The following is a 57,671-nucleotide window of genomic DNA, read 5'->3' as shown; positions in this document are numbered from 1 at the left end:
AAAGATGGAGTCATCGAGTACACCGCAACGCTGCCTCACAAAATGGATGCGGCATGCCCGTTGACCGACGATCGTTATGTGGCGATCGTCGGTCGCAGTGGTTCGGTTCAACTGCATGATACGAAATCGCGTCAGACCTGCATGACATGGGTTGGGCATGACGAGTTCGTTCGAAGCGTCAGTCTTTCGCCCAACGGAAAAACGCTGGCCTCGTTCGGTTCCGATGGTGTGATCCGGTTGTGGGATGCCACGCAACGTGACCGCCTCGATCGTGATCCCAGCCCGATCCTTGATTCGCAGCAGCACGAGCTGAAGTTGATTCCCGCCGCGGATTTCGAAATGGGAAGCAGCAGCAGTGATCACGAGACCACAAAGTTTCTGGCGCATCATTGTTACCGGTTGATGGAAGGTCCGCCGCATCGGGTCCGTATCTCTCGTCCCTTCTACCTTGCCTCGAAAGAGGTCACCGTCGGGCAGTTTCGAAAGTTCGTGGAAGCGACAGGTTATGTGACGAATGTGGAAGCGAATGGCATTGGGGGCCAAATCGTCGAGAAATTGAGAAACGGATTTGTTCGAAAGAAAGAGCTGACCTGGCGATCGCCGGGATATCCTCAAACCGACCAACATCCCGTCGTGCAAGTCACATTTCAGGACGCAGTGGCGTATTGCCAATGGCTGTCTGACGTCGAACAGGCAACATATCGATTGCCAACGGAAGCCGAATGGGAATTTGCCTGCGGGGCCGATCCGCGTTCCCAGTGCCCGTTCGTTGTCACCGAACAGAATCAATCGCGCTGCTTCAACATTGCAGACGCTTCGATCGTTGATGCCATGGGCGAGTTTTTCTCCGCGTCCAAATGGAATGACGGACATGCGTTCGCGGCGACCGTTGGCAGTTATTGGCCGAATCAGCATGGCTTATTCGACATGCTCGGAAACGTTTGGGAAATTTGCGCTGACGACTGGTCGGAAAATTACAATCACTGGGTGCCGTCGGACTCGGTTGTCACAGACCCCTTACATCGCGGGGGGGGAAGACAGCTTTGTCGCGGTGGCAGCTTTTATTCCTGTGTTCTGGACGCACGCTCCGGCCGTCGTGATTACATGGAGCTGTATGAGTCGGAAGTCGATGTCGGCTTCCGCGTCGTGCGAGAAATCTCGTCTCTCTGAACGGGATGTCGACAGAGTCTTTCCCTAAGTTGCCCACACTGTCTGTTTCATCACCCCTGTGAATAGAAACTGTTTCACGATGCCGCGGTCGCAGCGAGATGGGCATGACGTTCGTTCACCGGCCGTGTTCGAAGACGGCTTTCACTTCTCGGCGGAACGCAAATGCCCTTGACGTGTTTTCGGGGCGATCATAGTGTCCGCGGTTCACCTCTTTTGGTGTGGTCACCTGCTGTCGCTCAACACAGGTGATGATTGAAATTGTGTGTGCCTTTCAAACGATCGAATCGCCGAGTAAAGCGGTGTGTCGACATTCGTCGGTGCGTTTTGTACAGATTCCGGGCCTGTTGTTCATTCCATTTTCATGTCACAGGTTGGGACAATGCAGCGTCGACAATTTCTTTCTGACGTGCTGAAGCATGCCGCTGCGGGTGCCGCTGTCGGCAGTCTTTCCGGCTGCGGAACGTTGTTGTATTCCGAGCGTGTCGGACGTCCACACACGCACCATATCGACTGGAAAGTCGCGGCGATGGACGGCTTGGGCTTGCTGCTTTTCTTCGTGCCGGGGGTGATTGCGTTTGTCGTGGACTTCTCGACCGGGGCCATCTACTTGCCGCCCGAGTCGATTGATCCGGGTTATGCCCCCAGTGCTCGAGCTCCCCGGCCGATCGTTCCGCAGCCGCAAGGCGCTACGGTGCCCGTCCCCTATGAGGAGCTTTCACCGTTCGACACCACGTCCAACGATCGCGTGTCAACCGCCGGTCCATTGGTGTCGTCGGCCGCATCGCGGACAGATACCCATTCCGTGAATAAGAGCGTCGTCCTGCGACGTGTGTCACTGACCCGCGCGCAACTGCAGCCGGAAGAACTGGAAAAGGTCGTCGCCGAACATGTCGGGCAACCGATCTCATTGAATCATTCCGAAATTCGATTGAGCGAGCTGTCTGGTATTGATGAGTTCAACAAACAAGTTGATCGACATCACGCGGACCGCAGTTTCGGCCAGACTGTTCGCTCGTTTTTCGCGAAACGGAAACGCGTCTGACGGCTGCCGGGACCTCGGGGCACAGGGGCCTTGTGCGGGCTGGTCCTCAAGCCTCGTCCACAGACTCGCTGGACGTCTTGCAATCCGTTCGACCAGAGGGCGACCGCTAGTCGAATCGTCGAACTTCTCAGGTGTTCAATTCATAGACTTCATACGGTTTGTCACACGGGGTACCGCGCGCGACGTGCATCCGGCGTGCGGTCGGTTCAATGATGACTGAGAAGACTGTTTGCCAATGTCCAAACCCTGGGTCGTCGTTTGCATGTCGGCACAGTGATCGGGGCAAGTCGTCATGGTTCCTGAGAATTTTCTGCAGCCGCGGCACGGTATTCGGGGTTTCCGACAGCAATCGATCAATCCGATCGAGTCGCGGGCGTGATTGAATCAGTTCGGGAAATTGCGCACTGATTTCCGCGAGCGCCGGGTGTCTGCAGTGATTGGTGTGCGTGACGCGTCCCTGGGAATCGGCAGTTAGCAGGTACACGTCGTCCATGGTGACTTCCAGATCGGCCGCACCTTGGGGCGTTGCCAGCATGATGTTCGCCGGGATGGCGCGATGGGCCCTCTGGACGGCGTGGATTGCTCCGTCCAGTGACTTCGATTCATAGATTCCGCGGACGGTGAAATAGTGTGGCACACCGATGGGCCTGCTGGGAGCGGGCAAAGTGTTCAAGCAGACTCCGATGCCGGACTCGTTGAAACCGATGTAGGCAATCAGTCCCGCCTGGGTGATATTGATCAGCGCCGGCTTTCCGGTTGGTCGGCGTGTGAGCACGACGGTAAATGGATCGAGACCGGGATCGTTATCCCAGTTCTGGGCCAATAAAGGGCCTTGGCCACCGATTGCGTTCAGCGATATCGAACTGCACCCGGCTTCGGGTTCGTTTTGCAATTGATTTCGAATCTGCAGCATCATCAGTTCGCGAACATCCAGGCCCGCTGCGAGTGCCATTCCTTGCAATTCTTCGCACGAATCGGGGCTGTAATTCTTGGCGAACTCCCACGACTCTGAGACCGTGTCGTCCACCTGACGTTGCGAAACACGCATTGTCAGGCGGACTCGTTCGAGTGCCGTCGACACGAACTCGCGAATCAACTCACGAGCGGCTTCGCCAAATTGTTGTCCCATTTCGCGTGGCGATCCTGCCACATGGAATTCTGGATAGCGCGCGTTCATCACCGGTTTCCCTGGTACGTCAATTCGGATTCGCTTGGCCCACAATGTGCCCTCCGGTGGTTGTAGATCTGAGCCGCCGTCGACGCCAGTGTCTGATGGCCGTCGAGTCGGAGGTCATCGCGTTGTGTTTGAGCCTGGGTCAACGTCAGGGAACTCTGCAGCTGCCGCGATGGGACGTCGTCATTCCGTTGTGGCGTGCGAGAACGACATTTGTGCCGCGTCAATCATCGGACGATCTCGGACGAGTGAAACTGACTGCCGACGTTGTTTCGGTCACGGGATCTTGTTGTGGAACAGTTTGGCGCTCTGTAGGCTCACGGGTGTGTCATCCACAGCATACATCACGTCTTTGCTTCGACATTCTCGTGTCATTGCTCCATTGTTCGGAACCGGGCATCGCTCCGTCTCTTTGTTTGTCGCACTGCGATGTTCGAATCCCTTTCCCATTCAAAGGTCGCGTTCAGAAACGCAATGTGGTCATTTGTCGGATCCGATTCTTGGCGTCGCGACGTGGAAACTGACATTTCTCTGCATTGATCCCATGGGGCATATTGAACGCATGGCATTCGTCGCAAATAAGGACTAACCGACTGGCATCGAAATCATGGAAAAAGGACCGCGTTGCGCGAGTCCTCTCGGCGTAGGAAGAGGAAGAGAAACAACCGTGTGAAATCAACTTTGAAAAGGCGCTGAACATGGGGAAAGAAAAGAAATCCGCAGGATCGGAGACAGAATCGTTGTTCGAGACCAGTTCGTCGCTGGGGACATTTTTCACGCACGACGAATTCCGCCAGATGGGGAAAGCTCGACGCGACAGTTGTCCCCGGGAATCTCACGCGGTGTGGCAGCCATCGGACCAGCGTCCCGATCCACTCAAATTGCTGACAGAATCGAGCGAGGGGCGGGTTCCACACCTGATTCCGATTCGATATGGCCGGATGCTGCAGTCGCCTTTTACGTTTTTTCGAGGCGCTGCCATGAGCATGGCCGCAGACCTCTCGACAACGCCAACAAGCGGGATGCGGGTGCAGGCGTGTGGCGATTGTCACCTTTGCAACTTCGGTGCCTTTGCCACGCCCGAACGGCGCGTGATCTTCGATATCAATGATCTCGACGAGACATTGCCCGCCCCGTGGGAATGGGATGTCAAACGGTTGGCTGCCAGCTTCGTACTCGCCAGTCGCGACAACGGGCATCGCGAAGACGATGCAAGAGACGCTGTCCTCTCATGTGTTCGTTCGTATCGCGAACGGATGGCCGAATACAGCGAGATGCGGACGATGGATATCTGGTATGCCAGCATCGACGTCGAAAAGTTGATTCCAAAGATTCAGGATAAGGAGGCGCAAAAACGAGTTCAGGCACGCCTGACCAAAGCACGTGAGCGAAGTGTGCTGGAGCACGATTTTCCGGAACTTGTGACGACTGCGGGGATGACACCGCAAATCAAGGACAATCCCCCATTGATTTATCATCAACGTGAACTTGGACGGGACGAGTTTGCTGAAACTGTTCAGAACTCATTCGCAGCGTATCGCGAGACGCTGCCAGAGCATCGACGTGTATTGCTGGATCGCTTCAAGTTGATGGATCTGGCCGCCAAAGTGGTGGGTGTCGGCAGCGTTGGAACGATCTGTGGGGTCCTACTGATGATGGCCAGCGATGACGATCCGTTGTTTCTGCAGCTCAAACAAGCCCGCCCGTCGGTGCTTGAGCCGTACGCCGGGCGAAGTGCCTACGCCAACCATGGCGAACGGATCGTGGTTGGACATCAATTGATGCAATCGGCCAGCGATTTGTTTCTGGGATGGACCGAAGGCCGTCTCGGTCGTCAGTTCTACTTTCGGCAACTGAAGGACATGAAGATCAAGCCCATCGTCGAAGTCTTTACAGCAAGTGCGATGCGGCAGTATGGCGAACTGTGTGGTTGGGTTCTGGCGCATGCCCACGCACGTTCGGGCGAGCCGATCAAGATCAGCGGCTACTTGGGGAAGGGGGATAAGTTCGACAAAGCCATTGCGGAATTCGCCGTGGCCTACGCCGACCAGACGGAACGCGATCATGCCGTTCTGATCAAGGCGGTCCGCGCAGGAGAAATTGAAGTCTTCGTGGAAGACGTCTGATGTGCATCTGTTTCGGGGTGAGACTGCTAGAACGCCCGTAAGGACGAATCGATGGACAACGTGCAGGCAGTGGGTTCAGAGGCGGAGTTCTCGCTCGTACGCGGAGGGCCGTTCTATCAGTGCCTGCTGTCGATGGGCCTTGTCCGGTCGCCCCTGGGGTGGCTTCATCGTCGGATTGCGGCCTGCGTGGCTGTCACATGGCTGCCTCTCGCCTTGTTGACGACTTTGGCGGGGACTTTCTCGGGTGGTGTCGATGTACCGTTTCTGACGGACCTTGCCAACGCACGGTTCTTGCTTGCCGTTCCGATGTTGCTTGGTGCCGAACTTGTTGTTCACAAGCGAATTCGGGACCTGATCGAGCAATTCACCAAACGAGAATTGATCGGCCCTGCGGATCGTCCAGGCTTTGAGTCGCTCATTGCCTGGACGATGCGATTGCGGAATTCCGCGGTTGCCGAACTGATCCTGGTCGTCATCGCCTATACGGGCGGCACCGCCGCATGGCAATTCTATGGAACGTTGCCGGGGACCAGTTGGTATGCCACGCCGATGGATGGGAAATTGACGTTGACGCTGGCCGGCCACTGGCTTGCGTGGATCAGTCTGCCGTTGGCACGGTTTATCATCCTTCGCTGGTACTATCGACTTTTCCTGTGGTACCTGTTTCTGTGGCGAGTTTCACGTGTTCGATTGAACCTCGATCCATTGCACCCGGATCGCGCAGGAGGGTTGGGATTTCTGGACGAAAGCGCGACCGCATTTGGTCCCGCGCTGATGGCGCAGAGCGTCTTTTTTTCGGCCATGATCGGTAACCAGATTTGGCATCTCGGTGCGAAGTTACCCGATTTTCAGCTGGAAATCTTGGGGTTCGTTCTGGCCATGTTGATGGTAGTTCTGTTCCCGCTGATGTTCTTTACCAACCAAATGATTGAAGTCAAATTTGAGGCAAGCCATGTTTACGGCGAATTGGCGAGCCGTTACGTCAGTGCGTTTCGGAAGAGATGGCTGACGGGGGCCGCCCCTGAGGGGCAGGAACTACTCGGGGCCGCCGACATTCAGTCGCTCGCAGATTTGGGGAACAGTTACCAGGTCGTTAATGAGATGCGCGTGGTTCCGGTGGACAAAGCGGTGATTTTGAAGTTGGCGATCGAGATCTCGATTCCATTGCTCCCGCTCCTGCTGACGATGGTACCTCTCAGCGAACTCCTGACAAAGTTGCTTCAACTTCTCATGTAGCCGTGGCGTATGAGATCGTCTTCGCACGAAAGCGTGAATCGTTTACACGGTGAATCGATACACGTTGACGCACTGGATGGTGACAGCCTGGTCAGTGACATCGGCCGACATCGGCGGAAGTTGCCGGACACGAGGCGAAAGAGCTGCGCATTTGTGTTTGGGTGACCGACTTTCTTGACGTCACGGCACTCTTGCTTGCGCGGGTGTTTCTTAAACATTCGGCACAATCCGAATTTCAGATTGATATCGTGAGGGGAGCGCGTGGCCTCACACGGTTGAATTGCTGAGTTCGATTGAGCGCCGTCGATACTTCAATCAAATCTTTTCCGATCACCCATGGACTCATTCGGTTCAAGGACGCGCTCATGCCTTGTTTGACGTCATTTACATTGGACGTGTCGAAGACGTTTGGCAGTGCAGCCGCGATTCTCAGTTCCCTGTTCGCTGCGTCATCGCTGCTGGCTCAGGATTCCGCCCCCGTTCCTCCGTTGACCGGAAACGGAACATCCGCAGTGGTCTCGGCGGATGGAGCGGAGTTGCCCGCACCGATCTTCGCGCCGCAACCTGCCCCTGCCCCTTCGCCGTATGCCGGGTCGCTCTGGGAGCGTCCGTTTCTGTTGGGTGACGTGGGAGGATGGCGAGACGAAGCGGCGTCAGATGGGTTCACGTTCAATGTCAGCACGACGCAGTTCTATCAGGGCGTCGCGAGCGGCGGCATTCAACGAAACTTTGCCTACTCGGGACGCAATGACTATCTCGTGAATATTGACGGTGAGAAGGCCGGGCTCTGGAAGGGCCTCTTCATCACCATGCACGGCGAAACGCGATACGGCGAGACCATAAACGCGTCGACAGGGGCGATCATGCCCGCCAACGTGGGGATGTTGTTTCCGACGACGAGTGGTTCGTCCACAGCACTAACCGGGGTCAAAATCACTCAGGCACTGTCCGAGGAGTTTGTCGTCTTCGGCGGCAAGATCAATACCCTCGACGGATTGACGCAGACCTACGCGGGTGGCCGAGGCGTCGACGCGTTTATGAATATGGGGCTCGCATTTCCTCTCGTCGCCGCACGCACTGTTCCGTATTCATCCCTCGGTGCTGGGTTTGCCGTCTTGCATGAGATGCAGCCAGTGTTTTCGTTCATGGTGCTCGATACGAAGAATTCACCGACGACAACGGGGTTTGAGGATTTTCTTCAGAACGGCGTGACGATGCTCAGCCAGTTGCAGGTTCCCGTGACGCTGATGGGACGTCCCGGACATCAAGGGATCACGGGAACCTACAGCACAGGTACCTATAGCGATCTGACACCCACTGCCTATTTCGATCCGAACGTGGGGCCCGTCATTACAACGGGTACAACGAGCGGATCATGGTGTGTCTTTTATTCGGCCGATCAAGCGCTGTACGTCGACCCATGCAATCCAAAACGATCCTGGGGGCTTTTCACAAACATTGGCCTGGCCGACAATGGTCCCAGCCCGATTCGATGGTCAGCCAACATTGGACTTGGTGGCAGCAGCCCGATCGTTTCACGCCCGCTGGATACGTTTGGCATCGGTTACTCGTATGTGGGATATTCAGGTCCTGTGAAAGATCTGGCACCGGTACTGCTTCCGATCCGCGACGATCGTGCCGTGGAACTCTATTACAACTACGCTGTGACGCCGTGGTTCCGGTTGACACCCGATTTGCAGATCCTGGTTCCGGCTCGCGAACAGACACTGCCACCCGGGGCTCAATCGATCAATACAGCGATCGTCGTGGGCATGCGGGCGAAGATCGATTTCTAGATCCGACGCGTCGAGCGAGACTTCTACGGCGGAATAGTATTGGCCCTTTTTGTTGATGCCTTGTGCGATCTCTTGTTTGGAAAGAAGGTCACCGTCCACAGCCCGAAGCCAGGGGGACGGTGAAAGGTTACGGGAAGAAGGGAACGCAAAGGCGCTACGGCGCAAAGTCGCAAGGGCAAATCCTGATGACGGCTGCGGCACGCTGTCTTGTGGTCCAGCGGCTTGGCATTCAAATTGACTTCTGGCTAGATTTCATCAGGGACGTAGTGGGTGCGGGGCGAACCAACTGTTGGCGTCGCTCAATGAACGCTGATTGAACCTTGAAACACGTCGTTGTCCATTACTCCAATCAGTGGCAACTGGCTGGTCGAAGGCACACAATGCGTGTTGAGGCCGATGTCCTTTTTGGCGAGTGCTCGCCGACATCGAGGTCTCTTTCGGCGGACGTGGCTGGGCCGCGCTTTTTGCGCCGTCGCCATGAGGTTCACCAATGGGAGTGCAGTGGATGTCGTTCTTCACGCGGATCTCGCTCGTCGTCCCCTTTTGGATCGTAAGCGTTACGGTTGCAGCGGAGGGAGCGTCGCGCGTCAAGCCCCTGAACATTGGGGCCGAAAAAGTCCTGTTTGTCGATCCGCAATTTCTGGCCAACTCGGAGGGAGTCCGATTGACGCTGCATGCCCCCCGCAAGACGGGAGAGCACCTGGTTGTTTCGGAGCATCCTTGGGAGAACGCGACTCTCGGCTGGTTCAGCGTGCTGAAAGAGGGTGACAAATTTCGGATGTGGTACGAGTGCTATGACGTGTCGGGCTGGCCCACGGACGATGACACTTCGTTCTGTTATGCAGAGTCCGATGATGGCATTCATTGGACCAAGCCGAAACTCGGCATGTTCTCCTACCAGGGGCGTACCGACAACAACATTCTGTTTCGAATGATCGGTGAGGGAAAATCGCGATCTCGCGTCCATGGAAACGGCGTGTTCCTTGATCCGACTGCACCACCGGAACGACGCTATAAGTGCGTGTCGCAGGGATTGTTTCAGGGGATTGGTAACCGTCCGTACTACGTTGCCGGGATGACTTCACCGGACGGGCTGAAGTGGACTCGTCAGCCAGAGCCCATTTGTCCGGTGTTTGCCGACAGTCAGTACTCGGGATTTTGGGATCCCGCCCAGCAGAAGTACCTTCTGTTCGGTCGTGTGGGTGGACGAGGTCGAGCCCTGGGGCGTTCGATCAGCGGTCAATGGGGGCAGTTCTCGGCCCTGTCTCTGGTCCTGCAAACCGACGAGAACCATCCGTCAGACAGCGACTTGTATAACCCGGCCTGTATTGCCTATCCCGGGGGATCGCGGTTGTATCTGATGCTGCCCAGCCTGTATCAACACAAGCCTGATACGCTGGATATTCAGCTTGCGGTGAGTCGCGATACCGAACACTGGACCTGGCCGGATCGAGAAACACCGTTGATTCCACTGGGAAAACGCGGCGAGTTCGACAGTGGGTCATTGTATGCGGCGAATGGATGTGTCGAAGTGGGGGACGAATTGTGGTTCTACTACAGCGGATCGCCACTGAAGCACGAAGAGGCCAATCTTGAGCAATTGGCGATCCCTGCGAATCGTCGCATCTTCAGCCGTGCAATCGCCCAGCGCGATCGACTGGTGTCTGTCACGGCGGATGCCGGTCGGGGCATTGTACAGACACCGCTGATTCAGTTCCGCGGCGGGCTGTTGATCGTGAATGCGGTTACCCGTGCTGGCGGCATGGTTCGCGTGGGACTACTGGATGCTGACGGGACGCCGATCCCAGGACATGGAATCGAGGATTGTCGCGTTCTGATGGGGGATCGTCCCGCGGCGACAGTCTCATGGACTGATGGGAGCGATGTCTCAAAGTGGTCCGAACGACCGATTCGCTTGCAGTTCGAGTTGCAGGACGCGGACCTGTACGGCTTTGTCTTCAAGAACCCTTGATCCTATTGAGGCGATTCCTGACCCATGGCCGCGAGTGCTTGACGGACATGCTCGTCAGACGCCAACAGCGCCGAGTAGATAAGGCGTACGATGCCGTGCTTGTCGATGACGTAAGTGACGCGTCCAGGCACGAATCCCAAGGTCTTCGTGACGCCAAACGCTTTTTGAAGCGCGCCATCGGCATCGCTGATTAAGGGAAACGACAGCTTGTTCTGTGTGGCGAATGTGCGATGGCTTTCATCCGAATCACTGCTGACGCCGATGACCTCAACACCGGCATCGCGGAACTTGGCATACGAATCACGAAAGGCACAGGCTTCTTTCGTACAGACGGATGTTCCATCCTTGGGATAGAAGAACAGGACGAGACCGCGCTGTCCCAGATAATCGGACAGACTCACGCGCTGTCCCTCGGATGTTGTTGCGGAAAATGCGGGCGCCGCGTCACCGACTTTAAGTTTGGCCATGTTCGTCTGTCCTTCGCAAAGTACCAGTGAGTTCCACGCGATCCCGATGACGATGACGCCTCGCACGCTCCAGCAGCAGGTGCGAATCCAGTTCGTCGCGACAAGTCGCTGATGAGTTCTGGGGTCGAATCCCCGCAACAGGATTGTGTGGTAGGGAGCCTGGATCAGGGCGGTTGACCACCAGATCACGGCCAGCAGGATGGCTCCGGCCCAAAGCGACCAGGATGCCATTCCCTCGGGATGATACCACAAGAGCAAGACTGCCGAGGTGCCTTCGATGAACATCGGCGGGGCAACGACCCATCTGATTCGCCGCGTCGAACGTCGTTGGTCTGTCGAAATGTCCGAGTTGCCGAAATCGGCGAGGGCTGGGGCATACACGATTTGGACAAACCAGATTATGCCCACCAGATAGAGGGTGGACGCCAGTTGAGCCAGGACCAAGACGCGTAGCGATGTATCGTCCATCTGAGGCCCTTAAGCCCGATCGTCACGGCCCGCTTGTACCGCAGGAAATGCTTCGGCACGTTGTCTCGACAGCAGATCTACCGGCGAGGTGATGGGGCGGAAGTGAGCCTGCACGTGGGGCGAACCTTCGGGATTCGTCCCCACGTCGGCATGATCTGGCGATCATCGCGAACTTGAATGGCGATGATCGATCTGCAGAATTAGTGCTTGGATTTCGTATCCGAGTATTCTTTGGCGAAGAAGGCTTGAGGCTTGTCGCCTGCGGGATCGATCGAGGCCGCACCGGGTTTCCAGTTCGCTGGGCACAGTTCGCCGTGCTCTTCGTAGAACTTCAGAGCGTCGACCATTCGCAACGTTTCATCGACGCTACGGCCCAGCGGCAGGTCGTTCACGACTTGATAGCGAACGATGCCTTCGCGGTCGATCAGGAACAATCCGCGAAGGGCGATCCCGCCAGGCAGCAAGACGCCGTAATCTTGCGAAATTGACTTGGTCAAGTCGGCCACGATTGGGTAGCGAATGTCGCCAATCCCACCGTCTTTAGGAGCCAGTTTTCGCCACGCCAAGTGCGAGAATTCACTGTCCACGGACGCGCCAATCACTTCACAATTGCGTCGTTGGAATTCTTCGATCTTGGTGGAAAACGCGACGATTTCGGTCGGGCAGACGAACGTGAAATCGAGTGGGTAGAAAAACAGGACGACGTACTTTCCGCGGTAGTCGGAAAGCTTCAAATCTTTGAACGATCCATCAGGCATCACGGCTTTGGCGTTAAAATCAGGGGCGACGCCTTGGACTGAAACTGTCATAACTTCGCATACTCCTCTGGTCATAAATCGGGTCAAGCTTTGAGGTCTTGTACTGTCCGTCGGGATGACCGTCCGCCGGAATTGTGAGCGCCAGTACACGCAATCGAAAGTCGCGAAGGAATCAAGGCTCATTCAACTGGGACATCTCAAATCCCATGAGTTGGAACCGTCGTTCGTCGCGAATATTAACAGCCAAAAGCATTGAGGTCTCTGACACTCGGAAAGTCAATGCTGATGAACGAGAAATCGAAGCCTTCGCTTTTCGAAGTTCCCGTCAATTCCGCCTGCAATTTGTATCCAACATCCCAATTCTGAACGCGGCGTTCGCATCAATGACAGGTTGCCGTATGCTGAAGCAGACGCGCTGCAGCCGCATTCCCCGAACGGAACGCTCCTTCGACCCGACCACCTGCCAACCAATCGCCACAGGCGACCAAGCCTATATTCTCGTCGAACAAGACCAAACGATCTAGTGACAGCGGGGTTGAACTGAACATCCAACGATGTGCTTCGAGATGAATCGGAGTCGAAGCGGTCATGGTCAACGAGACAAACTCATCAAGCAAGAGCCGGGCGGCATCCTCTTGATGCGATTTCAGGTGCGTGACCGACCATTCGGGATTTGCATGCAGAACCCAGGTTTCGGGCGAAGGCTTTCGGCCCGGCTTCGAACTATTTCGTGCGACCCAGGCGAGCGGTGATTGGTGAACGAAGGCACCATCCCAGTTGACGTTGACGGGCCGCTCGAAAGCCACCATCACGGCCCAGCAGGGATTCATGGGAATCGCGCGAATTTCCATGGCGAGCGGGTGCTCGCCGAGCAGATCGGCTGCCTGCGTGGAGGGGAGCGAGACGACCAGATCGTCGAATGGGCCATACGCTCTTCCCCCTTCATCGATGATTCGCCAAATGCGATCGTCTCGGATCACTTGTACGATGCGGGACTGGAGCTGAATGGGCACATCGTGCGCGAGCTGACGCGCCATGGCGGTCATGCCTGGCACGCCGACATATCGCTTGGGAAGCGGCGGCTTCACTTTCACGATCGAGCCATCAATTTCGACGATCCGGCCGTGCCACTCGGCAGCGATTCCTCGTTCGATCCAAGATTGGACAAGCGGTTCGAAAAGCGGGTCAGTTACCGTGAAATATTGGGCGCCGTGGTCGAACTCGAGGTCGGGGTCGGCGCGGCGGGTCGCTGTGCGTCCGCCCGATCCCCTGCTCTTTTCGAAGATGGTCACGTTGAATCCATGCTCATGCAGAATTCTGGCACAGCTCAACCCAGAAATCCCCGCGCCGACCACCGCAACGCGTTTCGCAATTTCCCCTCGAATATGATTCGACTGTTCCGAATCCGTCATCATTGAGTCCCACTGCTTGAAATCCGGCCATGCGTCGAAATCAACAGTGATTGACGTCGAGGCCGCCAGATTCATCCTGGTGTTGAATCGAGATTCAACCGAACAGGGTCCACCGACTGCAGGATTATGGCAGGAGCGTCCAGTCGATGCTATCGGGCGCCAGTGACAGGGGCACGCGCGAAAGTGGATGATCAAAGCGGTGTGTTTCAGCGCATTGCCGACGCGTCACGTCTCCTTGCAACGAGAATTGGAGACGATTGAGGGACTGGAGCGGTCAAACTCATCTCATTTTCATCACTCCTGTTTCTCAAGTCACTTTGCAGCGGCCGGTTGCGGGGGGCGATCCGCTGAAGACCGGTTGTCGAGTTTGTCCTGCAATGACTTCAGTACGGTCTCTTCCTGTCGACGAAGCCACGTTTCGTACCCCTTGCCGCGAGCGCCGACATATTGATATCGGTCGAAGTCCTGGAATGTTCCCAGCACGCGCGGATCTTCTTCGCTCTGAAGCAATTGCACCATCTGATTTCGCAATGCTTGCAGGGTCTCGTGGAAGGCCAACTCGTTGGCGAGATTATGCACGCAGTCGGGATCGTCGGAGAGTCGATACAGCTCATCTGGCAAACGCTTCCCGAGCGACAGGTCAAAGTAATACCCGCCCAATGCTTTGATGGCTTCTTTCGTCGGACTGCCGTCGACATTTCCGAAATCGGTTTCGGGGTCTCCGGCTGGCCATCGTTCGGGGTGAAAATTATGTACGTACAGATAGTCCTTCGTGCGGATTGCACGGACGGGATACCCTTGATCGTGAACTCGGCCGATGTCGTGACGTTCCTTGCCGATCAGCATGACATCTCGGTTTTCGACCCAACCTGACTCTTTGGAGCGGAGGATCTTCGCCAAGCTTCGTCCAGTCATTTGCTTGTGTGGCGCGAGCCCCGCCAACTCCAGGAAGGTTGGTGCAAAGTCTCGGACATTCACAAAGTCTTCGACGACACGACCTGCGGGAATCCCGGCTCCCCAGCGGATGGCAAGCGGAAGGTGGAATGCATCGTCATGAATCTGGCCTTTCACGTAGGGGAATGGCATGCCATGGTCGGACGTGACGACAATCACGGTATTTTCGAGTTCCCCCGCGGCTTCCAAGACACTAAGCGACTTACCCAATTGGGCATCGCCCCACTCGACTTCCAAAGCATAGTCGAGCAGGTCGCGACGAACGATTTCGGTATCCGGCAGGTATTCGGGAACGACCACGGACTCCAGCGTTTTTCCCGATTTCACACCGGAATTCCATTCGTAGTTGCGGTGCGGTTCGTGAAAGCCGATCCAGAACGAAAAGGGTTTGTCTTGCGGCCTCTGCTTCAAAAAGTTCGCGAGGTTCGTCGCGTAGTCTTTGTTATGAATTCCCGTCGTGGGGGCAACCAGGGTGGCCTTGTCGAACGATGGGCCGACCGGATTGCGAGTACGGCCACTCGTCTGGAAATCGCCTGGGCCCCAACCTTTCCCTGTAAACCCGATCGCATAGCCCGCCTGTTCGAGCAGATCGGGATAAGTCTCGAAGCCTGAAGGAAAACGCCCATTGTGCGAAACGGCTTCGCGAAGTTGCCAGGTATTCCGTCCCGTCAGAATGCTGGCTCGGCAAGGGCTGCATTTCGGATTGGATGTGAACGCATTTGAAAAGAGAACCCCTTCCCGGGCGACACGGTCGAAGTGCGGAGTTTTGATCCAGTTGCATCCTGCGATGCTGGAATGCCGACTTCCACCCCAGTCATCAAAGATGACGAACAGGATGTTCGGGCGAGAAGTGGTGTCGGCGGCCTCAACGGAACTGCCCAAAATCAGAGTCAGCAGAGTTAGAAGTCTCGTCATTCAAAAAAATCCTGATTAGCGGTCTGCTGGATTGCTGGGGGCGCCGGCCAGGGGCGGTGTCTCGTAGTACTTTCCGTCGTCGACAAGTCGTGGATCGTGTGTTCGTCGCAATTCATCGAGCAACTGAGCCTCGAGCTTCGCGCGTGTTTGAGCATAGTTGGCTTCATCTGCAACATTCTTGACCTGATGTGGGTCGCTTCTCAGATCATAGAGTTCTTCGCGGGGGCGTTTGCCATAAACCCATTCAAAATGAGTCTTCCAACGTGGATCGTGACGCTGGCTGACGAGCCAGGCCTTCATTGGACCTGCATCTTCATCCGCCAGAGTCACGCGGGTGTCCTCGGTGATCTCGCTGACGCTTGGTGGTTTGTCGCTCTCGAGGCGATACGGGTCTCCCAGAGGCCAGCGGTCCGGGCGGAAGTTGATGATGTACAGAAAGTCTGACGTGCGCACGGCGCGCTGTGGATAGGGAAGATAACCCGCACGGGCACTTTCGACGTGCCGTTCGCGTCCCGTGAAAACGGCAGTCCGTTGCGGATCGACTTGACCCGACTGATTCGACGTCAAGATCGGGACCAGGCTGCGGCCCGTCGTTCCTTCGGGAATGGCAACGCCGCCAAGTTCGAGAAACGTCGGTGCCAGATCGGTTAGGCTGGTGAGATCGTCGACAACTCGCCCGCCACGTGCACCGCCCCAGCGAATCGCCAATGAAACTCTGGTCCCGAAGTCGTACAGGTTGCATTTTCCGTGCGGAAAGCCGCCTGCTCCATGGTCACCGCTGATCACCAGCAGCGTGTTATCCAACTCACCGATCTGTTCGAGCTTCCGGACAATCAGTCCCAGCGCGGCGTCGAGTGCCGCAACTTCGCCGAAGTAGTCCGCCAGATCCTCGCGAACTTCCGGAACGTCAGGCAGAAACGGCGGGAGCTTTCCTTGAAGTCCGTCCGGATCGATTCCCCAAAACGCCTTACCGGAGCCCTTGGCCCATTTGCGATGGACGTTGGTGGGGCCGAACCAGTAGCAAAATGGTTGGTCCGGCTTGCGGCCCGCCAGAAAGGAATCAAAGTTCCCGCGGACTTCCGTGTAGAGCTCCTCTTTCGCGTCGCCGACGTTTTTTCCGTCGGCCACCAGCTTTGTCACGTTCTCTGAAAAGTTATTGAACCGTCGCCCCGATTCTTCGAAGGCGTATTGGCGACCTCCGAATGGTGCGTCCGGCGGATTGCCTGGGGTCCAGACTTTGTACGTTTTTCCGATGTGATAGCCGGCATCGCGCAGCAAGAGTGGAAATGCAGGATTGGTTCCGTCCCACTCGCCACGCAAAATCGAGCCTCGTCCGGTCCCCCAGAAATGACGCCCGGAAATCAGAGCGCTGCGGCTGGGGGTGCAACTGGGGGCAGAAACGAACGCGCTGCGGAACAGCACCCCTTCTGCAGCCACGCGGTCGAAATTCGGGGTACGCACGACATCGTTGACCGTTCCGGCTCCGTCAAGCTTGGCGTAGGCACTCGTATGCCTTCCCCAGTCGTCGGCGAAGACCAAGACAATGTTCGGGCGACGAGATGTTTCGGCCGCATTCACCAAACCGGCCGAAACACAGGTCAGCATCAGCAGCACGACGGCTTTGACTGGGCTTGAGTTCTTTCTGGTCATTTGAGTTCAACTTCCTTTGGCGGCCCAGTGAAGTCTGGGTGATCGTTGGCCTACTGTTCACAGTCGCGTGGCGTTTTGTGCCTGGGGGGGAGGACGCTGACCCGGTGCGTCGATGTGTCGCTAAGATCCTGCTGGTTTCTCAGAAGACTTCAAATCGAAGTTGGCAATGTTGTCTTTGCCCGCTTCGACAGTAAAGGTCAGAGTCGATTGCGAGTGGTAGATCGCCGGGAGTTTCTCGCCTGATCCTGGCTGGGGTTTTCCATTCTTGTCTTTCCAGGGATCGCGGCGCGTCGTGATGATCACGCGGTGCGTTCCCAGCAACGCCCCCTGACGACCCTCGGTAAAGTTCAGCGAGAATTTGCCATTTTCGTCCGTCGTGGCGCCCGCCGGTCGGCCATTCGAAGGGTTGAAGACCACGGCCGCATAGGGCAACGGAACGCTATCCAAGGTGACGGTGCCGCGAACCGTGGCGATTTTCGGTCCCCTATTCCAGCAACCGGAACATGTCATGCTGAGGAGTACCGCCAACAAACCCCAAACGATGGGACGCGCTGACAGAGATTGGACTAACCGCAAGGTAACCTACTTTCCTGCGTCATTGGTTGAGAATGAGAAACGGGCACTGGATAAGAAGCGACTCAGCCGTGACTGTGGCGCCAGAAAGGGCAGCGGCTGACGGACGCGAATCGAGACCTGACGAGTCTCCGACAGGTATTCCCGCCCGCCAGCACCGCTGTCACCTTGTGACGGTCTTGAGCACGATGCGACTAGAACTCACTGACGGTCCAACCATCTGAGATCGCAAACAGTCGTTGATAGAGGCCAAAGCCCACGCCGCCGTTCGTTGAATCAAATGGATCGGTCGAGACAAAGGCCCTTGATGTATGATTGATCTGCTCGCTGACAAATCGAACCGATCCATCGCTGATCGCGAAGTGAGCACCACCGATGTGTGAACTTCCTGCGGTTCGATGCGGCTGCGGATTTCCTTGAGCCGCCGTCCAATTCATGGCCCATTGTCCGTCATCCATCAGGGCGTTCGTCGCGCCGGTCGCTCCTTGAGCCGCGCCGGGGGTTCCATCAATGGCGGCATACCAGCGAGAACGATTCTCGCCGGTCGAGTCCATTTTGAATTTCGTTTCATTCACCAGAAAGGTATTCGAGGTTCCATCGGTCACTTCATGAATCCGTCGTGCACCGCTATTGGAACGCCCGAACACACCATTCCATTGTCGAAGATCCGCTCCGACACCGGCATTGTCGCCGGACCAGCCGTCAAATGACGCCGCACTTCCTTGATAACTGCTGGTCGCGTTCTTGGGGATTGCCCCATCATCCAGGTTCGTGGTGTTTGGAACATCATGCCCTTGGGCTGGCTTCACGTCGGAAGGGCAACTGATGATCGGAATGACCGTCTGGCAGAGCACAACATTTGAGACTGTTCCTCCGGGAGTGGTCGGAGCTGTCTCTGCGGCCTGCTGTGACGGGTTGAATTGATTGAACAGGTTTCCTTGATCAACAAAGGGAAGGATTGCCCAGCCCCAGCCAAATCCCGAACCGCCGTTATTGTCAGTCAAGTTTCCGTCGAAGCCACCAATGTAATGGTGGCCAATCGGGAAGTATCCGAAGGCGTCATGATAGTTGTGAATCCCGAGAGCGATCTGCTTCAGATTGTTCTTACATTGAGTCCTTCGTGCCGCTTCGCGGGCCTGTTGGACGGCTGGTAGTAACAAGGCAATCAGCACGGCAATAATTGCGATGACGACTAATAGCTCGATCAGCGTAAAGCCGATGTTTCGACGAATGCGACGACTTGCATTCGCTGCCAAGGTGTGTCGAGCCGTGATTTGGTACGTCGAGCGGAATGGGGATTCTGACCCAAAATTCTTCAGAAACATCTTTCGAAACTCCATTAGGATGGACCGAACAGAAAATGCGCAGCGGTGAATCAATGCGCATGGACAAAGGTCTGAACGGCAGAACACAACCGCGCAACCGCCATGAAATCACGGTCCGCAGAGAGGCCTGAACACGCCGCTGAAAACGACCGGGCGCGTGCGACTTTAAGAATCCCAAGAGCGTTCAGGACGCGTTTCAGCCTTGTTCGTGACGCGAAGGCGATGAACGAAGCCAAAACGGAACGGGTCCGGATACGTGCGTGAAGTGCTGGGATCAACGTCAGAGCCCCCTGCTTTTTAGGTAGCGGGTGCGTCTGGTGAACCAGTCAGCACAAATAAATATCAATTAAGTCGTGTTTTATTGTTTTCCGATGAATCTTGTCAAGCTGTAATCTTCCATTCTCTTTTATTCCGCTATGAGTTTCTCCAACTTCACAGGGATCAGTGATACCGACGCGGTTGAAGCGTCACTCGAAAAGAAGCGGCCGTTGGCAACGGTATTCGCCGCCAACGGCCGTTCTGGAACGGTCAGTCAAGAATCGCCGTGACGACACCCGACCCGACAGTTCGGTTCCCTTCGCGGATTGCGAAGTGCGAACCCGTGTCGATCGCGACCGGCTTCAACAGGTCAACAACCAGCGAGACATTGTCACCGGGCATCGCCATCTGGGCATCGCTGCCAAGTTCTGCGTGACCGGTGGCGTCAGCGGTTCGGAAGAAGAACTGTGGCGAGTATCCACTGAAGAATGGCGTATGCCGACCTCCTTCCTCCGAACTCAACACATACACTTCCGCCTTGAATTTGGTGTGGGTTGTCAACGAACGGGGCGCCGCGACGACTTGTCCGCGTTCGACGTCGGTACTTTTGATTCCACGCAGCAGCAATCCGACGTTTTCGCCGGCCGATGCTTGTGGTTGCACCTGGTTGAACGCTTCGATACTCGTCACGACGCTGTCTTGAAGCCCCCCCAAACCAAGGATCTCGACCTTGTCACCTGTTTGAATTCGTCCCTGTTCAATCTTGCCTGTCACCACCGTGCCGCGTCCGGTGATCGTAAAGACCCCTTCAACCGGCATCAGAAACGGTCGATCAACCAACCGTGTCGGTTCTGGAAGCTGGTCAAGTGCGGCCAGCAATTGGACGATGCAACGATTCGCTTCAGCGTGACCCGGGTTGGCCAAAGCCGCACGGGCGCTGCCTCGGACGAACGTCGTGGTCGCTCCGTCGAAACCGTGCTTTGTCAGGAGATCTCGTGTTTCGAGTTCGACAAGTTCAATCAGTTCAGGATCGTCAACCAGGTCAACTTTATTGATGAACACGACCAGATCGGGCACGCCCACTTGCCGCGCCAGCAGGATATGCTCTCGCGTTTGTGGCATCGGACCATCCGCGGCCGAGATCAGCAGCACTCCGCCATCCATCTGCGCTGCGCCGGTAATCATGTTCTTGATGTAGTCGGCATGGCCGGGGCAGTCGATGTGGGCGTAGTGTCGCGTGTCGGTCTCGTACTCGACGTGACTGGTGGTGATGGTGACGACTTTGGTGGGGTCGCGGACCGTTCCACCCTTGGCGATGTCACCATAGGCCTTTTCCTTAGCAAGACCTTTAAACGCCTGGACCGCAAGAATCGCAGCCGTCAGTGTGGTTTTGCCGTGATCGATATGACCGATGGTGCCGACATTCAGATGCTGTTTGTTCCTCATGGCAGAAAACTCCCCGCCCCGCGGTCGATTTCAACCGCGAGGCCAGACAGGGGTGACGGATTCCTGAGTTCGATCGTGTGATCTTTTTGTACAACGCGTAACGCCAGAACTCGCAAAATCCACAGTGATCCTGGATGGAGTCGAACCATCGTCGCCAGAATTCCGAACTGGTGTCCTACCGTTGGACTACAGGACCGATTTGAACAGCGTCGATTGAATCGACGAAAAAAGCCCGGTGTCATCTGTGTGACACCGGGCTTTGAACGCTCGCGGGCGAAGTGCCGATGTCACGTGCGCAGGGGGGACAACGAGGCCTCGTTCTGCAGGCCATTGCTTGCCGAGTTCTCGGAAATCTCATTCCAGAACAGGGCGCGCGCCGGTTGCGTTGAACGCAGATTGGATGCGTTCAACGACGGGTGTGCTTCGTTGTATTTGCGGGCGGAGATCGGTCGTGAAAACATCATGATCGTCAAAACGCTTGAGACGGGTGAAATTCGTGCTGGAACGGTTCGTTGTTGATGCTGGCGAGATGGCCATCCTGATCTAGACGCAGAAACGGTGCAAAAGGTTCACGGAAAAACTAGGGAGGCGAATTTGAATCGTGGGGTTCGACGCGTGCGTCGAGTTCCGCGACAAGAATCCAGGCCCCGCATTTCAAGAAGTGACCCGCCGATCGAGAAGCAGACTCTGCGTACGATTTGAGTCGACGCGTACCTCCCGGCAATCGAACTGAAAGGCACTGCGTCCGCGAAGTCGCGGCACGGCGTTGACCTCAAGTGAAAGTGAACGAGTCACTCATTGAGATTGCAGTCCGACCGTATTGACGGAGATCACTCGATATTGGTGAGTCTTGCCTGGTTCTGGTTTATCGTCTGTGAACTGCATGAGTATCAAAGGTTGCGTGGGCGTGTCGCTGTATTGCAGATTCTGAAAGATCGGGCGGCCGAACGGGTTCTTCGCGTGTTCTGGCACGTTCGCCAGAAATTGTCCGTCTCGTTCAATGATAAAGTGGGCGAGGCCGCTTTCGAGGTCGGCATCGGCATTCCAGGTCAAAGTGTTTCCGTTTCGCCGCACGTTGCTGGGGGCCGGAGGTGGTGTCGTATCGGTCACCGCCGTGTCATTGACATATTGGACCCATGCGGCGGCGATCGTTCCGTTTGGAAGCCACACGGAATTCTCGAGGACGCCCGTGAACGACTCCGACGGTACGGGCGCAACAATGTTTGGTTCGCCGAGATGCAACGGAGCAATCCAGCTTTCTCGAGCCGGTATGCCTTTCAGCGGTTCACCCTGTTTGTCTGGCAGGCGTGCGGTGAGGCATGCATCCAGCCAGGGAATGGCCAGGTAGCGTTGATTGCCACACTCGTGAGCACTCAAGGGATCGACGGCCACTCCCACAAGTCCCCCCTTCGCGCGGAAAGTCTTAAAGTAGATGTCGACTCCCGGCCAGACCGCCGCAAAGCGACCGTCCTTGACGGTGACACCCTCTTGGGTACCGACATTGCACATGACGGGGACCTGGCAGGCCGCATCGGAAATCGTATAAGGAATTGGCTTACCTTCTTCGGAAGTTACGGCGGGAACTCCTGAACGAAGCCATGCCGCGACGGTACGTTCTGGATGCAAGAACAGCATGCCACCCGCCCAGTGTCCACCACCGCTGTGCCCCCACAATGCCCACGGCACACGCGCGAGCTCAGGATGGCCGGACATCGCCCCCAGTTCGTTCAGGGATCGCTGAAAGGTCGCATCAGATCCATTCCGAGGATCGCACCAGAGCTGACAGTTGGCTTTTTCTGGTTGTTCATACGTGGGAGAGATCAGGGCACAATCGTGCTTCTTGGCGAGGGCCTGCCAGTGCAGATCGAACGCGCCGGTTTGCCCCGACTTGCAAGATCCTTCGCCACATCCGTGCTGATGAACCACCACTCCTCGTACCGATTTGAGGCCCGGCGGAACCCAGAGTGTATAGCTCACGGGGAATGCGAGTTCGCCCGGCTTCTCGGACGACTCATACCGGATGCGATAGTAGGGGGGGGCGGCGGGTAACGTGATTTCGTAAGGCGACTGCTGTGCAAATGTAGTTGTGGTCAGAACGAGCGGCACGATCAGAGATGTCGCGATTCGCATAAGGGGTCTTCTGTGTGCAGGAGAGTGAACGAAGATGTCCGCAATATCTGATTCGAATGTTCTTGAATCCGAAAATTGATGCCCGATGCGCGGGTCAGATGCTCCGACGGACGCGAAAATGCAGCTTACCGCTCTTCAAAATACGTCACAACCGCCATCCGAATTCGTTGCGAGCCGCATGGGGAGTTCTTGACGAGGAAAGATTGTCTGATAATCTAATGATCTGCCTCGACCGCCAGATGACTGGCCCTGCCCACAAACCGCCTTCCCGAGATCCCGCAATGGTCGAAACAATCGAACGATCCAAGCTGCGCGAGGTTGTCGCTGATCGACTGAAAAACTTTATTCTCGATGAGAATCTCAGTTCAGGTGATCGGCTGCCGACGGAAACGGAACTGGCTGCGAAGTTCGGTGTCAGCCGCCTGAGCTTACGCGAAGCGACGAAGTCACTGGAGTTTCTGGGGATCGTTGAGGCCAAGCCCGGGCGTGGTTTAACCGTCGGCAGCGTGAATATGGAGCGCGTGACCGAGTATCTGGGCTTTCACCCGGCTCTGCACGACGTTTGTCCTCACGAATTGATCGATACGCGCGTGCTGATCGAGGCGGGTGTGATTCCGCACGTCGCCCGACGAATGAAACAGGACGGTTCAATCTACGATCGATTGAACACTATCAACGCGGACTTCAATCAGGCTCGCAGCCTCACTCGCTGGGTTGAGTTGGACATCGCCTTTCACCGCGAACTGGTCTGTGCCAGCGGGCTTTCGCCCCTGATGGCGTTTACCGATCTGCTGGCGGTCTTTTTTCGCCGGTTCCGCGAAAGCTTGAAGAAGGCCGAGTGGTCTGACGGGATCAACGGCCATCAAGAGATTATCGACGCTCTGAAGGCCGGTCGCGTCCGTGATGCCGAACATGCGTTGCGAACTCATATTGAATGCCATCGCGAACGAATGGGACTCCCCCCTCGTTGACCTCGTAAATGGCCCTGCCCTGTTGTCTGCCATCAAGTTTACTGGAATCCACAGAAACATGACGATGAAGACGAATCACATTTTCGCAGGCGATCTCTTCGCTGCGCCCAGCATGAGATTTGACTCGGCGACCACGAATCGACTTGCTTGCCGACAAGTGTCCACGACTTGGTGTTCAACACGCCGAGCGACATGGCAAACGGGGATTGGCTTGGTGGGCACGTGGCTTGTCGTTATGGCGGCCTCGTTGACGTCCGCTCAAGCCAATGACGGCGATACCTTTTTTGAATCGAAGGTGCGGCCGCTGCTCGTTTCAAAATGTCTTGAGTGTCATGGTGACAGTGACCCTGAAGGCGGTCTGAAGCTGACGTCGCAGACACACGTTCTGAAAGGTGGTTCGACGGGGCCGGCCGCAGTGGCCAAGGCTCCCAACGAGAGTTTGCTTATCAAAGCGGTCTTGCGTTCGGGGCCGCTGAAGATGCCACCGGGCGAGGCGTTGTCAGCGGACGAAATCGCGACCCTGACGACGTGGGTCGAACAGGGACTTCCCTGGCCGAACGCCGGCGCATTGACGGGGTCCCGCAAAGAGTTCTCGATCTCGGATGCCGATCGCCAACACTGGTCGTTCCACCCGGTGACCGATCCCGCGCCGCCTGTCGTGCGCGATAATGCATGGCCACGAACCGACGTTGATCGGTTCATTCTCGCCAAGCTCGAAGAGGCGGGGATGAAGCCGTCGAACGCGGCCGATCGTCGCACGCTGTTGCGGCGTGCGACCTATGATCTGACGGGGTTGCCCCCCACTTGGGAGGCAACCCAGGACTTCATCAATGATCCGGCGCCGACGAGTGACGCGTTTGCAAAGGTCGTCGACCGTCTGTTGCAATCGCCTCGCTATGGCGAACGATGGGGGCGACACTGGCTGGATGTGGCGCGGTTCGCCGATTCGAAGGACGGTGTCTTGATGTACGGAGACGATCGCGTCCGGCCGTACGCCTACACGTACCGTGACTACGTGATTCGTGCATTCAACGAGGATACGCCGTTTGATCAGTTCGTGCGCGAGCAGATTGCCGCGGATCTGATCGAGCCGAAAGTGGAACCCTGGCGGTTGGCCGCGATTGGATACCTGACGCTTGGCCGGATGTATGACAACAATGTGCACGACATCATCGATGACGAGATTGATACGGTCACTCGAGGATTTCTGGGTCTGACGGTGGCTTGTGCTCGTTGTCACGATCATAAATACGATCCTATCGCGACTGCGGACTATTACTCGCTGTATGGCGTCTTCGCGAGCACCGAAGCTCCACTGGAACTGCCGCTGGCGGTCACATCCATCGCACCCGAGGCGGAAGAGTTCGAGAAGCAGGCCACCGCGAAACGGGAAGAGATCCGCAAGTTTCGCGACGAGCAGTTCGCGCTCTTGTCGGATACGGCACGTCAGCGGGTTGGCGACTATCTCGAACGTGTCGCGACCACCAAGCCCGATCCGCTCGAAACGGCCATCTTTTTCCTGTCGCTGGCGCCTGAAGATTTGCGTCCGCCCGTCATCGCCCGCTGGCGGAAGTATCTCGATCAGCGAGCAACGCCGGACGATCCCGTCTTCGGTCCTTGGCACGACTTGATGGAACTACCGGTCGCCAAGATCGACGACGTCACCTCTCCTGCATCGTCGCCACCATTTGCTCAGCCAGCTGCCGAAGTGATCGAGCGATGGAAGTCCAAGCCGGAAGGAATCAAACCGGGGCAGGTTAATCCGCTCGTCCGCGACTTGTTGAGCAAGGCGACGATTGCCAACCGCACCGATGTTGCTCGCGTCTATGGTGAGTTGCTCAAGCAAGTCTATACGGACTCTCAGTCGCAGATCGCGGGGGCCGGGACATCCTCACCACCACAATTGACCGAGGCTCAGTCGCAGCTATTGGACGTGCTGGCGAGTCGCGAAAGCCCGACGTATTTTCCGAAGAGTCAAACGCGGCGCTACATGTCGCGGCAAGAGACCGATCAGTTTGGAGGCAAGCTGCAGGAACTGGATCGCATGGCGGTGCAGTCTCCTGTCGCACCGCCGCGGGCGATGTCGCTGGTCGACACCGAGACACCATTCGAACCGCGCATTTTTGTACGCGGCAATCCCACCGCACCGGGGCGCCGGGTTCCTCGTCAGTTCTTAGAGATCCTGTCACCGGGCGGACCGCAGCCGTTTACACAAGGAAGCGGGCGGCTGGAGTTGGCCAATGCAATTGCCTCACCCAACAATCCGCTGACGGCACGCGTGATCGTCAATCGAGTCTGGATGCAGCATTTCGGTGAACCGCTCGTCGCGTCGCCCAGTGATTTCGGGAAACGCGTTGCCGCACCGGTTCATCTGGAACTGTTGGACCATCTGACTTCGCAGTTCCTTCGCGATGGCTGGTCACTGAAGACGCTGCATCGACGGATCATGCTGTCCAGTGTGTATCAGCAAGCGTCCACCGAAGGGGCTGCCGGGGCCCGCGAGAGCGATCCCGAAAATCGTCTGCTTTCTCGGGCGAATCGGCAGCGACTGAGTTTTGAGGCGATGCGCGATTCGCTGCTTGCGGCATCTGGTCGTTTGGAACTGCGCCAGGGAGGGCGTCCCGTTGATGTCACCGATCCACAAAGCCGGTGTCGCACGGTGTTCGGGATGGTTGATCGCCAGAGCCTGCCCGGCACGTTCCGGGCATTCGACTTCGCATCGCCCGATCAGTCGGTCGAGCGGCGTGTGCGTACCATGGTTCCACAGCAGGCGCTATTCGCGCTCAACTCGCCCTTTGTCATCGAGCAGGCGAAATCACTGACGGCGCGGCCCGATGTGGCGGCGCTCGTCGATCCCTCTGAACGGGTGGTGGCGATGTACCGAATCGCATTCCAGCGAAATCCGTCGGCCGATGATCTGACCGCGGCAGTCGAATTTGTCTCACTGCCGAAGGACGACGCCTCGCAGCTTTCCCCCTGGGAACAGCTCTCGCAAATCCTGTTGTCTTCAAACGAACTGATCTATGTCGACTGAGGAGATGTGCCATGTTTTTCAATCGCCGCCAGATGCTGGCACAGACGGGAACCGGTTTGGGGTTACTTGGTCTGCACACACTGTTTGCTGACGCAAGTCTAGGCTCTGCTGCACCGCAGGTGATCTCACCCCTCGCGCCGCGACAGCCTCATTTTCCGGCACGCGCCAAGCACATCATTCACATCTATCTGAACGGCGGCCCATCGCAGGTGGATACCTTCGATCCCAAGCCGATGCTGGCCAAATACGACGGGCAACCGTTGCCGACGGACAATAAGTTGACGACCGAACGGCATACGGGAGCGGCAATGGCATCTCCGTTCAAATTCGCCAAGTACGGTGAGTGCGGGATGGAGGTCAGCGAGATTTTTGCCAAGACCGCGCAGCACGTTGATGACATCTGCTTCATTCGCTCGATGCATGCCAATACGCCGAACCACGAACAATCGATGCGGTTGATGAACTGCGGGGACGAACGGCTGTCGCGTCCCAGTCTAGGGGCATGGACGACGTATGGGCTGGGAACAGAGAATGCCAATCTACCCGGGTTCATCGCGATGTGTCCTGGGCTGCCAGTCGCGGACGTTTCCAACTGGCGCGCGGCGTTTCTGCCGGGAGTGTATCAGGGCACACACCTGGACACGCGCAAGACTCAGGTTGAGGAACTGATCGAGCATATCGCCAATCATGCGGTGACCCGTCGCGATCAGCGACGTCAGCTCGATTTGTTACAGCAGATCAATCGGCAGCATCAGGCATCACGGACGGATGAACCGGAACTTGAGGCTCGCATTCAAGCGTTCGAACTTGCGTATCGCATGCAGATGGAAGCGACCGATGCATTCGATCTGTCGCAGGAACCAAAGCATGTTTTGGATGCCTACGGGAGCGGTGTGCACGGGCGACAATTGCTGCTCGCTCGAAGGCTTATCGAACGAGGCGTGCGGGTTGTGCAGCTTTACCACGGGGATGTTCAGCCGTGGGATAGTCACAATGACCTTGCGAACGGCCATCGCAATCTGGCCAACGAATGTGATGGACCGATTGCCGCGTTGCTGACCGATCTGAAGCAGCGCGGGCTGTTTGAAGAGACGTTGGTGATCTGCGGCGGCGAGTTTGGTCGGACGCCGGCCGTCGAGTTGGTCAACGGGAAGTCAGGCGGTGGACGCGATCACAACCACTGGGGATTTACTGTGTGGATGGCCGGTGGGGGTGTCAAAGGCGGCACGGTTTATGGAGCGACCGATGATTTTGGATATCGCGCGGTGAAAGATCCTGTTCATGTCCATGACCTGCATGCCACGATCCTGCATCTGCTCGGCTTCGATCATACGAAGCTCACGTTCCGGCATGCGGGCCGCGACTTCCGTCTGACGGACGTGCACGGAAACGTCGTCCGCGAAGTTCTGGCCTGAACGGGGCATCTCGCCCATGTAAACCGCGAGGCGAGCCCGGCTGCGTTACGGCATGGCTTCCCTAAAGGGGACTGGCACCTTGCGGAGCCAGTCCCCTTTAGGGAAGCCGTGCGCCTTTGTGGAATCCATGCGGCCTCGTCGGCCTCGTTCCCAAGCTCCCGCTTGGGAACGTTTCTTCCGCTTCGATTTTCTAACTTGCAGGAAAGTGGCCTCAGACCGACTTCCACATTTCCAATGTGTAGGAAGCGTTCCCAAGTGGGAGCTTAGGGGCGAGAAAAACCAGGGGAACGAGTAAAACTCTTGACGCTGAATCCAATATAGTGGATACTAATTCCACTATGGGAGACGTCACGGACAACCTTGATCAACGGATTGCCGAGCGAATTCGCGGACTGCGAACGGCACAGGCTCTTTCTCTGGAAGCACTTTCCAGCAAGAGTGGCGTGAGTCGTTCCATGATTTCGCTAATCGAGCGAGGAGAGAGCAGTCCGACGGCCGTGGTACTCGAGAAACTTGCGGTGGGTTTGAACGTTCCACTGGCGTCTCTATTCGATCCCGTCAGTACCGAGTCATTGACGCGAGAACCGGTGGCGCGTCGGCAAGCTCAGACCGAGTGGAAAGATCCCGCATCGGGCTACGTACGGCGGAATGTTTCACCACCCGGCATATCGCAACCGATGCAGATCGTTGATGTTCTGTTTCCGGCAGGCCAACGCGTGGTCTTCGAGTCCGGTATGCGTGATGTTTGCGTGTACCAGCAGATTTGGGTACTGGAAGGTTCGATCGACATCACCGTCGGTGACGAGCGTCATCGATTGCACGAAGGAGATTGCCTGGCGATGCAAGTGGATCGTCCAACGATCTTTCAGAATCCGACTCGGAAACGCGCACGGTATGCCGTGGTGGTCGCTTCGGATGCTCTCACGTGGAGACGATAGTCATGTCGAGTTTTTCAGTACGGCGTTTGCAAGCGGTTGATGAGGTGCAAGTTGAGCAGCTTGCCGATCTGCTTGTGGACTGCGTTGAAGGCGGCGCCTCGGTCAGTTTCATGGACCCGTTGTCACGTGATCGGGCAGTGGGATTCTGGCGGCGAGTGGCACACGAGGTGTCCGCTGGCGGCCGTGCGATTCTGGTGGCCGCAGATGCGCGGGGCATCTGCGGTACGGTGCAGCTTGTGCTTGACCTTCCGGAGAACCAACCTCATCGCGCCGATCTCGCGAAGATGCTGGTCCATCATCGCGCACGCCGACAGGGGGTGGGGGCGGCGCTGATGGGGGCTGCGGAAGAGGTGGCGCGAGAATGCGGTAAGACACTGCTGGTGCTCGATACAGTCACTGGAAGTGATGCCGAACGGCTTTATGCGCGACTTGGTTGGATCCGCGTGGGTGAGATTCCTCGTTATGCACTGATGCCTCGTGGAACTTACTGCAGTACGACGTTGTTCTATCGCAACCTCGACGACGCGGTTTGATCGTGGGGAACAAGGGAACTGTTTGCATCACATGCAGTCGAACGGTCGCGCAGCTCAATCTTCCAGCGGATTCTTTGATCCATCGGGGGTGAACCGAATGGAAACCAAGCCGACAATATCGACGAGGCTGGTGCCGCGCCCACGTCGGTCGTGTCACTATTTTCTGATCTCAATCGGCACAGTGGTTTCCGATTTGACGAGCCATTTGCCGCGCTGTCTGGCCGTTGCGCGAATCAGAACGGACGTTTCGCCAACAAGCGCGGCGTCGTTTTCAAAATGAAGTTTCATCGATGCCGATGTTTCGTGCGGCGCGAGAGATATCGGCGTCGTCGCGATGCGACCCGTTTGCGATTCACTGAGAATTGCTTCGATGACAATCGACTCTTGCAGTTCTGCGGCGCGAGAAACGTTCAGCGGAATCACAAGATCGTGACCGAGTTGCACGTGATACTCGCCAAGACTGTGGGCCAATTTCATGAGGGCACCTTCGGGCAACATGCCGAGGCGTAGTTCCATTCGCTGAAGCAGCGTGCGGAGATTCCCCTTCGGGTCGGCGACTTGAGCGGCACCGTTCAGAATCATCCGGCTCGTCTTCGTCGTTTCCATCCATTCTGGTACGAAGATGGGATACTCCACACGATTGATCGAGGGGCCGACGACTAATTCCTCGCTGGCAAGTCCCTGCCGATGTCGCTGTTGTTTGGCGGTCATCTCGAGCGTGATCTCGCCAGTGAAACCCTCAAGTCGCTCAATCAGAAGGGGAAAGAGGTGCGTGCTGCCGCGATGGACCTTGCTGACATCGTCAAGTCCCTCTGGAGTGATCTTGATTCGTGGCTTCATGGTCGTCGCCACAACCAGAGTCTTGATCAATCGTGTGTTTGTTGTGTCCTTGGTACTGGAGGTGGCAGTGACGGTGACAAGGCTGGCGGATGCGGCCGCATCCATGCTACACGCCAACTCGATTGCCAGTTCGTTCTTGTCTTCAGCAATCAACAGCGGCGATGAAACGGTGATGGCTTCGACAAGACCTTGAATCTCGATCGTGATCGGGCCCACGAAACCATGATGACGTGTCGCAGTGACGGGTAGCTTTGTAGACGTGCCGAGCGGGATGCTGAGAAGATCCGGCATGATGATCGAGTAACTCGGCTGCGGACGTTCGATGCTGACGCGATATGCTGCGGCGTCATTGCCACTGCGGCCTGAGCGATCAGAGACGACCAGTTGATAGATTCCATCTTCAGGAACTGTGAACAGCAACTCGGCGTCTGTCGTGCCTGGTAAATCATCCGCGGTGAGAAGTTCTTTTCCGTCAGGAGTGAGCAATCGCAATTCGATGTCGAGTGGAAGACCTGCCGTGCGAGACATGCCACGAATCTGCCAGACATCTCCTTTTCGAAATGAAACGGGATAAGTATCCGAACCATATCGGATGTCCAGTTTGCCGGTCATGGCGGCAGGCAAGTCGGTGAATGGAACGCCCTCGACCAATTCCAAGGACTGGCTCAAGCCGAACGAATACGGCTTGGCGTTACCGAATGGCGTCTCCAGAACATACTCAACCGATTCGGCACTTGGATCTGAGGGAAATGTGATCTCGCGCGTGACAGATTCGAGCTGAGCTTTCCCAGTGGCGATTCCCCATCCCACAAACTGAACGGTTAGCGTCTCGCCTCGTCGACCTGCGGCAGGGTAGGCCGCCGCGACAGCGGGGCCGGGCGTAATCACCAGGCGATAGACATAGGACCGATCTCCCGCAAAATCGAGATCATGCAATGACAGGATGTAGTCACGATCCGCCTCTGCCGCAAATGTCGTGCGGAGATCCAGTCCTTCGGTGGCGGCCGCGTCGACGACGCATCGACCAGCATCATCATGGACGCGAAAAATGCCATGCAGGGCCATTGGATTTGTCGGCGACGTCAGCTGACGTGCCAGCAGTTCAACCGTGATTGGCCCGGCGCTGGGCGGATGAATCCGATACCGATCGACATCTTCGATACGTTGAATTTTTCCGGAGACCGTTACCGGAAGTCGCTCAAGAAATTGAGGCCCGTCAGAGTGCGGAAATTCTTGCACTTCCGGAATCGAACCGACGTGTAAGAGTCCGAGAGGCGACACGCCGTTTGCATTGGCGACTTGCCAGCGAACGAACCCTGATGGGACATCTGGAGCCACCGTCAGGCGAGCGCGGAATTCTCGCGGCAGGGGCCATGCGTAACCCCGTGCCTTGGCACCAAACCAGTAGGGTGGCTCTGAGATGAGCACGGGTGTCGGTGGTCCGATCAGTTCCAGTTTCACGCGCCGGTCATGCGAGAAAATCTGCATGTCGGGCGTCCAATCATATCCCCCGAGCGTGACCTCAGTTGTTGTGCCAGCTTGAACTCCGGCAGGATGGATGTAGCCGATTTCGGGTGCGAGTTGTGCGTCAGCCGCCGTCAGGCCAATGAGGTTCAGGCTGACGACCGCGATACCGCGAACCCAGAACGTCAACGATGTCAACTTGAACAACGGACATTACCTCGTTGGGGGATTGGCATAGAGAGTTGTCATGCAGGCTCTCGCAGGCTGAGAATGTTCAATCGGATGGATCTGACGCGTTAGGATCGTGAATTGACGATCGAACGCACCCATCACTCCGCTATGCAATAAGCCCAGGAATCAGTTTGCCGCCGTTGACCAGTGGGAAGGGGCGACCCAGCGGATCGGGATATTCTTTGCTTGAATCAATTCCCATTAAGGTATGAATCGTGCGGAGCAAATCGGGAATGCTCACTGGATCGTTAGTTGGTGCGGCGGCTTGAGCGTCGGTCGCACCGATAATCTGGCCGGGCTTCACCCCGCCACCTGCAAACAGGACACACTGCGCCATGGACCAGTGATCGCGTCCCGCCTGAGCATTGATGCGCGGAGTTCGTCCCATCTCGCCCATCATGACCACCAATGTCGTGTCGAGCATGCCGCGCTGTTCCAGATCTTTGATCAATGCGGCGAATGCACGATCCGTGGGCGGAATCAAATCTCCAGATAGACTCGGAAAGCAATTGAAATGAACGTCCCAACCGGGAGCGTCGATTCCAACAAAGCGACAACCGGCTTCGACCATGCGTCGACCGAGCAATGCACATTGGCCAATTTGTGTCATCCCATAGGATTCGCGAATCGGTGTTGGTTCCGATTGAATGTCAAACGCCTTGCGTGCCTCGGGCGAACTGATCAGGTTGTAAGCTTTGGAGTAGTACGTTGACATGGCGGCCGCCCGTCCGATGCGTTGGCGTTCCTGCTCGAGCCCTGCCAGCAATTGCTGCCGTAACTCGACGCGCCGATTCGAGAGTCCATTCACTCGTCCAAGATCTTTGACTTCAAAGTCGGGCTGACTGGGATCAGCCTCGATGACAAAAGGTGCGTACTCGGCACCCAAAAAGCCAGGTCCTCCAGCGGACATGGGATGAGGCATGTTGATATACGCGGGAACCCGGCCATTGGAGCCGAGTTCTTTTCCAACGAACGCACCCAACGATGGAAAGACATCGTTCGTGGGAATGGGATTTTCCCCGTCGGGGAATGTGGGCTTCCGTCCCGTCATGACGTAGTAGTAGCCCGTCGAATGTCCGTTATCTGCGTGCGAATGGCTGCGGACGACCGTGAATTTGTCTGAGATCTTCGCGCATTCGCGGCAATGCTCGCTGAAAAAGACGCCCGGAGTTTTCGTCGGGATTGTTTGAAAAGGGCCTCGAATTTCCGATGGGGCCTCAGGTTTCGGATCCCACATGTCTTGTTGGGGCGGGCCACCCTCGAGAAAGATGAAGATACACGAGGTGGCTTTCGCGGGCCGGCTTGTTGGAGAGGCGTCTTGGCCATGCAGCAGTTGTGGCAACGTGAGGCCACCGAATAGGCCGGTCGAGCCAACCCGAAGCATCTGACGCCTTGAAAGCTTGTCGCAGTACGATCCGAGAGCCGGGCCGAACGGGATGTTCAACATGCTGATTTCTTTCTCAGATCTTGTTCACGATGACGCTGCGCGTGAGATCGATTTGACTTCACAACGTTCACAATATTTCCATCGCCGGACCGTGTCACGGTGCCACGCCGTGATGATTGTTCACCACGCTCGATGTTCTGTTTGTCATTGGTTGTACAAAAATTCTTTTGTATTTAGGACTGACCAGAAAATGTCTTCCACCGCAGCACGTCGCGTGATGCCTTCTGTTGCGAAGGCCTGTTTTAAAACGTCGCGTTCTTTCGCAGTCGGGAAACGTGTCAATGTGCCTAGATAAATCTCTTCGACGATCTGTTCGTCGCTGAGTGACGATGTCGCCAATGCACGTGCTGTCCCGCGTCTGTGTGAAATCTTGTCCTGGATTTCGGGCGAATTCAGCAGGTGCAATGCCTGTGAAATACTGGGTTCATTGCTGCGTTCGCACTCGCAGACGCTGGCTCGAACCGGTCGACCAAAAATACGAAAGAAATAGGATGGCATGCGGTTGTCCCAGACCTGAATGGAGCGGAAACCTTCAGGCCATCCATTAAATTTCTCGGGCACGTTTGTCACCTGGCACAGCGCGTCCAACAGGACTTCGGCCGCCATCGCTTTTGGCATCGCATGTGAAAAGTTCTGATTGTCATTCTGATTGGCCTCTGTGACTGCCACGCTTAGCTGATACGTCTGCGACGCGAGCAGTGTTTTGGTGAACGCTTTGATGTCGTACTTCACATCCTTGAGATGTGCGACGAGCGCGTTCATCAGCGGCTCATTTGTTGAGGGATTCGTCGCTCGCATATCGTCGATGGGAGTCACGAGCCCTCGCCCGAAGTAGTGGGACCAGATTCGATTGACAATCGCCTTCGCAAAGTAGGAATTTTCGGGACTCGTCATCCATGCCGCGAACACCCGGCGTCGATCACCAATTCCCGTAAAGTCGGCCCGAGGTGCGCCGAGGGCACGAGCATGAACGGGTTCTCCCGTGCGGGGATGTTTCTGGTCGACCCCCGCTTGGGCAATGATGGCTTCGGTTCCGTTCGGAAGTTTCTTGACCGAGACACCCGTGAAGAAGCCGACAAGACCCGCATAGTCGTCCTGACTCCATCGCTCACTGGGATGATGATGACACTGTGCGCACTCAATTCTCACTCCCAGAAACAACTGGCTGATGGAACGAGCCGTCACTTCTGGTGTCTCGAGCGATTTAAAGAAACCTGCCGGACTTTCTGCCTGGATCGGTCCCTGAGCGAGCAAGATGTCGGTGGCGAACTGATCGAAGGGCTGATTGGCGGCGATCTTCGAACGCAGCCAACGCGTCATTCCCACAGCGCCTTGCGGTGTGATCTTCAGCTTGTCGGTCCGCAGGATGTCGGCCCATTTCATGGTCCAGTAGTCCGCGTACTCGGGACGCGCAAGCAGTTCGTCGATCAGACGACTTCGCTTTTCGGGATCTGGATCCTCCAGGAATCGACGTGCTTCTGCCGCGGTCGGCAGCGTGCCGATCGAGTCGAGCGATACGCGACGCAAGAACACGGAATCGTCAATTGGATCACTGGGAGGAATGCCGAGACGGACAAGCTTGTCTCCCACGTGCTTGTCGATGAAGTTCTTTTCTGCGGGCCGCTTTGATGACGGTATGGATTGGGGCAACGTGATCCGACAAACACTGACTTGATCGAGATAGCGAACGAGAATCGCCGCTTCGCCAGGCACTTCAGTCGCTTCCATCAATCCGGTCGGTGTTGTGGAAATAATCTGTGGTGCGTTGGAAATGTAATCGGCCGCGGCGGTCACGCACTGCCGTCGTCCGGCGGCATCAACCGATGTCACGCGCAGTTGTTGTGTACCTCTCCTCTGCATGACAAGCTCGGCAGGCTCGACTTCGATTCGAACGACGGGTTGATCGGCCGTCGATGAAAATGGGGCGCCCTCTCTGATCCAACGATGCAGCAGTTCATATCGAGAGCGATCTCGATCCAGTTTTAAGCCACCGCCATGTGGGACTTTCGCCGTTCCCTTGACAAGGAGCAGGCTTGAGTCAGGAGTTGCGAAATTGATTCTGCGACCACGCGTTTCTTTGACGATTGCGTCGTAATCAGACTCATTATCGAAGCCGAACAGGCTTAGCTTGAAGCCGTTCTGCCCTTCTGCTTTGCCGTGACAGCCGCCCGAATTGCAGCGATTTTTCGTCAGAATTGGTTGAACGTCAAATTGAAAAGAGACAGGCATGGGCGTCACGAGCCCGGTGATTGTCAGTGGGATCGTGACCTTCTGATCTCCCTGGCGAACGACAAGCTCAGTGAAACCTTCCGATGACGGATAGACCAAACCATTTTGATCCACGCGCGCGAGCTTGGGATTGGAGACGGAGTAGTTCGCCTCGCGCGTGCGGTCAATCTGTCCGTTTTCAGAGAATTCCGTGATCAGCATCTGCTGAGATGATTCTGGCCGATCAAGGGTGATCGACGTCGGAGTTACGCGGACTTGCGCTTGAGCCAACGTGGAACAGACCGAGTGAACACAAATCGTGAAAAGGATGGCTCTGAGGTGGCAATTGATCATCGAAACCGTTGCCTTAGCCGTCCCGACCGAGCGAGATCAGGAGGGAGTGAGGGGCTCAAATATATCAACGTTAGCTTATGCTGTTGCCAAGGGTTGTTCAACTTCGATTTGCAAACAACTCAGGTATCAGTACGACCTGAAGAATCCAGACTCGGCGACCTCTTTTTGCAATGCAATATCGCAGCCTGGGAATGAGACGCGTATTGAACATCGGGGACTGGCAGCCTGTTGACGTAACGGAGACTGGCTTCGGCCAGATTAAGTAACGCCACGACATTGTGAACGCCGTCCCGCTTACTTCAACTGGCTGATCACTCTGGCAAGATCAAAAAACGCCATGGCTTGGGGAAAGCCACGACACCTGTTCCGCAATTTCAACCGAGCGTCAGTCTTCCAGTCGATTCTTCGACGTGTCAGGGGCGAACCAGATGACGACCAGGCCGATGGCGTAGACCAGGCTGGTCACGCGGCCGATTTCGGCATAGTCCCCTTTGAAATAGCTCATCAGGGCACCGGTGGCGAAGACCGTGACGGCTGTCAGGATTCGTCCGAAATTGAAGCTTACTCCGGCACCCGCCGAACGGGCTCGCGTTGGGAAGAGCTCGGGCAAGCAAAAGGGCAGCCAGCCGAAGTAGATGCCATTGACGAGTCCCAGCGCACTGACCCACCACAAGAACGACGCGTCCGTCGGGACAACGAATCGAAAGATGTACTGAGCGAGGCACAGCGCACCCAGGCTGGTCAGGAAATAGGTGAGTCGTCGGCCGACAAGACTGGCGATCCAGCCGCCCAGCAAGCAACCCACGATTCCTGTAAACGCCCGGGCGCGATTGACGTCGGCTTTGAGGGACGGATTCGTATCGCCGACTCGATCTGCCCACTGAACCATCCAGTCCGAACTGCCCCATCCACCGATGATCGGAATCGTTGCCAGGGAAATTCCGATGATCGTGATCCACAGGTAGGGGGGCCGAAAGATTTCTCGTGTCCCTACCGCGTTTTTTCCTGCTGCGCCTTTGGCCGTCGAATCAACAGCGGCACGACGCGCCAGCCAGAGTGGTGATTCGGGCACCGCGATCAGCGAAAAGAGCCCCAGTACGGCCGGAACCGCTGCGAAGATCATGACCCAGTGCCAGTCGGTGGGGACGGGCGCCACTTTTGTGAATGACAGGCCGCCTTGGAAATTGGTCAGGGACAGAAACATCTTCGAAACCGAGGCCCCTGCCCCGCTCGGTACAGGAGGATAGTAGATCATCAGTGACGACATGGCGTAGATGCCGATGTTCGCCGCAGAACCGATGATGCCGGCCGATGCGGTGCGTGAGAGGCTGGACCAGGCTTCGGCGACGAGCGCGACTCCGTTGGGCCACATGCCACCGACGCCCATACACGCCAGAAACCAGCAAACCAGCAGGTCGACCGGGCGCGCCGAAAAATAGCCGGCACCGGCCATGATCGAATAGGTCAGAATCGCCAGGCCCATCCCTTTGGTTCGTCCGAATCGATCCCCGATTGCGCCGAAACAGAGACCGCCCAAGGCGGCACCAAACAGAAATGCACACTTGAGCCAGGCCACCCATTCTCCGACGAGAATGTTTCCGCGTTGAAGTTCCAGCGTGTCGGTCTCGGTGAGTGGAACGCTGGAGGCTGAGGGGCTTCCTGGTTTCTGTTTGGAACGCGTGCTGAGTTCAAAGTAGCGGGCCTGATCGAGTTGGCCTGTCCGGGCCAACAGGTCAATTGCCGCCGGCTGCAGGGCGACCGACGTGATCGACAAGAGAAATCCGGCACACATCCAACCCAGAAATGCGGTGATCAACATCAGGATTCGGCCGGAATTGGTGAGGCGATTCTCTGTACGCAAAGGACCTTCCAACGGCGGCGAGTTGGTTGAAGCAGTCATAGGACATTCAGTTGGTTGAGGGAGCGGCGAGAAACCGGATTCGCATCATACACGCCGTTGCGGAAGTTCCCAGCGCAGATCGGAATTCGCCCAGAGATCTCTTTGGCGCATAACAACGCAGCGTTTTCAGGTCGAATCATCTCATTGGATGATGCGCCTTCCGATCGAATCGCAAGTCCATCGAATCGCCGGTAAACTGACAAGGATCGTTGTCTCTTTCACTGCGAACCGTTCGCGCGGCCACCTTCGTTCGACAGCGCGCTCGCGAATCGGGAACTTTGCTCACGTTCATTCGGATCTGACACTCATGAAACTCTCGTTGTCTGTTCGTATCGTGGAAGCTCCGTGCAAGACAAAGCTCTTTGTCCCATTTGAAGAGCTTGTTCGTATCGCGAAAGAGACTGGCTATCAGGCGGTCTGTCTTCGCGCCAGTGCCGGTGGAGTCGACACCCCCAGGTCTCGACTGATAGAGATGCGGCGTTGTGTGGAAGACGCGGGCTTGTTTGTTTCGATGGTGACGGCCGATTTCAACGTGCCGCTCAACAATGATCATGGACCAGACAGCCTACGAAACATTGAGCCCAGCCTGGACGTTGCCGAGGCTGTCGGATGTACGCTGGTTCGAGTCTGCTTGAAAGATCGAAAGGATATTCCGTTTGCCCGGCAGGCAGCGGTGCAAGCGGCACGACGCGGCATGCGGCTGGCGCATCAGTGCCATACCACGTCGCTATTCGAAGAGGTCGAGCCGATGTTGAAGGTGATTGCGGAAATCGATCAGCCGAACTTCGGACTGATCTATGAGCCCGCGAATCTGTTGTTAAACGGACAGTCGTACGGGCTCGAGACGCTGCGGGCACTTCGTCCGTATCTGGTAAATGTCTATGTGCAGAATCATCGGCTGAACGTGGCGGGCACCGACGAGTTGCCGACGTTTTGTCGCGGGAATGTCCGGTTTGATCATCTCGATCCGTGGACGCCAGGCGGAGTGGATTTCGAAGCGGTTGCGTCTGCCTTGAAGCAAATCGGCTACGACGGCACGTTCACGATCCATCAGGCACAAGGGACGCAGTCCGCCGATGCCGCCCGTGCATTCGCGCGTGGTTGTGCGGACTATTTCGGGCCGCTCATCCGTCATGAATCGACGTAAAAGTGCGTCGCGAATTGAAGACCCTGTGTGCCACTCGCTGTGCAAGTGGCACACATTTCAAACAAGGCCAGAAGTACTCAGCTGGTGCTCGTATCATTCTGTCATGAGCGTCGGGTCAGCCGACCGATCGCAGCAGCTTGCAGAACTCGCCCATGAATGGACCATTCTGAGGCCAGCCTCGGCAACTGACCAGGTTTCCATCAACGACCACATCTTCATCGACATAGGTGCCGCCGAACTGCGTGATGTCGAGAGCGCACTTCGGCACGGTGGTGCCTTTTCGGCCATGCAGACAACCCGCGGCCGCGGGAATCTCGACGCCGTGGCACAGCATTGCGATCGGTTTGCCGGCTTCGAAGAAATGACGCGTGATGGCCAGCAGGTGTTCGTCGTAACGCAGATATTCAGGAGCGCGACCGCCAGAGAACAAGACCGCGAAGTACTCCTCGGGCCGAACATCGCGGAACGCAATCGTGGCCCGGACGTGATAGGCCGGTTGCTCGCGTGTGATGTCCCACGGGATGTTCGCATCAGGTGGAATTTCGTGCATCACGCCGTGATACAGTCGCGCTTCCGGGCCGGTGACGACGACTTCGTAACCGTCTTCTTGAAGACGGAAGATGGGATACAGGGTGTCCATGACCTCGGTGGCATCACCGATCGGCATCAAAATCTTACGCGCCATGTTGTGAGTCTCTTCCATTAAGTGAAGTGAGGATGGAGCCGAAAGATGGTTCCATCCTCGCACATACTGTGTGACTGGCTAGTGGTACCACGATCCTGGACCGACAAATTCATGAGATACGCCCGCGAGCGAGTTGGTCGCGCTTTTCATGATTTCATCTGCCTGTCAGTTCAGGTTCGAAGACGACTTGGAAACATCCAGGAAAATACTCGATCCCGCCCGGTTTTTCATCGCGCGTCGAAGAGAATCAGATTCTCTGCTTGACTTCTACTGTATTTGCAGTACATACTGTATTTGCAGTACGTCCAATACAGGAGCGGCATGATGGCAAAGAAAAAGGCGGCTTACACTGAACCTGCGGAGTTTGAGCTACAGATTCTGGGGGCACTTTGGGAACACGGCCCTGCCACCGTTCGCCAGGTCATGGAGCGCTTGTCTGACGGCAAGGAACGTGCCTACACGTCGGTCTTGTCTGTCATGCAAGTGATGCACAAGAAAGGTCTGCTCTGCGTTGCGGACGAGCGAGACGGGCTGGCGCATATCTTTAAGCCCCTGGTGAGTCGTGAGAAGATCGTGGTTCCGCTGTTGTCCAGGTTGGTGACCAAAGTATTCGGTGGGAGTCGGCGCGCCGCTCTGCAGCATCTTCTGCACGACGATGCCGTTGATCGTGCCGAGATTGATGAACTTCGCCGACTAATTGACGACCTGGAAGCTCGTAACAAGAAATCCTGACCTCGCAATCGCTGGATAGCAGCCTGTTGAAGTAACGGGGCCTGCCTCCGGCAGATTAAATAACGCCATGACATCGTGAATGCCAAGGTGCCTGTCCCGCTGACTTCAACAGATTGATCGAGTCACGCAGATCCACGTTTGAATCGTTTCCAACATCCGCCCTGAGATGGCGGTTTTGGCCGAATCTATCGAGAGCGACTCCCAGGAACTGATCATGTCACAGATCTTGAGCGATGCTGCGATGGCAGCAAGTGAGACGTGTGTTTGGGTGCTCGCACATAGCCTATGGCAGGCGGGACTGATTGGCATGGGCGTTCAAGTCGCGTTGGGCACCCTTCCTGCTCGCCACGCCGAATTGCGATATCGAATTGCGTGCGGTGGCTTGATCACGGTCGTGCTGGCTGTTTTTGTGACATGGTCGATATTGAGGCTTCATGTCAGCGCCCCCGCATCCAGCGCCGCCATTTCGACCGCGCTGATCACTTCAGGCGATCCGCGTTCCGCCGTGGCAGGACGCGTACAGGCCGACATGTCAAACGACCCTCGGTGGGAAGTTCCGCCCCATGGGGTCGCCAATGTTTCGTCGATGCGAATCGATCGACGTGTTACCGTGTGGCTGACAGGAGCTTGGTTTGTCATTGCGTCGATCATGCTGTTCCGCGGACTCACGGGATATGCGATGGTTCGGACATGGTCTTTGCCTGCATCGCACGCAACGCGCTTCGGCCTGGCACCGCTCGAATCGATTGCGAAGGAATTTGCGGAACGGCTTGGCCTGCGAAACAAGATTCGCTTGATGGTCTGCGAAAATGTCTCGGTTCCAGCGGTAATTGGCATCATCTGGCCCACAATCCTCGTACCGCCTGCCATGATGTTCGGTGTTCCACTTGAACAGTGGCGTATCATCATTGCGCATGAGTTGGCTCACGTTCATCGATGGGACGCACTGGCAAGCCTGACCCAAATGGTGATTGAGTCACTGCTCTTCTTTAACCCTGCTACCTGGTGGATCAGCCGTCAGATTCGGATCGAGCGCGAGGCCTGCTGTGATGCATTGGCGGTGCAACTGTGCGGACGCCCGTTAACGGTTGCCCGGGTGCTCGTCGATGTCGCTTCGGCTGTACAGGTGGTGCGACCGCCTACGACTGACATCGCAGCCGGAGCAATGCTTGGATTCGCTGATCCTGCTCCGGGAAACAGCGAGTTAACTGATCGGGTGCAACGTTTGGTCGCGCCGGAAAGGGCGCCGCGAGTGAAAGTGTCCTGGGGAAGTTTGTTTGGACTCGTGCTGATGATCGTATTATTTGCAGTGGTCCTTCAGCGAGGAACTGACCTTGCAGTGACGGCAGCGGCTCGATTGATCACGCCGAAAGAACGGGTCGACACGCTGGCTCATTTGGAACTTGAGGCCCGAGGAATCCTGGTTCCACCGGCGGATGATTCCGAGCTGATCGGCGGTGAACGAACGTCAACAAATGATCGCTTAAGTGCGAACGGACAAGAACAGCGCGTTCCCGTCGAGATCCGAGTTCGATTCGACGACGGAAGGTTGGTTGGACCGCAACTACGCCTTAACAGCTTGTCTCACAATGGAAATTGGACCAGTACGCGAGCATTGGATACGTCGGGTGAATCTCTGTCTGAGTTTCGGAAGACTTTCGAGTTTGCGCCGTCACGGTTGCGGATTGTCGCTTCGCATGAGGGGTGGGCTCCTGTTGTCTCGCCGATTGTGTCCGTCATTCCAAGAGGTCATGACAACGTCATTGAACTGGTCCTGACAAAAGGGCGCTCTGTTCAGGTCGTTGTCAGAAATCAAGATGGCGAGCGGATTTCAGGGGCATTCAGTCGAATCCAATTGAATGTGAAGAATGGAGCATCGACGTCCAGCGCCGGAGTCGTTCCAATCGAGTCTCAGGCGGATGCTCAGGGACGACTGCAGTTCGAGCACATTGGTCTGGGAGACTACGGTCTCCAAGTGAAGGCTCCCGGTTATCAGCGGTTTGAACTTGAACATTCGTTCGTCCACGATTCGCTGCAATCTGCGGCAGAAGCCCCGTTTGTCGTCACGATGAAACGGGCACATCCCACTGTGGTAAGGGTTTTGGGCACGGACACGAACCAGCCTGTTGCCGGTGCTCGGTTTGTCCTTGTGTCTTGGAGCAGCAACAACCGCTCTGTGTCAAATCAGGTCCCCAGCGATGGCGTTCGGCCTGATCGTTGGGTCGATTTCGGCGAGACTGAAGGCAATGGGGTTGTTCATCTGAATGAGCTGTGTGACGACACCCTCTACCATTTCGTCATCTTGCGCGAGGGGTATGGTCCAGCGACAATCGAACTGCGAGCGGGCGAAAAGGACCATGTGATCCATCTCAACCTGCCGTTACGAATGACGGGGCATGTGACGGGACAGCTTGAGCGGCTACGCCAGATTCAACGAAATGGTCGCCAGGTCCAGGTTTTTGGCCTACAACGGCAGGTGGGGCAGTCCAACCAAAGCGTGGATGTGGAAGTCGACGACGCAGGCTTCTATTCGATCGAAAATGTCGTCCAGGACGAGCAACTCACATTTGCGATTCCTGATCAAACTCGGAAGATCGTGGCTCGCGAATCGATGCAGGTTCAAGACTTTCACATCAAACCGGCAGCCGTCGAGCCTTTACTGGCGATGCGAGACGTTGTCATTCGACTGACGGGAACCGCGCCCGATGCACCCGCACGAGGATCCCTGTATGCGATGTGGCAGCATTCCAATTTGCCGGACGCGAATCGTGATATCGGTCCATTCATTCTGAAGGGGAACGAAATTCGATTGAGTGTGGCGGTGGGAGCGAGGCTACGATTCTGGGCCGCCGATTTGGTGGGATATCGAATTGCCGAGCAGCGTGATCTGGAAATTGTTCCTGGCGACGATCCGCAAGTCTTTCTCGCGCCGACGAGTCCTGATGGAGGAATCTTCGCTTCAATTATGCGGCATGATGGGACACCGGCGGACAGCGCGATCATGACGACATTTGCTCTCCAGCTTCCACCACACGACGAAGCAAATGCCATTATTCATCCGAGTGGTGCATCCAGCGGGCCGCAGTTCCTGAGTCGTGTGCCACTGGGGGGGCGATATCGTGTCTGTGCTCGTGAGGTTCGCGACGGATCGTGCGTCTGGGCGATCAGTGACGAAGTTGCGATCGATGAAACGACACCGATTCGACGAGTGGTCATCGCGCTGCCCAACGGACGTGATTGGCGAATGCGAGTTCTTGATCCCAACGGGACACCCGTGATCGGCCAACCGGTTCAGTTAAAAGTCAGTTTCGAACTGAATACAAAATCGAACAGTTCGAGTACCGCATTCACGCTTGAGACTGTCACGGCAGAGGACGGTTACGCGACCTTTCGCGGCCTTTCGCTTGATCAACGAATGACACCCCTGGCAGTTCGGCTGACCGTGATTGCTTCGCCAGCGAAATTCGCGGGGGCAATGAGTTTCAATGTCGATCTGGATCGTCCGGTCGAGATGCAATTGAAGCCAGGAGTCAGTGCCAGTGGAGTTCTGATCGAATCGGATACGGGGAAGCCGATATCCGGTGCGGAAATTCAGATAGCCCCGGTGGAAATGTCTCAGGCAGAATATAAGCGGGCAATCACAACGAGAACCGACCACCTTGGACAATTCCACTTTGATCAACTCGAACGAATCCGATATCGAGGACAAGTCAAAGATGCGGCTGCCAAGGGGGCCGTGATCGAAGTTCAGCCTGGAGGTGGTCATCGGGTTCGCCACCCAAATGGAGTCACCCAATTGGAACTGATGGGCGGCAAACGAGAGCCCGTGCGTTGGGAAGTCGTTCTTTATCCAGATAGCACATTGCGACCGGTGAAGTGAATTGCTGGATCAGAAGCGGTGCGGCTGAACGGCCGCCGTTGTTAGGCAATCCACCTTGTCGCACCGAGACAGAATTTGTGGGGAATTGCGAGTGGAGTCGCCAGCCTCGTTGGTTTGTGCATTCGCAATACTCCAAGCTTGAATGAGGTCGCCTCAAGCCCTGCTAATTCGCCGTCGATGGGGTCAGCGGTTCAAGGAACCAAACACCATCCGGGTATGTCCGTGGCACCGCTGGTGGAAGCTGTTCTCCGGTCAGTTCATGAAAGCCCCAGCGTGCCGCCAAGTCGAGTGGCAAAGCGGGACTGTGCAGGCCGAGTGACGACTTGAGATCTGAGGCATATTTTGTGGCTCTCATGCGGACCAGCGCAACGACAGCCATTTGCTTGACGAGGGGACTTTCGGGTGGCTTGAGGCCAGAGTCCTGGACGCGATCAATCAAGGCATCGGCGAGCGATTCATCCAGATTTCCTTCGTGCAGTTGTCCCAGGGCCCAGATCGCGGCACCGCGTGACACGTCCTTTGAACGCGTGGAGTCTCGGGGGACGTATTGCAGCATCAACGGCTCGGCGTCCTTGGCCTGCATTTTTCCACAGGCCTCGAATAAATGAGCGACCTGTTCATCGAGACCGGGAACTGAACGTGTCTGCCGCTCGTCTGTGAGCGCTCGGATTTTTTCGACGATCACCGGAATTGTCCGTGGTTCGGCCAGCTTGCGAAGGCCCCACGCTGCGTGGATCCTGACGTCACTGCGAGGGGACTCCATGAGTACCACGAATCGGTCTGCCGCTGGCTTGTGATCGAGCATCCCCAGGACCAATATCGCCTGCAGTTGTCCCTGCCAGCGATCTCCTGCCAGGACCTGTACGGCCTCGGCACGAATCACTTCGCCAAGCTGAGGATCCTCTGCAAGGCGGTAGACACTTTCCGCGACACGTTGGCGCAAGGGAGGATGATCGTCGTCGATTAAGCGAGTGAGCCGATTGACGCGTTCGGGCGTTGGGCGATGGAGATAGGCGTTCGCACCTTCTTGCCGGACGAGTGGATCGGCATTCTGCATGGCCTGTTCGGCGAGGGGCAGAACGAGGTCAGGATCGATTTCGTTGAGTCGTTTCAATGCGGCGACCGCCAGTGACGGTTCGGGGTCGCGTGCCAGTTCGAAAAGCAACTGGCGTGATTGTTCCGAGGAATGTCGCGTCAACAATTGGACGGCGCACAGCCGGTTGATCAAGGGGTTGACGCGCCGATCTTGCGCCAATGCGTCGGCATCTGCTTCGAGTCCCGATTCCGAAATTTCGCCTGCGGCATGCGCGGCCTCGAGCCGAACGTGTGCTGGACGTAGCGGGTCCATCGCGATTTTTGAGACAAGCGGAAGGACGTTCGCCTCGCGGGTTCGCCCCAAGCCGCGCAGGGCAAGGATGAAATCTCGAGGAAAGGTCTGGGGCGATTGAATCCGCTTGGTCCAAACAGCACGTGCCGGAGTGAAATCCCATTCCGCGAGCGCGGGCTCGGTCAGTTGTCGCAGATCGGAACCATGTTGGATGCCCGCTTCGAGCAGAATGGCAGCGGAATCGCGTGATTGCAGGACAATCAATGCGCGTGCCGCCGCGTAACGTGCGGTCGAATGCGATTGCGGGGCGGTCAGGATCTTTTCGAGTGCGGGAACCAATTGATTCAGATCGGGAATGCCGTGCTCATGAGCGCGCGCCACCGTTTCGGCAGCCATTCGCTGATAGTCGGCTTCGGGCCGTTGCAGGGCCTGCAGCCAGACGCCTTTGAAGTCCCGTCGAAAATCCTTCGTAAAAGGAAGTGCGTGGAATTCCGGATCTGTTTCCATCTGGAAATCAGGTGACAGCTCTGCCTGCACGGGCGCGACCAGCGTGAAGAGCAGAATCAGGCTGCAGATCGATGTTGAATGCGACATGGGATTGGTCTTCGAAGTCATCGGACGGACGCGTTCCGAATTACTGCGGCCGTGAAATGCGATACGACTGCCCCAGCAAGACGCACAACGACACCAGTGAGAAAATTCCCATGAACCACCAATTGACCGGGATCAGCGTATAGTTTTGAAATCCGGGCATCCGAATCACTGAGAGTGCCGCCGCGATGGGATTGATGCTGAGTGCCGCTTCCACCGTGCTGTGTCCGAAAGGGGCGTCCCGTCCCATCCAAATCAGCAGGGGCAGGCAGCAGATCGAAAGCAACGCGCCATAGGCGGCGGCCGTGGCGGCCGCCGTGCGAAGGAACAGGCTTCCAACGGCCGCGCTTAAGAGCATCGCGAACACGGCGGTTGCGACGAGGCAGATCACGACACGTTGCACCTGCAGCGACATTCCAGGCTCGATGTAGACCATCACCACGTAGCCGGGCAGCGTGGCGCAAAGGATCAGCATGAGTGGCAAAATCACGCTCAGCAGCTTACCCCAGACGATGCGAAAGACCGACATTGGCGTCGTGCGCAGCAGCTGCCAGCCGCGGCTTTCTCGCTCGCTGCTGATTAACCCGGCGGCAAGGCTGGGGGTAATCAAGATCACTAGCGCGACCTGCATCACAACCATGATGCCGCCGATTGTCTCGACACCCCAGTCGAGTGTTCCGGCGGTGGCGGCATAGGTCAGACCCAGCGACAGCATGGCACAAACCGAGACCAGGCGAATCAACCAGTGCAGACGACCGAAGCGCCGGCACCGGAATTCCTTGACCATCATGGGGTTCACCCAGGACGAGATTCCGCTCGATCGTCGCTGTGGATCAATCAGGAAGAAGACCCGGCGGACCGCTTGAACCGACGCCGTCTGGTCGTCACTGATTGTGCCGGCCGATCGGTTCCGATCGAAAATGGTATGGTTCAACCGCGAGATCGTCCAAATCGACGCGATCACTGTCACCGTCAGCGACGAAATCAGGAATCGTCCCAGCAGATCGACCTTGGTGGTTAGCCCTTGGTTGCCGGCATCACCCGCCCCCGTCAGAGACATCAGTGCCGAGAGCGGCGACAGGCATCGCAAGAGTTCACCGATATCGGCGGACAGGCCCGTCGTTCCCTGGAAGAAATAGTGCGGGCCGAGCGTCAGGACGCTCAGAGCCAGGACTGTTCCATAGGTGGTCCGCACCGCACCGTCGATGGTGGTCGCAAAACTGCTGATCAGCAGCGCCAGTGCGGAATACTCGAGCGCTACGAGTCCGAGCAGCAAATAGATTCGAAAAAGATCCTTGTACAGCGACAGTCCGCCCATGGCGTAACAGGCACTCGCCGCAGGCAGGCTCATGGCGAGAATCATTCCGGCAATCATCAGGACCGACGCCAGCTTGCCGAAGTAGATTCGAAACGGTCCAAGTGGCGTGTTGAGTAGCAGCGCCAGTGTTCCCTGCTTCCGTTCTTTCACCAGGCTGGTCGAAGGAAATACGGGAAGCAGGAACAGCATCGTGGCCATCAAGCCGGCGCTGAACAGCAGGAAGACCTGCTGCGAGCGTGTCCCCGTCATGGCGACACGTGCGTCCGTTGGCCAGCGTAATGCGACCAGCAATCCAAACAGGATCACCAGCCCGCTTTGCAGAACCATCATCCGCTTGCGTCTCAATAGCGACGTCAGTTCCCGTTGTACGATCGATTTAAACATGGGTCGCTCCTGTCGGAGCCGCAGGCTTGGCCGCAGCTTCCTGCGGACGAGCGAAGGACATGAAGGCTTCTTCGAGGTCGGTCTGGACTTCACGGAACTGTGTCACGTGGATGCCGCCTTGGATCAGCCGGGTCAGCAGGTTGCCGAGCTCTTCTTCAGGACGGGCCGTGCGGAAACGAACTGCTGCTTCAGCCGGGACCTCGGTGACTTCCGCATTGGGCTCGATCGATTGACGGATGATCGCCGCCGCGGCCGCGACCTGTTCGGCGGAAATCAGATTCAATTCCATCGTGCGCTGCTGGCTGACCTGACGTCCAATTTCTTCCACGGTCCCGAATGCGCGCAGCTTCCCGTGTGTCACGATCGCCACGCGTGTACAGATCCGTGCCAGTTCCGGCAGAATGTGGCTGGTCACCATCAATGTCTTGCCGCGCTGCGCGAGCTGGATCAACAGATCGCGCATCTCGATGCGGGCCTGAGGATCAAGGCCATTGACCGGTTCATCCAGAATCAGAAACTTGGGATCATGAATCAGCGTGCGTGCCAGACCGACACGCTGCTGCATCCCATGGCTCAGGCTTTCGACGAATCGGTCTTTCATGTAGGCCGTGTTGGTGATTTCCATGACTTCATCGATTCGCTTGGCGCGCACCTTCGGTGGAATTCCAAACGTGGCACCAAAGAAGTCCAGATACTCACGAACGCGCATATTGTCGTACGATCCGAACGTATCGGGCATATACCCGACCAGCCGTTTGATCTTCTGCGAGTCTTTGACGCAGTCGACGCCTTCGATCATGGCGACGCCCGAGGTGGGCCGGATCAAGCCGACCAGAACCTTGATCGTCGTGGTTTTCCCCGCGCCATTTGGACCGATAAGGCCCAGGATTTCGCCGGTGCCCAAAGTCAAATTCAGGTCATTCAATGCGGTGAATGATCCGTATTGTTTCGTGAGATGTTCGATGACGAGCGCGGGGCGGTTTCCGGTCGCTGTCGAAGATTTGTTCAAAGCCATCGTCAGTCCTTCGTATTCGGTTCTGTCGTCTCTGCCCAGAGTTGTAGTGATAGCGATTCGATACGCCAGTAATTGGCTTTCGCGTTTTTGTTCATGTTCGGCACCGTGCCGTCCGTTTGAGGATTGTCCGTCGAGTTTCCCGCGGGGACGGCTTGATCGGAATGCCCGGCGCTCAGGCCGAGTGACAATCGTCCCTGGGAGTCGATCGTCAATGCCTCGGGGTCTGTGATCTCGATTGTGAGCGATCCCACGGGATTCACAATGGACTTCAGGTTGACCACGTTTCCCTCTTTCAAACCCATCAGCTCGACCCGTCCAATCGGGCCCGTCACCTTCAGGTCGATTTGTGCCCGCTTCGAGACAACCGGCATCAAGGCACGTGGAATCTGAAAGCTAAGCCACACCAGTCCTGGAGTCGATCGTTCCTGCCACTCGTGCTTCATGGGATTCCACATCGCGGACGCCTGGGTGCCATCGGGGCTTCGACGGTTGTCGTAGCTGAGCAGCGGCGATGGAATCATGATCTGTGTCCCATTGACCGGGCGTTCGATCACCAGAGGCACGGCGACCAGGGACGCACCCTGTGCCTTCAGGCCCTCGCCAAAACGGAATCCGTTGTCTTTTGGGCCTGTCCAGAACATGAGTTGCGGCAGGCCGGGATAATCGGGGCGTTTGGGATTGTCGAGCAGTTCTTTCAATGTGCGTCGTCGTCGATCCTGCTCGTCACTGAGCAAGCTGGCACTCAGGTATTGCCCATTTTCAAAGACATCATCCCCGCGACCGACGAATGTTCCATCGCTGTTCATCGTCAGGCCCAATCGACCGTCGCGCGTCGCGAGGATTGGATCGGTGCCCGGCGGAAGAGAGCCCCGATATGTCCCGGAAACCCCATGCGCATCGAATGTGATGTAGGCCGCCATACGATCTGCATCACTCTGGGAATGTTCGAACGTGGCCGAGCGAACTCCTGGAGGTTGCGGCAAGTTGTCCCAATGATTTACGCCGAGATCCGTCGTGACCATTCGTCGTGAGGTTTGTTCCAAGCCGGTCATATCCGGCAACATTCGTCCACCGTGCGTCGTCTCGATCGGGAATTCACTGCCCTCTGGCTGATAGGTAGAAAGAAGTCCATTGGTGCGAAGTTGGTCCGTCCCGCGGATCGTCTGGATCAGTTGCACGCTGGCGATGGTGGCGGGGATTCCCTGACGATTCATTCGCCCCGCCTGAATCAGGAACAGACTTACGGCCAATGCCAGAGCCGAGCCGAACCAGACGAGTTGTTCGAGTTGACCACGACGCATCAGCCAGATGCCGATTGCGACGATGCCTGCCGAGAACGCCAGCAGCGTACCGACAATCAACCACCACGAGAGAATGCTGTATCCGATGTATTCGTGGACCTGCGGAGCGATGGCCTCGGATCGCAGCAGTTCGGGACTGCGTAGGCGAAAGAAATCGTCTGCGATGTTAGTCATGGATTCGGTCGGCTTGTAGTCCGACAGCATCAGCGGATCGGTTGGCCTCACCGCGCCGTCGGGCTGCTTCTTCATCCAGCCTCGTGCGCCAAGTGTGGTGATCAACACCTTGCCATCGCCACGCGTCATGGTGATCGCCGCGGGCCAGCCGTTCACCTGATGTGTGACGTTGGCGTCGGGGGCGACCATTCGGACGAGTTCGACGGGATTGTCATGCGTGTTCGTCTCGCCGATGGCTCCTGCAGGATCTGACAGGCTGGGAGCTTCATCGATGCGTACGGATGTCAGGCCGACGCGGTCAACAACGTAGCCTGTGAAGTCGTCGCCCAGCAACATCTCCAGGACGACGGGGCTGACGCGATCAAGCATAATCCAAAGATGGCCGCCGGCATTGACCCACTGACGCAGGGCGGCTGTCGCAGCAAAATCATTGACGATTCGGTCATCGGCGACGACGATCTGATCCAGTCCGTCCAAATCACTATCATTGGCGGGAAGAAAGGCCTCGCCAAGCATGGTGATGCGGTTATTCATTTTCAGTCCGACGCGACATGCCGCCACCAGATCGGTGATCTCTGCCTGAGGATCGTCGACGAGTCTTTTGCGTGCCTCGGCAATCTCGCTGTCGATCGGCTCCGTGACTGCCACGAGGGTTGGCTTGCCGATGATCGCGGTGTTTCGCGATTCATGCGTGACTAACACCGCCGCATCGTGTCGCAGAATGCCACCGTCACTTCTGACGAGTGTTTCATTCGGTGTTGAAGCGTCGAAGATCAGGGAATGCACTTCGAGGTTGCGTCCCTTGGTACGATCGCATTTCGGGATCAGGACCGGATGTTCTGTACGGAGTACCGACTGCGCTGGAACCCAGACATGTCGTCCGTATTGCAGGCTGGCGTCTTGATCGAAATAGGTGGAACACAGCAGCTCTCGCGGTGCCGACCGGGCATTCATCAGGTGGATTCGGAGCGAGCCCCATTTCTCGGGAATATAGGCGCTGGTTCCTGATTCGGAAGCGAATTGGACAGAAAACTGAAACTCGCGCTTCAGCGTGGACTGATCCACGGTTCCGGTCTGCTCCGACTGGCACGCGCCGAGTGGACACCAGCCAAGAATTGCGAGCACAACAAGGCCGAGGACATTCAAGCGGGATTGAGACGGGTGCTGGATTCGGTTGCGTAAGAAAAAAGACGGCATCTTGTCTCGCTTGACGCGAAAATCGTATGTTGCGAAACGCTGGCACCCAAGGGCCAGTAGGGACGGAAAATTCCAGCATATCATCGGGCTGCATTGCACGCTACTTAGTTCTCCGGCACGCTGTTGGGCTCGTTCTTCCGCAGGCTTTTGAGCACGGATTGTATTTGAGGGCTCTCATTCACCGCGGCCTGAAAATGGGCTTTGGCCCTGTCCGAATCTTTCTGGACCAGGTAGATCTCGCCCAATTTCAGGTTGGCATTTGTGCGCTGCTTCTTCGTTTTTGCGAATGAAAGCGCGGCTTCGAAGCTTTGAATTGCCTGACCGAAGCTGCCACGGTGAACATAGACTTCACCCAGCAACTGGTGGCCGTCAGCCGAGGACGGCTGGCGCTGGACAAGCCGTTCGAGAAGTTTCGTGGCTTCCTCATTCTGGCCGAAATTGGCCAGCATGAACGCGGCACGCATTTGAGCGCTTTCGTCATCGGGAACCGAAGCGGCGATGTTTTGAGCTTGAACGAATTCGGTGTAAAGCCAACTCTGTTCGTCCTCACTTTTCGGAAGGGCCGTTGAGTTCGAGAGTTGCTGTTCGTACTGCTGCGTGAGGTTCTTCTTGGTCTCTGCCGATAAGGAAGGGTCGGTCAGGTCTGTGACGAAGAGCCATCCCACGAAGAGAATTGCCGGACTCCACTTCATCAAATGTGCAAATCCGCCTGGACCTGCGAGCGTTGGTCGTGGCGGGCGGTCTGCTTCGGCAACGCCGAGGCTGGTCTGGGTCGACTTTTCTCGGACCTTCCAAATGAAACCATCGTAGTAGTAGTGCAGGATTGTTGAGATCAGAATGAATGCGTTGAAGAATGCAAACACCGAGCCATCCTGCACGAGCGTCGGTACCAGGCCGAGTGCTCCGTAACCTGCGATCAAGCCCAGGTAAAGCAGTGCCATGCCGCGTCGAAAGACGAATCGCATGAAGCCATCAAACTCGGGATTCGATTTCACCCGTCGACAGTTGTAGAGCCACGTGATCGCCATGTACTGCACGTCATGGGCAATTTCGTAAAGAGTCACGCTGAGGCCGCTGAATTGCAGATAGACGAATGAGAACCACCAGAAGCCGATTCCGCTGGCAAGCATCATCACTTTGACGGGATTCGGGGGGCGGCCCCGAGCAGACTGGACTGCGTAATTCACCAGAAACGCGATCATGACGCTGATCGACAGTGCCAGAGCCCCCCAGCGAAAGGCCGGGATTGCAGCGGGGGGAATTGTTGGTCCCCCGAAGGAATACCAGAACCCCAGGAACTCGGCAGTCCGTCTATGTGAGAATAGCAAGGCGGTTGGAAACCAGCTCAGGCACATCAGCCAGTCCAGATATGCCGTGATGGGGGCGGTCGAGCCCACTTTTGCGTCGTAAATCCGGACGAAGCCATAAAGCTGCATCAAGCCGTGCCAGCACCCCCAGAAGTAGAGAGTCAAGAGAAAGACGTCGTAATGGTGACGATACAGCGGGACGCTCACCGCAATCAGGGTCAGTGGCGTCAGGATGAATCGCAGCCGAAACCTCTGGAAAAGCTCCTGGTCGCCATACGCGCGAATCATCCCGGGCAAGTGATGACCCAAGGCAAAAAACGCGGTGACCACGATCGCAATCGTTTCCGCCTGCACACCCACCCACGGCGACGCGAGAAGGAAGACGATCGGGACCACTAGTAACGGGGTGGAGACAATCAGCAGTTGGTCCCACCACGAACTCAAGATCCAAGGGTTGGGGGAGCCGGACGCTGGCGATCGTGCGATCTGCTGAGGCAAAGGATGTGCGTTCGCGGACATATTCAATCTCACGGTGCACTGAACACCAAGCAGAAGCGGTATTCAAAAATCCGGCTATCTGCATCAGGGGAGGCGGTCAGCCTGTTGCAACAAGGTGGACAGGCATCTTGGAGGTCGTGATATCGTGGCGTTTCGAAATCTGGGCGGCGCCAATCCCCGTCAAGTCATCAGGCTGTAATACGGTCGTCTCTTGACTTGCCATAGAGTGACAGACGCAACACGGGAATGGAGGGGCAACGCGTGGTACCGAACAGAGGCAACTGGCCCTACTTTAGTAAGACCGTTCCTCTGTTCGACATCGCCAGATATGTCTGAGACGACGGCCTGATGTGAGGAATGTCGCTCTCAAAAGGCAAATCGGAACTCTATTTCATCTTCAGTTCGTAATTGACGTCCTTTTGCGGCTTTCCTTTCTCGACAGTCAACGTGAATTCCGACTTTTTCGGATTGCTGTATTTCCCCTTGAATAAATCATCCTTCTTCTCGTTCTGGTCGTTTCGTTTGGGCTTTGGAAAGTGCTCAAAAGCCACTTTGTAGGTTCCCGCCTCAATCCCGTCGCAGGTCAAGTGTGTGGACCAGCAATAGGCGCCGTCGCCGCCTGTACGAGTCTCCGTGATTTGCTTTCCACCGTCGGCTGGGAACAGTTGCAGAATCACTTCGGCCCTTGGCTCGCCGTCGATGACGACCTTTCCACTGACCGGTACGACTTCCTTCAGTTGACCGCCAGCCATCTGGGCAAGTCGTTCTTTCGACATATCGCCCGCGCTGGATCCACATCCTGCGAGCAGAAGGAGGGTGAATGCGGAAAACACAAAACCATGAGAACCACCTAAGGGAATCACAAAGACCTCCGGCGCTGGCAGAAAAGAAAAGGAACGAAAACACACCGACTTGCCAATCAGCCAGTCGGTGTGTCAATCGAGAGTCAACGTTGACTGCGGGCGAATATGACGAATTAGAATTCGCCCACCGGTACGCCGTCGTTAATGCAAAGCATGTTTGACAACGTCGCGAGATTGATGTTTTGGCTGATCATGCGAACCGCCCCATCCCCCATGAGGATATGAGCACCACCTTGATGGAAGCTGTAGATGTTCCATTTGTTGTTGCAGTTCACGGCGCACTGGCCTTTCGAACGCCCTGGAGGTGGGGCACCGTTCTGCGTGCTATAACTACCAGGGGTAACTGGTCGCATGCCGACGATCCCCATCTGCCAATCGTTCCAGGAATCACCGCCAAGTGCGGGCTTTCCGCTTGGATCATTTCCGGCTGACGAGTTCGGGCCGCGCTTGATTCCCATCGCCCATTCATTGGCCTTGTTCGCAACTTCGCCAATCAAGAGCGTGTTCGAGAGGCCGTCTGGAACCGACGAAATCTTAACCCCCCCCGAATTGATTCCCTTCGAGTCGGCATCCATCATGGTGTTCCCGGTATTTGTTGGCCCACCGGCATTTTTCATGTCCGACCACGAAGCCAAGGCCGCGTAGTCGCATGCGCCACCACCATTGTAGAGCGGAGCGCTCGAGCAGCTACCGTACCACCAGTCGTTGAGGTAAGGGGCGTTCACATTGCTGCCACGTGGTGTCGTGGGGCAGATGAAGGCCGGAATCGGAGTCGACATGATCGCCTGGAAGTTCTGGCTGGCATTGTAAGCGGTGCCGGGTGAGTCGTTGGCGATCAAAACTGGCCCCCCAGTTGCCGAGCCAAATCCCATGGGGACACTGAAGTTGATCGTGTTGTAGATGTTTCCTTGGTCGAGGAAGGGCAACAGCATTTCCGTCCAAAGATGGACGTTGCCGTCTTCTCCCGTGGTCTGGCCGTAAATCCCTTGGCCGATCCCGCTCAGCGGTCCCGATGCCAGTACGAGATAGAGTGGACCAGGGAACTGCTTGTAGCTGCTTTCGTAGTTGTGGAATGCCAACCCCAATTGCTTGAGGTTGTTCTTGCACTGCGTGCGTCGTGCGGCTTCGCGAGCCTGTTGTACGGCTGGCAATAGCAATGCGATCAGGACAGCAATGATGGCGATGACCACCAGGAGCTCAATCAGCGTAAACCCCAGCTGCCGATTTCGGGCCCTTCGAAAGATCGATGTTAACATTAATGCTCCCTAGAAAAAGGACACACAACACTCCGTTCGGGGCATCCCCAAACAGAAATCACGAAATGAAGCAGAGAATCTGCAGAGATGCCCAGAAATCAGGCTGTTGATGCAAAAAAACTTCTGGCCGAACCTTGGCCATCATTTTGACTGACTAAGCGGGAATTGCGCAAGCGTTTCGACACAAGATCACCTGCTGCTGAAAGAGGCGGACGCGCCCTCCGAGTGGAGCGTAGCGGTCACAACATACCGTATTAGATCAAAATTGAAACGATTTTTATGAGATAAATTACAAAAATGTAATAAAACCTTTTTTGGTTTGCCGGGGTATTGACACACCGAGTGAATGGGTAAAGCCCCTTCGTACATCCGCTGACCTTTTGCGACAAATGTTCAATATCGAACGACTTAGCGTGCCATCTGAAGCTCACTGCTGTCATCGCGAGCTCAGAATTGCCCGTCACGGGACGCCGGTTGCGCAAGTGACGCATCGTCCGAGTTGTGGTGGGAGTCAGGTGAAGATCGCGCGAATAACTTGTTTCTGCGTGTGAGTTTTTCTCAAACAGCGTCGCTTCAAAAACGCGACACGGGCTTTGCGAGAGCTCACCACCCCGCGAGATTAGGGGGTACGATTCGCATCCGTCACGGCGGCATCATCGTTGGCGAGATGGCGCCGGGCGACTTCGTGGCCCAGGCGAGAATGATCAACCGGTGCAGATCGTGGTGGTAGTCGTACAGAGGAAAATAGGCGAGAAACACCAATCGCGGCGCGAGAAGAAATCGCCAGCGAACACGCTGCAAGTCCAGGGCGAAGCGTATGTTGAAATTTGGGGAAACAGACGCCTTAATATTCAAATCGCCATGGCGTTTTGAGTTTGAGCAGAGTCCGTTCCCCTATTTTTCAATAGGCCGCTAACACCTCAATCTTATTTTGTCGTTAGTTCGTAATCCACCTTCGTCATTGGCTCGTTCGGTTTAACAGTGAAGGTGTAATCCGCTTTCAACTTCATCGGATTGGTGTATTTTCCTTTGAATAGGTCACCTCCCGAACCTGGCTTCTTTTCCTGCTTCGTCGGAAGTCGGAATGCGAGTCGGTAGGTTCCTGGTTCAAGGCCGTCGCAGGGAACATAGGTGGCCCAACAATAGGCGCCTTTTTCATCTGTGCGGCATTGCCGAATCAATGGACCACCCTTTTCGGGATGCAAATAGATGTTGATGCCGGCAGTGGGAGTTCCATCGACCAGAATCGTTCCACTGACGGGAATAACAGTTTTCAATTCTCCGCCCGCCATCGACTTTAGGCGTTCCTTCGAGACGTCGGCTTTGGTTGAGTCGCATCCGGCGACAAGGGCGACGGACAATAGGATGAGTCCAGCAAAATTTCGGCGCACCATTTACGCTTTCTCCAACGTCTGATCAAAAACTCGACGAAGTGAGCCACACAAATCACCGGCCCTCCTCCCTTTTTGGGGAATGGCGAGCCGGTGAATCTCAACCGCGATGACCTCAATCGCGATGATCACGTGTGGACTCGGTCAGAACTCGCCCACAGTCTGTCCGTCGCTCTTCACGCACAGCCTGACAAATGTGATCCAGTTGATGCTCTGGTTCACGAATCGAACCGTGCCATCCGCGAGCAAAACGTGTGCTCCACCTGTGTGAAAGCTGTAAGCATTCCATTGATTGGTGCAGTTAATCACGCAAGGGCCGTTGTCGTGGCTGCGGGCATTTGATCCCGGCACCACTTTCCGCAGGCAAAACACGCCGATCGTCCAATCGGTCCAGGTCC

Annotated in this window: 38 protein-coding genes and 1 tRNA gene (2 of these 39 cut by a window edge); 14 read left to right on the top strand and 25 right to left on the bottom strand. The window is 56.5% G+C overall.

Annotated elements, in window-relative coordinates; genetic code table 11:
- Both OSO_RS48000 and OSO_RS47995 read left to right on the top strand, forming a co-directional pair.
- Positions 1 to 1,170, top strand: partial view of an SUMF1/EgtB/PvdO family nonheme iron enzyme gene (locus OSO_RS48000; RefSeq protein WP_010584028.1) — the end only. 1,641 nt of this gene lie to the left of the window's left edge; 1,170 of the gene's 2,811 nt are visible here — the last part of the coding sequence; its start codon lies off the left edge, out of view; it ends in the stop codon at positions 1,168 to 1,170.
- 379 nt (positions 1,171 to 1,549) lie between these two features.
- Positions 1,550 to 2,212, top strand: coding sequence for a hypothetical protein (locus OSO_RS47995; protein ID WP_050986112.1), 663 nt, complete (start codon positions 1,550 to 1,552; stop codon positions 2,210 to 2,212).
- A gap of 127 nt (positions 2,213 to 2,339) precedes the next feature.
- Here OSO_RS47995 and OSO_RS0114710 read toward each other — a convergent pair whose 3' ends face one another.
- Positions 2,340 to 3,389, bottom strand: a complete 1,050-nt coding sequence (locus OSO_RS0114710; RefSeq protein ID WP_010584026.1) for a C45 family autoproteolytic acyltransferase/hydrolase — start codon at positions 3,387 to 3,389, stop codon at positions 2,340 to 2,342.
- A gap of 695 nt (positions 3,390 to 4,084) precedes the next feature.
- Here OSO_RS0114710 and OSO_RS0114690 point away from each other — a divergent pair.
- The 4 genes from OSO_RS0114690 (at position 4,085) to OSO_RS0114670 (ending at position 10,516) form a co-directional block, all read left to right on the top strand.
- Positions 4,085 to 5,512: a DUF2252 domain-containing protein gene (locus OSO_RS0114690; protein WP_010584024.1), complete on the top strand. Its 1,428-nt coding sequence runs from the start codon at positions 4,085 to 4,087 to the stop codon at positions 5,510 to 5,512.
- Positions 5,513 to 5,563: 51 nt separating this feature from the next.
- Entirely contained in the window at positions 5,564 to 6,748 is a 1,185-nt protein-coding gene (locus OSO_RS0114685) for a hypothetical protein (protein ID WP_010584023.1), read from the top strand.
- A 365-nt stretch (positions 6,749 to 7,113) separates the two neighbouring features.
- Complete coding sequence (locus tag OSO_RS0114680) at positions 7,114 to 8,544, top strand: carbohydrate porin (RefSeq protein ID WP_083842908.1); 1,431 nt, start codon at positions 7,114 to 7,116, stop codon at positions 8,542 to 8,544.
- Positions 8,545 to 9,049: 505 nt separating this feature from the next.
- A complete protein-coding gene (locus OSO_RS0114670) occupies positions 9,050 to 10,516 on the top strand; it encodes a glycoside hydrolase family protein (RefSeq protein WP_157605192.1) in 1,467 nt (488 codons plus the stop codon).
- Between the two features lie 2 nt (positions 10,517 to 10,518).
- Here OSO_RS0114670 and OSO_RS51980 read toward each other — a convergent pair whose 3' ends face one another.
- From OSO_RS51980 to OSO_RS0114595, 10 genes are all read right to left on the bottom strand, one after another.
- The gene (locus OSO_RS51980) at positions 10,519 to 11,451 is read right to left on the bottom strand and encodes a peroxiredoxin (protein ID WP_010584020.1); all 933 of its coding nucleotides are present in this window, start codon (positions 11,449 to 11,451) and stop codon (positions 10,519 to 10,521) included.
- Between the two features lie 200 nt (positions 11,452 to 11,651).
- Positions 11,652 to 12,260 (bottom strand): peroxiredoxin, encoded by a 609-nt coding sequence (locus OSO_RS0114660; RefSeq protein WP_010584019.1) that lies wholly within the window; start codon positions 12,258 to 12,260, stop codon positions 11,652 to 11,654.
- Positions 12,261 to 12,589: 329 nt separating this feature from the next.
- Positions 12,590 to 13,624 (bottom strand): NAD(P)/FAD-dependent oxidoreductase, encoded by a 1,035-nt coding sequence (locus tag OSO_RS0114645; RefSeq protein ID WP_162130545.1) that lies wholly within the window; start codon positions 13,622 to 13,624, stop codon positions 12,590 to 12,592.
- Positions 13,625 to 13,933: 309 nt separating this feature from the next.
- Positions 13,934 to 15,490 carry a sulfatase family protein gene (locus tag OSO_RS0114640; RefSeq protein ID WP_010584017.1) on the bottom strand — a complete coding sequence of 519 codons (1,557 nt, stop codon included), beginning with the start codon at positions 15,488 to 15,490 and terminating at the stop codon, positions 13,934 to 13,936.
- A gap of 15 nt (positions 15,491 to 15,505) precedes the next feature.
- Positions 15,506 to 17,140: a sulfatase family protein gene (locus tag OSO_RS0114635; RefSeq protein WP_010584016.1), complete on the bottom strand. Its 1,635-nt coding sequence runs from the start codon at positions 17,138 to 17,140 to the stop codon at positions 15,506 to 15,508.
- A 120-nt stretch (positions 17,141 to 17,260) separates the two neighbouring features.
- Positions 17,261 to 17,650: a carboxypeptidase-like regulatory domain-containing protein gene (locus tag OSO_RS0114630; protein WP_010584015.1), complete on the bottom strand. Its 390-nt coding sequence runs from the start codon at positions 17,648 to 17,650 to the stop codon at positions 17,261 to 17,263.
- A gap of 257 nt (positions 17,651 to 17,907) precedes the next feature.
- Entirely contained in the window at positions 17,908 to 19,038 is a 1,131-nt protein-coding gene (locus tag OSO_RS0114625; RefSeq protein WP_010584013.1) for a DUF1559 domain-containing protein, read from the bottom strand.
- Between the two features lie 528 nt (positions 19,039 to 19,566).
- Entirely contained in the window at positions 19,567 to 20,742 is a 1,176-nt protein-coding gene (gene tuf, locus OSO_RS0114615; RefSeq protein WP_010584012.1) for an elongation factor Tu, read from the bottom strand.
- 125 nt (positions 20,743 to 20,867) lie between these two features.
- Positions 20,868 to 20,938, bottom strand: a tRNA-Ser gene (locus tag OSO_RS0114605).
- Between the two features lie 599 nt (positions 20,939 to 21,537).
- The gene (locus OSO_RS0114595) at positions 21,538 to 22,872 is read right to left on the bottom strand and encodes an alpha/beta hydrolase (protein ID WP_010584010.1); all 1,335 of its coding nucleotides are present in this window, start codon (positions 22,870 to 22,872) and stop codon (positions 21,538 to 21,540) included.
- A gap of 239 nt (positions 22,873 to 23,111) precedes the next feature.
- Between OSO_RS0114595 and OSO_RS0114590 the strand changes: the two genes are divergently transcribed.
- From OSO_RS0114590 to OSO_RS0114570, 5 genes are all read left to right on the top strand, one after another.
- Positions 23,112 to 23,843, top strand: coding sequence for a FadR/GntR family transcriptional regulator (locus tag OSO_RS0114590; protein WP_162130544.1), 732 nt, complete (start codon positions 23,112 to 23,114; stop codon positions 23,841 to 23,843).
- Between the two features lie 214 nt (positions 23,844 to 24,057).
- On the top strand, positions 24,058 to 26,877 hold the full coding sequence (locus tag OSO_RS43545; protein ID WP_162130543.1) for a PSD1 and planctomycete cytochrome C domain-containing protein: 2,820 nt from the start codon (positions 24,058 to 24,060) through the stop codon (positions 26,875 to 26,877).
- A gap of 11 nt (positions 26,878 to 26,888) precedes the next feature.
- The gene (locus OSO_RS0114580; protein ID WP_010584007.1) at positions 26,889 to 28,292 is read left to right on the top strand and encodes a DUF1501 domain-containing protein; all 1,404 of its coding nucleotides are present in this window, start codon (positions 26,889 to 26,891) and stop codon (positions 28,290 to 28,292) included.
- Between the two features lie 338 nt (positions 28,293 to 28,630).
- Positions 28,631 to 29,230 (top strand): helix-turn-helix domain-containing protein, encoded by a 600-nt coding sequence (locus OSO_RS0114575; RefSeq protein ID WP_010584006.1) that lies wholly within the window; start codon positions 28,631 to 28,633, stop codon positions 29,228 to 29,230.
- A gap of 2 nt (positions 29,231 to 29,232) precedes the next feature.
- A complete protein-coding gene (locus OSO_RS0114570) occupies positions 29,233 to 29,763 on the top strand; it encodes a GNAT family N-acetyltransferase (RefSeq protein WP_010584005.1) in 531 nt (176 codons plus the stop codon).
- Positions 29,764 to 29,919: 156 nt separating this feature from the next.
- Here OSO_RS0114570 and OSO_RS0114565 read toward each other — a convergent pair whose 3' ends face one another.
- The 4 genes from OSO_RS0114565 to OSO_RS0114550 form a co-directional block, all read right to left on the bottom strand.
- Positions 29,920 to 32,274 carry a PPC domain-containing protein gene (locus OSO_RS0114565; RefSeq protein WP_010584004.1) on the bottom strand — a complete coding sequence of 785 codons (2,355 nt, stop codon included), beginning with the start codon at positions 32,272 to 32,274 and terminating at the stop codon, positions 29,920 to 29,922.
- Positions 32,275 to 32,404: 130 nt separating this feature from the next.
- Positions 32,405 to 33,745, bottom strand: coding sequence for a DUF1501 domain-containing protein (locus OSO_RS0114560; protein WP_010584003.1), 1,341 nt, complete (start codon positions 33,743 to 33,745; stop codon positions 32,405 to 32,407).
- Between the two features lie 144 nt (positions 33,746 to 33,889).
- Complete coding sequence (locus OSO_RS0114555; RefSeq protein ID WP_010584002.1) at positions 33,890 to 36,307, bottom strand: DUF1549 domain-containing protein; 2,418 nt, start codon at positions 36,305 to 36,307, stop codon at positions 33,890 to 33,892.
- A 385-nt stretch (positions 36,308 to 36,692) separates the two neighbouring features.
- Entirely contained in the window at positions 36,693 to 38,207 is a 1,515-nt protein-coding gene (locus OSO_RS0114550; RefSeq protein WP_010584001.1) for an MFS transporter, read from the bottom strand.
- A 307-nt stretch (positions 38,208 to 38,514) separates the two neighbouring features.
- On the opposite strand from OSO_RS0114550, the gene OSO_RS0114540 reads away from it, so the two are divergent.
- A complete protein-coding gene (locus OSO_RS0114540) occupies positions 38,515 to 39,354 on the top strand; it encodes a sugar phosphate isomerase/epimerase family protein (protein WP_040592385.1) in 840 nt (279 codons plus the stop codon).
- A gap of 115 nt (positions 39,355 to 39,469) precedes the next feature.
- Here OSO_RS0114540 and OSO_RS0114535 read toward each other — a convergent pair whose 3' ends face one another.
- The gene (locus tag OSO_RS0114535; protein ID WP_010583999.1) at positions 39,470 to 40,039 is read right to left on the bottom strand and encodes a DJ-1/PfpI family protein; all 570 of its coding nucleotides are present in this window, start codon (positions 40,037 to 40,039) and stop codon (positions 39,470 to 39,472) included.
- A gap of 321 nt (positions 40,040 to 40,360) precedes the next feature.
- Between OSO_RS0114535 and OSO_RS0114530 the strand changes: the two genes are divergently transcribed.
- Both OSO_RS0114530 and OSO_RS47990 read left to right on the top strand, forming a co-directional pair.
- On the top strand, positions 40,361 to 40,771 hold the full coding sequence (locus OSO_RS0114530; protein WP_202799937.1) for a BlaI/MecI/CopY family transcriptional regulator: 411 nt from the start codon (positions 40,361 to 40,363) through the stop codon (positions 40,769 to 40,771).
- A gap of 214 nt (positions 40,772 to 40,985) precedes the next feature.
- Positions 40,986 to 44,651, top strand: a complete 3,666-nt coding sequence (locus OSO_RS47990) for a M56 family metallopeptidase (protein ID WP_010583997.1) — start codon at positions 40,986 to 40,988, stop codon at positions 44,649 to 44,651.
- Positions 44,652 to 44,814: 163 nt separating this feature from the next.
- Here the strand turns inward: OSO_RS47990 and OSO_RS0114520 are convergent, their stop codons facing one another.
- From OSO_RS0114520 to OSO_RS0114470, 9 genes are all read right to left on the bottom strand, one after another.
- Positions 44,815 to 46,572 carry a HEAT repeat domain-containing protein gene (locus OSO_RS0114520; RefSeq protein WP_157605191.1) on the bottom strand — a complete coding sequence of 586 codons (1,758 nt, stop codon included), beginning with the start codon at positions 46,570 to 46,572 and terminating at the stop codon, positions 44,815 to 44,817.
- A gap of 40 nt (positions 46,573 to 46,612) precedes the next feature.
- Entirely contained in the window at positions 46,613 to 48,271 is a 1,659-nt protein-coding gene (locus OSO_RS0114515) for an ABC transporter permease (protein WP_010583995.1), read from the bottom strand.
- Entirely contained in the window at positions 48,264 to 49,286 is a 1,023-nt protein-coding gene (locus OSO_RS0114510; protein WP_010583994.1) for an ABC transporter ATP-binding protein, read from the bottom strand. The genes OSO_RS0114515 and OSO_RS0114510 overlap by 8 nt, the downstream gene beginning before the upstream one ends.
- 2 nt (positions 49,287 to 49,288) lie before the next feature.
- On the bottom strand, positions 49,289 to 51,958 hold the full coding sequence (locus tag OSO_RS0114505) for a type 1 glutamine amidotransferase family protein (protein ID WP_010583993.1): 2,670 nt from the start codon (positions 51,956 to 51,958) through the stop codon (positions 49,289 to 49,291).
- A 104-nt stretch (positions 51,959 to 52,062) separates the two neighbouring features.
- A complete protein-coding gene (locus tag OSO_RS0114500; RefSeq protein WP_010583992.1) occupies positions 52,063 to 53,784 on the bottom strand; it encodes a tetratricopeptide repeat protein in 1,722 nt (573 codons plus the stop codon).
- 365 nt (positions 53,785 to 54,149) lie between these two features.
- Positions 54,150 to 54,515, bottom strand: a complete 366-nt coding sequence (locus OSO_RS0114495) for a hypothetical protein (protein ID WP_237729283.1) — start codon at positions 54,513 to 54,515, stop codon at positions 54,150 to 54,152.
- Positions 54,516 to 54,739: 224 nt separating this feature from the next.
- On the bottom strand, positions 54,740 to 55,882 hold the full coding sequence (locus tag OSO_RS51610) for a DUF1559 domain-containing protein (protein WP_010583990.1): 1,143 nt from the start codon (positions 55,880 to 55,882) through the stop codon (positions 54,740 to 54,742).
- A gap of 926 nt (positions 55,883 to 56,808) precedes the next feature.
- A complete protein-coding gene (locus tag OSO_RS47985; protein ID WP_010583988.1) occupies positions 56,809 to 57,276 on the bottom strand; it encodes a hypothetical protein in 468 nt (155 codons plus the stop codon).
- 141 nt (positions 57,277 to 57,417) lie between these two features.
- A protein-coding gene (locus OSO_RS0114470; RefSeq protein ID WP_010583987.1) for a DUF1559 domain-containing protein crosses the window boundary here: on the bottom strand, positions 57,418 to 57,671 show its final stretch. Its footprint extends 871 nt past the window's final position; 254 of the gene's 1,125 nt are visible here — the last part of the coding sequence; the start codon falls outside the window, past its right edge; the stop codon is at positions 57,418 to 57,420.

The sequence above is a fragment of the Schlesneria paludicola DSM 18645 genome (assembly GCF_000255655.1).
Taxonomy (GTDB): Bacteria; Planctomycetota; Planctomycetia; order Planctomycetales; family Planctomycetaceae; genus Schlesneria; species Schlesneria paludicola.
The sequence above is the reverse complement of the archived record's forward strand: the minus strand, read 5'-3'. Positions and strand labels throughout refer to the sequence as shown.

Coding starts and splice junctions, on each gene's coding strand:
- OSO_RS47995 (WP_050986112.1), top strand. CDS start 1,550: ATGCAGCGTCGACAATTTCTTTCTGACGTGCTGAAGCATGCCGCTGCG.
- OSO_RS0114710 (WP_010584026.1), bottom strand. CDS start 3,389: ATGAACGCGCGCTATCCAGAATTCCATGTGGCAGGATCGCCACGCGAA.
- OSO_RS0114690 (WP_010584024.1), top strand. CDS start 4,085: ATGGGGAAAGAAAAGAAATCCGCAGGATCGGAGACAGAATCGTTGTTC.
- OSO_RS0114685 (WP_010584023.1), top strand. CDS start 5,564: ATGGACAACGTGCAGGCAGTGGGTTCAGAGGCGGAGTTCTCGCTCGTA.
- OSO_RS0114680 (WP_083842908.1), top strand. CDS start 7,114: ATGCCTTGTTTGACGTCATTTACATTGGACGTGTCGAAGACGTTTGGC.
- OSO_RS0114670 (WP_157605192.1), top strand. CDS start 9,050: ATGTCGTTCTTCACGCGGATCTCGCTCGTCGTCCCCTTTTGGATCGTA.
- OSO_RS51980 (WP_010584020.1), bottom strand. CDS start 11,451: ATGGACGATACATCGCTACGCGTCTTGGTCCTGGCTCAACTGGCGTCC.
- OSO_RS0114660 (WP_010584019.1), bottom strand. CDS start 12,260: ATGACAGTTTCAGTCCAAGGCGTCGCCCCTGATTTTAACGCCAAAGCC.
- OSO_RS0114645 (WP_162130545.1), bottom strand. CDS start 13,624: ATGATGACGGATTCGGAACAGTCGAATCATATTCGAGGGGAAATTGCG.
- OSO_RS0114640 (WP_010584017.1), bottom strand. CDS start 15,490: ATGACGAGACTTCTAACTCTGCTGACTCTGATTTTGGGCAGTTCCGTT.
- OSO_RS0114635 (WP_010584016.1), bottom strand. CDS start 17,140: ATGACCAGAAAGAACTCAAGCCCAGTCAAAGCCGTCGTGCTGCTGATG.
- OSO_RS0114630 (WP_010584015.1), bottom strand. CDS start 17,650: ATGACATGTTCCGGTTGCTGGAATAGGGGACCGAAAATCGCCACGGTT.
- OSO_RS0114625 (WP_010584013.1), bottom strand. CDS start 19,038: ATGTTTCTGAAGAATTTTGGGTCAGAATCCCCATTCCGCTCGACGTAC.
- tuf (WP_010584012.1), bottom strand. CDS start 20,742: ATGAGGAACAAACAGCATCTGAATGTCGGCACCATCGGTCATATCGAT.
- OSO_RS0114595 (WP_010584010.1), bottom strand. CDS start 22,872: ATGCGAATCGCGACATCTCTGATCGTGCCGCTCGTTCTGACCACAACT.
- OSO_RS0114590 (WP_162130544.1), top strand. CDS start 23,112: ATGACTGGCCCTGCCCACAAACCGCCTTCCCGAGATCCCGCAATGGTC.
- OSO_RS0114580 (WP_010584007.1), top strand. CDS start 26,889: ATGTTTTTCAATCGCCGCCAGATGCTGGCACAGACGGGAACCGGTTTG.
- OSO_RS0114575 (WP_010584006.1), top strand. CDS start 28,631: ATGGGAGACGTCACGGACAACCTTGATCAACGGATTGCCGAGCGAATT.
- OSO_RS0114570 (WP_010584005.1), top strand. CDS start 29,233: ATGTCGAGTTTTTCAGTACGGCGTTTGCAAGCGGTTGATGAGGTGCAA.
- OSO_RS0114560 (WP_010584003.1), bottom strand. CDS start 33,745: ATGTTGAACATCCCGTTCGGCCCGGCTCTCGGATCGTACTGCGACAAG.
- OSO_RS0114555 (WP_010584002.1), bottom strand. CDS start 36,307: ATGATCAATTGCCACCTCAGAGCCATCCTTTTCACGATTTGTGTTCAC.
- OSO_RS0114550 (WP_010584001.1), bottom strand. CDS start 38,207: ATGACTGCTTCAACCAACTCGCCGCCGTTGGAAGGTCCTTTGCGTACA.
- OSO_RS0114540 (WP_040592385.1), top strand. CDS start 38,515: ATGAAACTCTCGTTGTCTGTTCGTATCGTGGAAGCTCCGTGCAAGACA.
- OSO_RS0114535 (WP_010583999.1), bottom strand. CDS start 40,039: ATGGCGCGTAAGATTTTGATGCCGATCGGTGATGCCACCGAGGTCATG.
- OSO_RS0114530 (WP_202799937.1), top strand. CDS start 40,361: ATGATGGCAAAGAAAAAGGCGGCTTACACTGAACCTGCGGAGTTTGAG.
- OSO_RS47990 (WP_010583997.1), top strand. CDS start 40,986: ATGTCACAGATCTTGAGCGATGCTGCGATGGCAGCAAGTGAGACGTGT.
- OSO_RS0114520 (WP_157605191.1), bottom strand. CDS start 46,572: ATGTCGCATTCAACATCGATCTGCAGCCTGATTCTGCTCTTCACGCTG.
- OSO_RS0114515 (WP_010583995.1), bottom strand. CDS start 48,271: ATGTTTAAATCGATCGTACAACGGGAACTGACGTCGCTATTGAGACGC.
- OSO_RS0114510 (WP_010583994.1), bottom strand. CDS start 49,286: ATGGCTTTGAACAAATCTTCGACAGCGACCGGAAACCGCCCCGCGCTC.
- OSO_RS0114505 (WP_010583993.1), bottom strand. CDS start 51,958: ATGCCGTCTTTTTTCTTACGCAACCGAATCCAGCACCCGTCTCAATCC.
- OSO_RS0114500 (WP_010583992.1), bottom strand. CDS start 53,784: ATGTCCGCGAACGCACATCCTTTGCCTCAGCAGATCGCACGATCGCCA.
- OSO_RS0114495 (WP_237729283.1), bottom strand. CDS start 54,515: ATGGCTGGCGGTCAACTGAAGGAAGTCGTACCGGTCAGTGGAAAGGTC.
- OSO_RS51610 (WP_010583990.1), bottom strand. CDS start 55,882: ATGTTAACATCGATCTTTCGAAGGGCCCGAAATCGGCAGCTGGGGTTT.
- OSO_RS47985 (WP_010583988.1), bottom strand. CDS start 57,276: ATGGTGCGCCGAAATTTTGCTGGACTCATCCTATTGTCCGTCGCCCTT.